Genomic DNA, 57,671 nt, shown 5'->3' with positions numbered 1-57,671 from the left:
GACCGGCTGCATCGGCCGGTGATCGCGTTCGCACAGGGCGAGGACGGTCTGCTTAAAGGGTCGGCGCGGTCGATCTCCGGGGTGCACGTGCGTGACGTCCTGTGTGCGGTCTCGGCCCGCCATCCCGGCTTGATCGTTCGCTTCGGCGGCCACGCAATGGCGGCCGGCCTCACCATCGAGGAGAGCCGGCTGGCGGCGTTCACGGCGGCATTCGAGGCGGAAGTTGCGGATTTGCTCGAAGGGGTGGACTTGGAGCATACGGTGGTCACGGATGGGGAGCTGCCGGCGGCCGACTTCCATCTCGATACAGCGCGCTGCCTGCGCGATGCCGGCCCTTGGGGGCAGGGGTTCCCCGAACCCTTGTTCGACGGGGAGTTCGAGGTGCTGGGTATGCGGATCGTCGGTGAGAAGCATCTTCGCTTGAGGCTCCAGGTGCCTGGTGCGGCGCGCCAAGTGGAAGGGATTGCGTTCTTCGTCGCTGATCCACCGGAATGGCTGGGATGCCGTCGGCTGCGCGCAGCCTTCCGGCTGGACGTCAACGAGTTTCGGGGCGTTTCCAGCCTTCAACTCGGCATCGAGTATATGGAGCCGGTGTCCTAGGAATGTGCGGGGCAGAACGATCGAGAAGTCATCGAAAAACGGCCCGATGCGTGGAAAACGAATGGCGACCCGTGACCCCCCTACCGTCCGGAGCAGAGTTTTCCACTGCCGGCCCCCGGTAAGACCGGCTGCCCGAAGGCCACCTTGCGTACGACATCAACGACACGGCGGGGACCCTGGAATTGAGCGCATTTCATGCGCGCCACGGGAAGGGCGGGCTGCGCAACCGGCCGTTTCATTCGGCGCCGATGGTCAAGGTGCTGATCTATGGCGATGCCACTGGTGTGTTCACCTTGCGCAAGATCGCCCGGAAACTGCACGAAGACGTGACCTTCAGCCTGCTGAGTGCGGCACTTTCCCAAGCATCGCGCGATCGGCGATTTTCGCGCCAATCCTTTGCAGGAACTCGCGGCGTTGTTCCCGGGATCGAACGGCGCGCGGATCGGCTGGCGGCGATCCAAGCCGTGCGAGCGACTGGAAGCGCGCCAGCGGGAAGCGGCTCAGGCTCGTGGTCGCAATCCGGGCGACGAGCGGATTCTGCAGGACGGGTAGGCAATCTCAGGCCAATCATCGTGGCGGCAGAGTTGAACCACAACGCAGCAGACAGCGACCGGCAACCGGCGCTACTCTAGGCGGTCGAGACCAATCTGGGTGCCTTGCCGCAACCGGTGTTGGCCGATGCCGGATTCGGCTCGGAGGCGGTGTTCGAGCCGCTTGCCCAATGGCCGATTCACCTGGTGGTGGCCTGGGAACGCAAGGGCGAAAGCCAACTGAAGATCGACGAGCGGAAGTATCCGCGCACGGCCGAAATGCCCAGGAAGCTGCAAACCGGTTCTGGCAAGTATGCCTAGCGGTGGCGCAGGGCCAACGTGAAAGCGCCGGATGAATGGATCAAGCCCATCCTGGGCTTACGGTCAGCCGGTGCGGATTGCAGAAGATCGCCGCCGGCTTAAAGCGCGACTGACTGGCGTTGAATCTACACCGAATCGGTGACCTGGGGAATAGTAACGGAGAATCGTGGAGGCGATACTCGCTGGATGATGCACCAATTGCTTGCCCCCCATGCCAATTGCGGAAAGAAGTCTGGAACGATCCGTTGCTATGCCCAATACAGAGGACCCTATTCGCAATTCCAACAAACCTTCTGCCGGGCAGACTCCTAGGTCGATTGGTACGATTCCGCTCCAGACCGAAACGCGATGGAATTAACGAATGAAGCGACAAAATGCTGAACGAGATTATAAAACAAGATAGGCAACATGACCTGCGAGTGATCAGCCATGGCGATTGAAACCAATACCAGTCCTGCGCCATTATTATTCATGCCAAGACCAAACATCAGCGATGCCATGTCCTTACGATCTAGATGAAAAACCTTCGCTATTAAATAGCCGGTGTAAAACCCAAGGGTGCACAGCAATATTACGATTATCAACATGATAACGATAAGGTCGATATCGGGATGAGAAAGTGCGTCGGGTAGGGTTAGTGATGCATTGGAATAGTTCAGTAACAACAGGAGAATATAGTTGATGAGCCTGATACCGGACTTCGCCACCGCGGGAGATTGTTTGAAAACGAACCGATGCATTAAGATGCCAAGTAAAGATGGCAAGATGACCCAAACGCCTAGAAACGTCGTTACGCTATTCGAGGCAAATTCATGTAAATCCTCAGAATGATCACCGCTGGTAACAAAGCCGGCTGTATGGAGGACTAGCGGCGATGTTATCGGGCTGAGTAATGTCGTGAGCAATATCAAACCGAGACTTAATACAAGATTACCATTAGCGTTTTGCGTCCATGCAGTAGACGCTCCGGCAATTGGCATGGACATTATCAATGCAAGACCGACAAGAATATCTTGGGCTTCTTCCGGATTATGCCAAAAGCTCATGATAAAGCTGACCCCGACGAGGAAAGCTAGCGGCGTGACCAGGTTGCCGCACAGACCTCCCAACAACACCGACGGCCTGCGTCCCAGCCGTTTGAAGTCTTCGGTTCTGATGCTCAAACCAGCATTGAACAGCAATAAAGATAGCATCAAAGACGGAACGGAGAATTCCAGTGTTCCATGCAGCAAAGTGGTGCTGCCTAATTTGACTTCGCGAATCCAGATGCCAAAATCAGGAAATAGGGATGCCATAAAATAGGAAGTGATGAGAATCCAAATGAAATGCCGGTGGCATATGTGTGCTACTTTTTCAACGCAGTGATGTTTTGGGTGCATGACTAAATTCCAAATGAAAAGTGAGGTGGTGTCTGAAATGGATGGCATCCAAAAACCACATAGGTAACCGTTCAGTCTCCTTGGGGCGCTGCATCTCGCCGGCAGGAAAAGAGATAGAGATGCCAGCAATCCAAGAACATGAACACAGAGGTTTGAATGATTACTATCAGAGTCATTTATAAAAACATCCACCATCCGCGGACGAATTACATGGTTATATTCAGATCATTGTTTTCTGATTGGTCCGGCGTGAACACCGATGTTGCTTGATTGAAACGGTTTGTCTATCGTTGAAAGGAAGCCTTTAATATAAGCAGGCGTTACCGTGAATGGTGCAGAGGCAGAGCCACCAGGTCCATAAAGATGCATAATAATGCCGCTGTTTATATGGCCAACCAAATACTCTTCAGTCAATTCAATTTCAATGGTGTCGTCAAATTCGCAATGAAATTCGCAATTCACACTTTGCTGTAAAAAAGCTGCGGGAAACACTTTGCCTTCTGTATCCGCAGCTTGAATAGCGCCCCGCCAATGACCTCGATATCGATCGTTGACTGTTATAAAATAGCGAATAGAGTCGGGCGGTTTTTTAATGGCATGCAAAGAAATATCTTCGACTTCAGGGTTGTCTTTCCTTACCGCATTGTGGGTCATGGTAGGCCCTTGATAGAAAACCGAGCCGTTGGCGGGATCATGCCTGATTTGGACAGCCCTGTTTATGGAGGCTGTGTCATCTGAGTCAGTCATCAAACCATTCATACAGCCTGTCATCATTGCGTTGAATATGAGAATAGACAAAGCGCGCATTGAGTTGAATGGCCTGCTGATTGAATGGAAATTCGTGTGTGTCTTCGGGCTCGAACTCAACATCATCGCCAGCCCCCACCGAGTGACTTGTAAAGATCGACCATTGCAAACATCTGTTTTTGTTTTGTTTCAATCAATTCGCGTTTGGCTTCGAGGGCATCCCGCTGAGTCGTCAATACGTCAAGATAAAACGTTCTTGCAGATTTGAAGAGTTGAATAGAAATATCGATCGACTTGACCAAATGGTCCACTTGGTTCTTTTTTAGGTTGAAGCTTTTACGCATATTCTCGATATTCGAAATCTGGTTCAAAACTTCAACATAGGCGTTGATAATAGATTTTTCATATTCGAAAGCGGATTGAACCTGCTTTACGTTAGCGGTCTTAAAATTGGCTATGATGGCATTTTTATTTACCAGGGGGGCGACCAATTCGCCCGCAACATAGGCTGCCAATGATTCCGGCGTATTGATAAGATATTTCATTGCAAATGCGTCAAATCCAACTCCGGCTCTAATGCCGAAAGAAGGAAAAAACTCAGCCCTCGCAACTTCGATATTCAGTTGGGCTGCAGCCAACTCCAGCTCAGCCTTTCTGATATCGGGTCTGTTCAGAAGCAACTGTGATGGAATACCGGTGTTGATGAGTTTGGGTTCGAGATCCAGAAAGCCTGAAGATGTCCGCTTGATCGGCTGCGGCGTCCGACCGAGCAAGTAATTGATCCGATTTTCTACGACGACGATTTGCTGCTTGATCTCATACCTTTTACTTTGGTTTTTAGCCACTTCAGCTTCGTAACGTTTGATGGCGAGTGCGTCTGCTCTTGCAAACTTCTGAAGTTCTTTGACGATTCGCAATGCATTCTGTTGAATCGCTATGTTCTGATCGAGATTTTCTAGCTGATTATCCAGCGTAACGAGTTCATAGTACGACCGCGCCACTTCGGCTATGAGATTCGTGATGAGGAAGTTCTTCCCTTCCATGGTCGCCATGTACTCGAGCATGGCTACCTCGGTAGCGTTTCGAAGTTTTCTCCAGATGTCGATTTCCCATGTAGAGGTCAGCCCGAACTGATAGTCGCCTACAAATGTCGGAAACGGATTACCCGCAAGCGGAAGATTGCGTTCGACTGCCCCATTGAAGGTATAGTCGCCAGGTTTTTCTCCCCCGGCGGCAGCGCCGGTTCTGATGAAAGGTAGGTACGCACCACGCCTCGCCTGAATCTCGTTTTCCGCAGCGCTGATACGCTGCATCATGATATTGATTTCCTTGTTGTTGGCAACGGCAATTTCCAGAAGACTCAAAAGGTTTTCATCTTCGAAGAAGTCGTTCCATCTGACGGTTGCAGAATTCGATTTTTCGGTCGGCTCGGTCTTGAACTGATTTGGCAAGTGTACGTCTGCCGTCCTGGTCGTCATATCAGGAATTCCGCAGGCTTGTAACGTCAACAACACCAGGACAGCGATGAAACGAAATACAGCCTTACTCATCAAGGTCATCCCTGGTGTAATGATAAGTTTCGGTAAAAGGTTCGCTGTCTTCGTTTCTGATTAAGGATCTACCTTCAATTATCTTGCCAAACAGGTAATAGAGCCCAGGTATCAGGACGACGCCTACGACGGTTCCGAATAGCATTCCGCCCATTGATGCTGTTCCGATAGTGCGGTTTCCTATTGCGCCCGCGCCCGTGGCCTTCACCAAGGGTATCAAACCTGCGATAAAAGCAAACGAAGTCATTAGGATAGGACGGAAGCGCGCTTTTGCTCCTTCGATGGCTGCGTCCTTGACGGATAACCCCTGACTGTGTCGCTGAACAGCAAACTCTACAATAAGTACAGCATTTTTCCCTAATAAGCCAATAAGCATTATCAGCGCTATTTGTGAATACACATCATTAGCGAGCCCTGCCAGTTTCAGTAAGAAATAGGAGCCAAAGATGCCTGCAGGCAGGGAACACAGCACAGCCAAGGGCAAGATAAAGCTTTCATACTGACCTGCGAGAACGAGATAAACGAATACAATGACGACCATGAAAACGATGACTGCTTCATTGCCTCGGGCCGCCTCGTCGAACGACAACCCCTCCCATGCGATGTCATAACCCCGTGGAAGCGTCGCTGCTGCGACCTCTTTGACGGCTTCGATAGCATCTCCAGAAGTATATCCTTTTGCTGGAGCCGCCCGAATAACTGCGGAATTATAAAGGTTGTAACGGGTGATTTCATTCGGTCCTTGGGTCTTTTTCATCGTCATGAATGACGAGTAAGGCACCATTTCACCTTCTTCGTTCTTGACAAAATAATTTAGAATATCGGAAGGGTATCTACGGTATTCTGGAAGTGCCTGTGCATATACTTTAAAAAAATTGTTGAAGCGAATAAACCCTTGCTCGTAGGTGCTCCCAATCATGATGTCGAGATTTTCCATGGCTTTGGCTATGGATACATGTTTTTGCATCGCAAGCTTATTATCTATTACAAGCTCATATTGGGGAAAATTAGCTGCGTAGAAAGTAAATAGTCCGGTCAACTCCTTGCGCTTCTTTAATTGCATAAGAAAATCTTGAGTAATTTTATCAAATTGCTGATAATCAATAACGTCTGACTTATCAAGCAATCTTAACGCTAGACCTGATGAGGCGCCGTAACCGGGTACGGGCGGGGGTTCAAAAAATTCAATGATCGCTCCAAAATCCTTGGATTTCTCCTCTAGTTCCTTGATGATGTCCTGTACAGTATTCTTGCGCTCTTCCCAATCTTTCAGGTTGATGATACATGTGCCTGCGTTTGATCCTCGGCCCTCAGTGAGAACCTCATATCCGGCAAGTGATGAAACGGACTTGACGCCTTCGATTCCTTTAGCCAGTTCCTCAAGTTCACGAGCAACCTTGTTGGTGGTTTCTATTGTCGATCCTGGGGGGGTTTGAATTATCGCGTATATCATCCCTTGATCTTCGCCAGGAATGAAGCCTGCGGGTAAGTTAAGATTAACCCCATAAATACCAATAGAGAATCCTACAAAGGCAAGAAACGTCACTACACGGCGAGTGACGATCTTTTCTAGAATTTTGACGTATCGGCCGGTTGCCTTTTCAAAAAAATAATTGAAAGTATCAATGAAGATGCTGACAGGAGTTCGCTTTTTTGGTTGCCCGTGGCTATTTTTTAAAATCATGCCACAGAGGACTGGTGCAAGTGATAGCGCGACTAAGGCAGAAATGAGGATCGCGGACGCCATAGTAATACCAAACTGTCGATAAAACACCCCCACAGGTCCGCTCATGAAGGAAATAGGTACGAACACTGATATCATTATCAATGTGATGGCAATGATGGCGCCGCCGATTTCGCCTAGAACCTTTTTGGATGCCTGATAGGGGGAGAGGTGTTCTGCTTCCATCTTGGCATGTACGGCTTCGACTACGACGATGGCATCGTCGACCACAATGCCGATGGCGAGTACCAGGGCGAATAGCGTGATCAGGTTGATCGATAGTTCGAAAGCCTGCATGACGGCAAACGTACCAATCAACGAGACAGGAATAGAAAGGATTGGAATCAACGTTGAGCGCCAGTCACCCAGGAAAACAAACGTAACCAGTGCGACTAACACGAAGGCTTCCATCAATGTATGAAGAACTTTGTGGATAGAGGCATCCAGAAATCGGGAAACGTCGTAATTGATTTCATAATCCATTCCTTCCGGAAAAGTTTCCTTCAATTCTTTCAGTTTCTTCTTTACATCTTCGATTACTTTGCTGGCGTTGGTGCCGTAGTTTTGATTGAGGACGATCGAGGCCGAAGGAAGGCCATCCTTATCCGAGTAGATGTTCCAAAACTCACTATTCAGATCAACGGTGCCGATATCCTTTATACGCAACAGTTCACCTTCTGAATTAGCCCTTATAATAATATTCTCATATTGCTCGGGCTTGTTGTACCAGCCCTCATATACTAAAACATATTCTTTCGATTGGGCGGTGACGCCAGTGCTCTGTCCTAATCTGCCAGGTCGGCCGATAATGCTTTGCTCTTCGATGGCTTTTAGTACTTCCTCAGTTGAAACCTTATAAGCTCTCATTCGTTCAGGGTTCAGCCATATTCGCATGGCATATTGGCGGCTACCCAAAATCCTGGCCTGTGCTATTCCATTTACACGTTGGATTTCGGGAACGACATTCACGAATGCATAATTGAAAAGGAATTTTTGATCTGCGTTCCTATCTTTGCTGAACAGATTGATATACATGAGCATGCTTGGCTGGATACGTTGGACCCAGACGCCTTCGAGTGTTACCAACTGTGGAAGGCGACTCATGGTTGTATCCAACCGAGTCTTGACGTCGATCATGGCTTGCAGAGGATCGATTCCCAGATCGAATAGGATCTGGATTGTTGCTTCCCCAGCGCTCGTCGCAGCGGAAACCATGTATTTCATGCCGGGAACGCCATTGATCGCACGTTCGATGGTGATGATGGACGATTTCACTAACACGTCTGCACTGGCACCAGGGAATGACAGTGTGACGGTGACGCGGGGCGGGGCAATATCTGGAAACTGTGATACCGGCAATGATTTGATCGATAAAAAGCCCATGAACACGATCAATAGTGACAGCGATATCGCCATCACCGGTCTATTGATAAAAGTGCCAAACATAGCTGAATGCGAATCCTGTTTATTCGGCATGGAGCTGCAGATTTGACTGTAGCTTTTCCGTCGGAATTAAAGTGATGTCGACATGATCGCCCGGATGTACTTTACGTAAGCCCTCGATCAAGATCTTTTCATCATCTTTGACGCCTTGCTTTACCAGAAAGAAATATGGGATTTCGGCGTCGATCGTGATCAACCTTTGTTCGACAGTGCCTTCATTGTTGATGATGTAGACAAACATCTTATCCAAGACTTCGAACGTTGCTTTTTGGGGGATAAGCAAAGCATTTTTGTATGGCTTTTTCATTATGATGGTTCCGGTTTCTCCATGCCGAAGGAGGCCGTTAGGATTCGGAAACGTCGCCCTGAACTCGATATTGCCCGCAGTGTTGTCGAAATCTGCTTCGATCGTTTCGATTTTGCCTTCCTGATCGAAAATCGCACCATTTGCCATTTTGAGCTTCACTTTAGAATATGTCTGGTCGTTATTATTGTTAATTTTGTAATCGAGATATTCGGATTCCGGCACGTTGAAATAGACCCATAACTTACTGATATCGGAAAGCGTGGTTAATAGCGTGCCCTCGTCTAAAAGGCTGCCATTTCTAGCCAGCAGATGATCCACGATTCCATCAAATGGGGCGTTTATTTCTGTGAAGCTCAGATGGGTTTCTGCTAGTTTTACTTCGGCATTGGCTTTATCCAGCTTTGCTTTGGCCAAAGCAAGTTCATTCTGGGATACAATATTTTGGTCGGCCAAGCCTTTGGTATTTTTATATTCGATATTCATAATGTTGGCTTCGGCTTGTGCCCTCATAAGTTCGGCCTGGTATATGGCGGGCATGATTTTGAATAAGGGCTGGCCTTGACGTACGAACTGACCTTCATCCACATATATGTTTTGTAGGTAGCCTTTTTCCATGGATCTCACCTCGATATGTCTGATGCCGTGTATTTGGCATACATATTCCTTTTTTATTGATAAATCTTTACGAAATGGGGTGGTTGCCTCGTATTTCGGGGTGTCCTGGTGTGTTTCGGTGTCAGCCTGTTGGCAGGCCGATACTGACATGGCAATGAGGATGATATATAGAGGCGATGTTACGTTCATCGTTCAGGGTGGGGTGTTTACTCAGTCAGCTTCGTCGTCCATTTTCGCTAGGTTGGACCATGGAAACCGTAGCTGTGTTGATAAAAAGATGTCGTGGCCCTTTTGTCTTTGTTTAGAGGCAAAGTCTGGGGTATGTGGATACTTTTGGCCGAACCGATGCTCTGCGGAATTCGTGGTATAAGCGTGCATCATAGGGCTCGGTCGTGTGTAGTCGACCGAGCAAGCAAGATATCGTTATCGGGCCTCATTTGGCGATGGGCCCGTGCGAGGTTTCATAAATCGATACAGCAGACAAACAACAAGCAGAAAAATTACTTCGCTCAAGCGACTTTTGAAAGTTTTTCGTTCCTAGATATTCATTCTGACTTATTATTGAGATAATGGACTCATCGGATATTGATCATGGTCGTAGCCGCCAAGTTTGTTGTCTTCGCGCGGAAGGGATATTGGCGGTTACCGTTAGCATTGCCCTGGCTGATCGGTGCTGGCCGTTATTTTATTTTTTGGGGTGCGCCGACACATGAAAATGCGTCGCCCGTGGGGTTTGTGGTTCCTTGGCCACATACGAAAAATTCGTCGTATGTTTCGTCATTGATCATGGCCATGATGTGGAATCCATAGGCACCAACGCCTTGTACGTCTGCAGATTCGCCGGTCCTTGGGCCGGTCGGGCCTGTGATGAAGCGTGCGGAATATTTGTAATTAAATATAGGGTCCATGCTTTGAACCAGTGGGCCCATCATGGTGTATCCGTAGTAAGGCTTCAGCATGGTGGCGCTAATGACGTTCTTATCCGATTCTGTGGTTATGTGTGTCTGTTTCTTCAGGCGCAGAACGTGAATCATGACATTCATGATGGTGTCGTCTTTCATGACGTCGACGGGAACGTATTTGGCGCCGCCGTTATTGGTGTCGTCGTCGAAATCGGGAATCGTTTTGGTGAGGTCTAGCGTGGTTGGGGTGCCGACGTTCTTTTTGATCCACAGATCGAGTCCATTCACTTCATTGGCCAGTGCTGGCTCATGGGTAAATCCTACGAGAACCAGGTAGTAACATGGATCGTGATGGGTCGTACTTGCGAGGCAGCGTGCTTCATGGGCTTGAATGTTACCTGCCGAGAGAAGTCCTGCGCTCATCAACACAACTGGGATGATGTGGTCTGCTTTCATGGGTAAGTCCTCTTGTCATTGGCATTGAAACGGAGGAGCTCACGCATGCTGCTCCACGGATATTGGGGATATCTATGGTCGGTGGCTCCCACGGCAGATTTAGCAGGTTTGGTGCCAGAGGCGGCGGGGCCGATTTTTCAAGGGTTGTGAGGCTTTCGGTTGTGCCGGCGGTAGGGATATAAACCGGAGTGGTGGAGATGACCCGGAAGGTCTTTGGTCGGTGACGGGCAGGATTCGTGTTCGACGTCGCAGGCTCGCTGCCGTATACAGATACGCCGGCTACGTCGGAAAGCAGGGCTAAATTCAGGCCGCTGTATCGTGGCGTGTAGTCGGCTTGATGGAAGAAGAGCGGGGGAAAGGTGAACACCTCATTGGGGTTCCCTTCCGATGGGGGCGGTACGGAGAACGTAGTTGCGCGTAAGGGCCAAGCATAGGTTGCCGTTTGGTAAGGGGCTTGAGTTTGACCGTTCCCAAAGACCGAGCCCCTTTTTAGGGATCTGAAGATGCGATGTGGGACGTTTCATCGCCGCGCCACGGCGTGCGGCCGCCGCGGCGCCGGATCGGCCCGTCCCGTCAGGTACAGCCGGGCGATCCGTTCTTGATGTCGCTCGTCGAACATTCGCCGAATCCCAGCAGTTCAACCTTGAGCGGGTTGAGGCTGCTGGAGTTGGCTACCGTGGGTTCGGTTTTCTGCTCGCTGTCGGATACGGTGGACTGCATGGCTGCCTGCGTGGCCGCCCCTGCGGCCGCTGCGGCTCCGGCAGGGGCCACCGGGACACTGACATTGGTGCTGGGAACGCCGGTGGCGGTGCCGCTGACCTGAATGTTGCTGGCGCCGAGCACGGCCGTCGCCGCGATCGCCACGTTGGTGCCGCCGATGCCTGCCTCGCCCGCATCGACCACGCCGCGCGGCGCGGCGAGGTAAACGTTGCCCGGCAGGGGAACTGTGCTGGCGGCGGTGCGGATGCCGCTGCCCGATACGACCGGCGGGAATTCGACCTGCAGGTTACCGCGTTCGTCGAAGGTGATCCGTGGCGGCGGGGCGGCGATGGCCGATTTGGCGCCGCGGCCGGCGTCGATGTTGCCATTGGATGACCAGATGGTGATGTCCCCACCGTCCATGGCGAACACTCGCGACTGGTTGACCATGAAATTGCCGTTCACCAAGGCGTTCACGGCACCTTGCCGTTGGGCGACAATGCCCAGATCGCTCGCGGCCTTCGATCCGGCGAAGGCGACGGCGAGACCGGCGTTCACGCCGCCACCGGGAACGAGAAGATTGATGTCGCCGCCGTCGACCGTGTGGATCTTGCTGAAGAACAGGCTGAGATTGCCCTTGTAGCGGGTGTCGCCGCCGGTCGGGAAGAGGGTGTCGATGGCTGCGAAGCCGCGGTCGTAGTCGGATTTGCGTCCGGTCTTGGCGGCCTGGGCGGCGGAGGCCCGGATTTCCTCGAACAGGATGGCCAGCAACAATTCGTCCCGCTGATCGCTGGGCAGGGTCTGGTAAGCGTCGATCGCTCCGGCATAATCGAGTCTGGCGTTGCCGGTCCGTCTGCGCATGTAGTCCCGCAGGAGATGGCGGTATCGGCCCGAGGTGGGGTCATATTTCTCCGCGAACTTGTCGAAGCGCGCCTGGTTGCCGTTCAGGCCGGCCATGACCGTGATCGAGGCGCCGTTGTCCGGCAGGGCGCGGTTTTCGGTGTTGCCGATGGTGTAAATGCCCTCCGACGCGCCCAGATCGATATTCCTTCCCGCGCTGACCCAGAGCTGGCCGGGACCCGACAGTCGGATTTCGCGGGTCAGGTTTACCAGATTGCCCTGGGCGTTGCGCGGTGAGGTAAAACGGATGTCCCGGCCGGCGGTGACGGTGGACATCGCGTAATCGGGGTGTTGCACGTGCAGGCTGACATCGAACAGATCCCGGCCCGCCATGACGTCCACCGCCTTGGGCAGAACGAGGAGTAGGGGATCGACGGAGGCGATGTTGCCGTTTGCGTATATTTGCGCCGCCTCGGTGTCACCGCGATGGACGGGAACCTGGGCGTGGATCAGATTCGAGGCGCCGAAGGGCTGCAGCCTTTGCGAAGCATCGTCCCAGCTCCGGGTCGGAGTGGCGATCCCGGGCAACAGAGCGGGGTCGGCGTCCGACTGGGTGACGTTGACGTTGTCACCCACCGAGCCGCTGCCGATGTTTCCGCCCGCCAGGAGGTTGAAGCTCGCCTTGGCGGCGGGATAGGTCGTGAAGCCGCGTTCCAGCACGACGTCTCCCTGCAGCGCGGTGACGTCGAGCGAGGCCGGGTACACGCTGAGTGCGCTCAGCGAAGCGCCGGGGAAACTGAGCTGGTTCCTGGCGCTGCGCAACTTGTTGACGGCGCTGACCATTCCCGGGATGTCGTTCTGGAGCCGGACGTTCCCGGCGAGCGATTCCAGCGCGATGCCGCTACGGTCGGAATAGGTGAGGAAGAAGTTGCGGGCGCTGGTGTTGTTGATCACCGTGGGGTTGATGGCAGCGCCCAGTTCGATGTCCTGGCCGGCGCTCAGGCTGAACCGGGAGTCTCCCAGTGCCAGCACCGGCCCCAGTCCGTTCGCCGATTCCTTGATTGCTCCCCGCGCACTGATTTCGCCGACGCCTTTGCCGGTGTAGAAGGTGCCGCCCAGGACGTCGCCGCCGGCCCTGACGGTCAGATTCCCACCGCCGGAAATCTGTACTTCATTGGTGTTGAAGTCGCTATCGGAGGGATTGTTCGGCTTGGAGGGGGTGCCCGTCTGTTTGCCGGTGGTGGCGATGACCGCTGACAGATCGGACACGTCCCGGCCCGCCTCGACCGTGATGTTGCCGCCGCCGAGCGCACCGATGTTCTGCTGGAAGCTTCCCTGCTGCGCCGAGGTGCCGACCGGACCGCCGATCGCCACGGCCCAGGCCGTCGGCGTTTCGCCCTGGTGACTGGTGCCATCGGTCCAGTTGCCGGTGCGCACCAACCAGCCGTCGAAGAACTGGCCGGTCTTGGCGCCGATCACGTCGCGGCCGGCGCTGATGTGGACGTCTCCGCCGTCGACGGGGTATTCGCCATAGAATTGGAAGGCTACGAAGCCGTTCTTGAAATTGCCATAGCGCTGGGTGTCGGTCGGCCGACCCGCGGTGTAGATGGAGGAGCCGGCATTGGTCAGGACCACGTCGCGGCCGGCGTCGACGTCGATGTCACCGGTGCCGGTCCGCACCGCGACGTCGGCGCCGACCACCACGTCGGTGCCGGCCTGCAGCCGGTAGCTCCAGGAAGAGCCGCTCTGCAGCATGTCTTTCACGGCGACGGTGGCACCGGGGCCAAGGATGCCAGAAACATCGATGCCGTTGGGGTCATCACGGAAGCCGTCGCTGAGCTTGCCGTCGATCGAGAGCTGGCCGGCGGCTTTCAAGGTGAGGACGCCCGGCCGGCCGCCATAGCGCCAGTCGACCAGGTCCCAGCCGGTCGATCCCAGCGTCAGGTCGCCGCTGCTGCGGATTTCCAGGCCAGCCCTGAGGCCGCCCGGCAGCCCCAGACGGCTCTCGATGGCGCTGGCGTTGGCCATGTAGGTGTCGGTGTCGGTTTTCCATGCGGCGATGTCGGTACTGTCGATAGTGCCGCTGTGATCGTAGACACGGACGGCTTCCACGGTGGTTTCCCTGGCGCCGGTCACGGACGATCCGAGGTTCCCCGAGACGGCGACATCCTGACCGGTGCGCAGCGCGCGCAGGTTCACGGTACCGTTGACGGAACCGTCGGTGGCGCTCACGTCGATTCGGGCGCCCGATGCCACCGTAATCCCGCCCTGCGGACCCTGGCCCAGGGACTCCATCGCGATCCGGCCGCCCTGGCCGGTGCTGCCGTGCGCTTCCAGGTCGGCACCCGCTGCCAGGGTCAGGCCGCTGTCGGCCCTGAGGTCCAAGCTGGCATTGTCGCCTTGAGCTTTCAGGCTGCCGTCGATCCGGACCGAGCCTTGGTCGGCCGCGAGTTCGACGGTGCGTGCCGCCAGGGTATCGCCCGCATTCAGTTGCAGGTCTCCGGTGCGCGTCCTCAGGCTGATGCCATCGCTGAATCCGGCCGACGCCAGCTTGCCGGCTATTCCGCCGACGTCGCCCCCGTTTTCCAGGGTATGGACGTCGAGACCGAAGCGGCCGCCGCGTTCCGTGCCATGGGCATCGACACCGCCTTCGAAACGGAATCTGCCCGCTGCCGCTGACACCATCAGCTCACCGCCCTTGCTGCCATTGAGTGCGAGCTGGGCACCGGATTCCAGCGCGACATTGCCGGTCCGGCTGGAGAGTTCCACCGCGCCGCCGTCGGTTTTGACATTGGCTTTGCCGATGCTCACCTCCCGCCCGGAAACATCGATGTTCGAGCCGGCAGCGAGGACCACGTCGCCTTTCAGGGCATCGAACTTGACGACACCGGATTTGAGCGAAATCGTTCCGCCGTTCCGGATACTGTCCGCGGTGATCGACAACTGGGCACCGAGTGCATCGGCTGAGGCCTGAGCGGGGCCGGACGACTGGATCGCGACCACGTGGCCGGTGGCGTCGATCCGGGTGTCCGCCCCGCGGTCGCCCGTGACGACGGGGGTGTTGAAGTCGAGATCCGCCGCGGCGCTCAGCGTGCCCGCCCCCGAGCCGACGATCGCCTTGCCGGCTTCGACTGTCACCTTGGAATAGCCTTTGAGTGTATACGCGCCCTCGCCCAGTTCGACGGTGTCGGCCACGAGGGAAAGGGTGCCGTTGCCGTTGCCGGTACGGTTGGTGCTCGCAGCGAGCGGATTCTCAAGGCGGATGTCACCGGCCTTGATGCTCGCGGTCTGACCGGCGTTGTCGAATCCCAGGAGTCCGCCCGAGCGCAGTACGACTCGCTGCGATGTCAGTTCGACCGGGCCGTACAGGCTGATGTCGCTGCCGCTGTTCAAGCGCAGTTCGTTCGCCTGGAGGGCGTTCAGTGCCGCCTGACTCAGTGCCAGGCCGTTCTGGAAGCTGGCGTCGGCGCCCAGCCCGATCCGGCTGGCGCCCAGTGATACCGAGCCGCCCTGAGCCAGGAGTTTACCGGAAAGATCCATGTTGGCCGTGGCGTCGACGATCATGGAGTTGGACGTGGACAGGGTCGCGCCGGCGCCGATACGGATCGAGCCGGTCTGACCCGAGACGCCGGCGCGCTGGAGGTCGGCCTGGTCCGAAGTCGATACCCGCAGGAAGGCCGCATCGCCGTCGACTTTATAGACCTTCGGCGTCCCGATGCCCTTGGATGAGCCTTCGGCTGTGATGCCGGAACCCTTGGCGAGAGTGATGTTGTCCTTGGCGGTGAGGATAAATTCGGCGCCCTTGAGCCTGGCGTTCTGCTCCAGGGAGATGGTCGATGCGTGGGTATCGACCGTGACGGTGCCGTCTTCGCCCTTGCGCACGCCGCCGATCGCGATGCTGGAAACCCCCAGCCCGTTGAGTTTTTCCGCGACCAGCTTGATGGTGCTGCCGGTCGCCTGCCCTGCCTTGCCTTCGGAGACGATGGCGATGTTGGCGGCGTCGATGTCGAGACGGCCGCCGCGGCCTTTTGAAGCGGCCTTGGCCGACACCCGTCCGTCCAGGCCCAGAGCCGTTTCCGCGGAGATGAGCAGGGAGCCCGCATCGCGGGGCAGATAGGGTACGGCGGTTTCATCCTTGGCCGCCTTGGCGGCGAAGAACTCGTTGGCGCCGTAGGTCGAGTATTCGGCACGGGTGCGGGCCGCGCTGCCGGGTTCCACTGCGAAACCGCTCCAGAGGGCATCGCGGATACTCGTGCCGGAAACGGTGCGGTAGCCGGCGACGATCGGGGCGCCGTCGGCGCGCTGCAGGTGGAGACCCGGCACGATGTTGGTGGCGTTCTTGTCGGGTGTTACCAGGTAGGCGCCGGGAAGCAGCGCGTAATGGGCCGGCAGGAGGACGTAATCGCCGGCTTTGAGCCCGCCGCCGCCGGAAAGGTAGACGCTGTCCCCGACCTTGAGGCCCGAGTTCGCGGTTTCCAGGGGGTCATAGGGAGCGGTCGTGCCCTTGAAGGAGGGCAGGATGGCATAGGCTTCCTGGTAGCCCGTACTGGTGGGGTCGAGCAGATCATAAGAGCCGCCCGGTCCCGGCACGAATTCGAAGGCGAACAGGTCGCCGCCGCCGCGGGTGTCGATCACCGAGCCGTCGGCAATCTCGACCTTCGGACCATCGAGCACCAGTTTCTTTTCCGGCGGCGCGGTAAAGACCAGATTCTGGTCCCCTAAGGGGTAGATCCAGTCCAGCCCGCCCTGGGTACGGCCGAAAGGAATGATGGCGCCCTTGGCCGAGTTGGATGTCACGCTGCCCGCGGCCAGCTCGAGGCGCTTGGATGCCTGGAAATTCAGCTCGCCGAGCGGCGCCTTCACGGTGCCCTCCTGGACGATGTTCGGCGCTTCCAGCGTCAACTTGCCGCCCGCGGACAGAACTGTTCCGCCGTTGGAATCTCCCTGTTTGATTCTGAGCGTCCCGTCGTTCGTGCCTGTGACGGCGATCCGGAAGTCACTCAAGGTCGAGGGATAGATCTGATCCGCAGTCAGGGTGAGATCGCCGGCCGCCAGGAACTCGCCCAGGAAGTCCCGCTGTTGCTGGGTGGTGCGCACCCCGATCAGGCGCAGGTCGCCGGTACTTTTCAGGTCGGCGCCGTCGAAGCCCTGGAGGGCGGCGGTGCCGACCAGGTCGATCAGACCCGCATCGACCCGCAGACTGCCTTTACCGGTAGTCGGGGCCGCGTTGCCCGGCCGGGTCTGGGTGGAGCCCAGTGCGACGTAGGCGGAGTCGAGCGACACCTTGCCGGCGGCGGTGCCGCTGGCGGGCGTGAAGGCCAGCACCGGTGCGTCCAGTACGATGCTGCGGTCTGTGTGCAGATCGACGCTGCCGGCCAGTTCGATGCGGCTCGGCGTGCGCAGCGTCAGTTCGCTGAATCCGCCGCGCTCCACCTGGTCGACGCTCAGCAGCGCCTGGCCGTAGCGGCTGGGCGCCACCGCCTCGCCCTGGACCGTCGCTGTCCCTTCGGGTCCGGACTGGGTCAGCGTGATCACGCTGGGAACTTTGGGGAAAGGCGTCTGGCCCTGGCCGATTTCGTCCGGCTCGGCGCGGGTGTTGGGATTGAGTTCCAGCGACAGCCCGCCGCCCGCGGCGCCGGCGCCGTTGCCGGCATGCCCGTCCAGTGTCCCGTAGAGCTGGATGCCCTCGGCGGCGCGGATCGCGATGGTGCCGCCGGAAGACGCGATCTGTCGGCGATCCTGGGCGATGGCGCCATTCGGTCCCCGGACCGGCACGTCCAGGCGTCCCTGCGTTCCGGAAACGTCGAGTTTCGAGCCCTCATCCACAACCACGAAGCCGCGGTCGGCGTGGAGGGTGATGGTTCCACCGTCCAGTACCTGGCCGGTCACGTGGTCCGGCCGGTCGCTGTAGAGTAGGGCGGTGCCGGCCACGTCCACCTTTGCGCCAGAACCGATCCAGATACCCTGGTCCGCCTTGAAGGCGGGATCGGTGCCGGCCGGGGGCGTAACGGTCATCGCCACATCGCCGCCGGCGGCTTCGAGCGTCCCGTTCATGAAGATGCTGGAATCCGATTGCAATGCGATCTTGCCGCCGGCATCGGTATGGATCACTGCGCCGTCGCCGATACGCACGGCAGCCCCTTTTCCGCCTTGCCCGACCTTTTGGGCCAGCATCAGATCGAACTCGCCCGCCTGGCGTGACAGTTCGGGGAGCAGCTTGACCTGTGCGAAGTCGAGGAAATTCGAGCCGCTGACGCGACGGACGGCTTTCGGATCGAGGACCCGGTTCTTGACGCTGAGCTGGATACGGGTGCCGTCAGTGACGGTGACCCCGCTTTTGTTCGAGCCTACGGAATAATGAGCAAACCCGCCCTGGCCGAAGAAATCCGGGGTGAGGACCAACGGGTCGGCGCCCTTGGCGATCTCGGCATCATTGGCGTTGCCCAGGATCACCTGGTCGGAGACGAGACTGAGCGACCCGCCCTTGCCGCCGGCGAAGGCGTAGCCTTCGAGCGTGCCTTTCAGTTTGAGGTCGGAGCCGTCGACCGCCGCGGCCTCCAGTCTGATACTGCCGGCATCGCCGGCTTTGATGCTGTCCTTGCCGGTGCGCCGGGCACCGCCGCTGACGTCGACGCGGCTGCCGGCGGCGAGACTGACGTCGCCTTCGGCCTTCACCGAAACGGTTCCGCCATTCACCAGCACGCGGCTGCGGTCTTGTACGCTGTGGCCGGTGGCGTCGGCCGGACGGTCGTTGATCCATTGGCCGCTGACGTCGATGGCGCCGCCGGAGCCCAGCTCGATGGCCCCGGACAGCTTGCCCAGGGTGGCGCTGGTGAGGCGGGTCGAGAGACCGACTTGGCCGGCGTGGGCCGTGATCGTCCCATCGACATTGATTTCGCCGCCAGTGAGCGCCAGGCTGCCGCCGTCGGTCAGGGTGAGATTCTCCCCAGCGCGGATGGCGACCTTCCCGTTGGTCTTGATGTCGGCATACATGATGCCGGAGTTGCGCAGCTTGTCGGCGGACAGGACCAAGGCGGCGGGCTGACCGGGTTTATCCGGGTCCTGGGGAAACGGCTGATCTTTTCCGATGCCGAGAGTCGCCGAAGCTCCACCGAAAATGACGGACTGGGTGCTGTCGGGGCTGCGTGCCAGGTCGATCTTGAGGGTTCCGCCGGGGGGCTGGGCTCCCGCTTCGCGCTGGTGCAGGCCGGCGGTCGAGGCGCCGCGCATTTCGGCTTCCAGCGCCAGCGCCGCTGCTTTGATGTCGAGCGTGCCGGCGGCCTTGCCTTCGACGTAGCCTTGTTCGTAGCGTCCCAGATGCCGGGGGCCGATGATGTCCCAGTTCTTCGTGAGGTTCCAGGCTTTGAATTTCTGGGTAACCTGGCCGAAGATGCCGGCATAGGTCTGGTTCGGATCGGCGCTGCCGATGTCCACCGTCTTGCCGTCCGGTGTCAGCAACTGGGTGGTGTCGATGTAGCCGGAGCGGTAGGCCACCGATCCGCCGGAGAAGTCCAGCAGTGCTCCCCGCCGGAGAACGGCATCGCCTTCCGAGACCAGGTTCAGGGTCCCGCCGTTGGTGCTGCGCTCGGCCACGGTGCGGGCGATGCGATCCAGTTCGCCGGAAATGTCGGCGATCGGCGTGCCTTTGCGGATGTCGACCCGTATTTTCTTTCCGTAGAGCACGCCGTCGCGCTGCAGGGGTGAATCGCGCAGTTCGTTGCTGCGGAGTTCCACCGTCACCACATTGCGCTCCATCGCCACCCCCACGTCCTTGATGCCCGACACGTCGATCCTCGCGCCTTTGTCGACGTAGACGCGGGCATCGTTCTTGACGTTGTCGAGCCCGGGATTGGCGGGGTTCTCGGTTGCCGTCACCGTTACTTTGCCCGAGCGGGAGATCAGTTGCGCACCGTCCTCGATCCGGACCTGGTGCCCCATGATCTCCACCCAGGAGGCGTCCTGCGTCTGCCCGTCCACGGCGGTGGCCGGGTCGTTCAGGTCCGGATTCGCCGAGGTTTTGCTGCCGCCTTTGAGGTTCACCGTGGCCTGGGTGCCCAGGCCATCGTCCAATGGTGCAATGCGTTTGGTGCGGTTCGCCTGCAGCAGCCAGGCATCACCCTCGCGCCGCACGCTGGCGCCTTCTCTGGCCAGCAGCCGCACTGAGCCGTTGACGCGTACCGAGGTGGTCGCCGAAACCCGCCCCTGTTGGTTGACGGCGAACCCCATCAACGTCACATTGCCGCGCTCCGCCAAGGCTTTACCGATGTTGGTGACCTCACCGCCGGTCCCGACTTCGACCAGGAGGCCGCGCAGGTTGGAGTCCTTGCCGGCTTCTTGCAGATAGACCTTATCGGTCGCGGCGATGAGGAGAATCTGGCCGTCCGGTGCGGAGAGATCGCCCTTGTTTTCCACGGCAGGAGCGGCGGCGATGATGCGGCCGGAATTGGCGGTCTTCACCGAGGAGCCCTCGGCGAACTCAATGCCGATTTTGACTCGGTTTCCCTTCTCGTCGAGGACGAAGTGGCCCTGTTCGTCGACGCGGTAGACTTTGCCGTCGCCCACCAGTGCCGCGCGTCCGTCCTGGTCCACGACCTTGGTGATGCCGCGCTGGAAGGTGTCGTCGGTGATGTTCAGCGTGCTGACCAACAGGGTGTTGACGTCGACCTGCGAGCCCTTGCCGAACAGGAACCCGTTCTGGTTGAGCAGGTACACTTGGCCGTTGGCGGAAAGCTTGCCGAAGATGCGGCTGGGATCGTTCTGGTAGATGCGGTTGAGGGCGATGGACGAGGCCGAGGGCTGCTTGAACTGCACGGCGTTTTCCGCGCCGATGTTGAAGCTCTTCCAGTTCAGGATGGCGCGGTCGGAATGCTGGTTGATCGTGAGCAGGTTGCCGGCGATCGACTGGTCGGCGCTGCCGCTCGACACGAAAACGCCGGCAGGTACCGGCAGGCTCCCCGCTTGCGCTGCGCCACCGGCCAGGAAGGCGCCGGCCAGTACGGTACGCACGGAAGCAACCAGCGGTTTGAGGCCAAGGTCGGTAGGTGCAAGATGGGCTTTACGGCTTGCAGGTTCGCGGGTCGTCATGCTCGTTTCCCGATCAGTAATCGTAAGCGATGCGGAAATCGACGCGGGTTTCACCGACTGCGACGCTTTCCGTCCGGGTGAAGGGATAGGACCAGAACAGGGTGCCATTGAGTTTTCGCCACAGCTCAATGTTGAATCCGGCGCCGGTGCTGGCCAGGCTGAAGTGCTGAGGCTGTCCGGGCAAGGCGTCCTTGACCCAGAGGTAGGCGAGGTCGCCGAACACCAGGAACCGCAGCAGCCCCATGTTTTCGTAAAGATGCTGGCCGAGGTCGGGGCTGTAGAACTCCAGCGAGCCGTTGATGCCATTGTCCCCCAGCCGTTCGACCTCGTGGTAGCCGCGCACGCTGAACATGCCGCCGGCTCCCATCTGTTCGTTGCTGATCAGGGGCACATTGGTGACCTGGCCGGTCATCCGTACCTGCATGGACAGGTCTTCCGGCAGCACCTGGCGGTGTCTGACGTCGCCCTTCAGATAGACGTAATTGGGGGTCGCGCCGAAGCGCCGGTTTTCGAATTCCTGATAATCGCCCCAGAACAGGACATGCGTTTCCAGGTTGAGCTGGCTGAACGAACCGTCGTCATAGCCGAGGCTGGCATCGTAGCCGGCCATGAAGGGCGAATAGCTGATCGGTGTCATCTGGGCACCACTGTCGGACAGGATGGCCTGACCGAAGTTTTTGTAATCCCAGCCGAGGGTCGCGTAGTGCCCGAGCCGCTTGGTCAGGCGGGGGAGGGGCTTGATCCAGCGCAGCCCGAAGATTTCGCCGTCGCCCACGACGTTGAGGGCACCGACCGTCGATACGCCGCTCTTGGAATTCAGGCCGATGCCATAGAAGACCATGCGGGCATCGGAATCGAAGATGTCCAGGGGCATCACGTAGGTGCCCGACCAGACTTGGACGTTGTCAGTGTTTTCAGGGGAAATCTGGAACTGCAACGAGGCGCTGTGGTTCAACTGCCAGAGGTTGTCGTAACGCGTCGAGGCGATCAGGCGGGTACGGCTGGTGCCGACGCTGTTGCGGCCGTTGAATTCCAGTCCCGCGTGCAGGGGAAGCTGGTCGTCCACCGCCAGCTCCACTTCCACGGTGCCGGGGGTGTTGCCGGCGCGCATGACGGGGGTCACGGTGCGATCCGCGTTTTCCGACGAGAGTTTGCCCAGCTGCTCCTGCGCGGCGGGCAGGTTGAGCGGCTGGCCTTCGGCCAGGGCCGGTACTTTTTCCTTGATATGGCCGAGGGAGAAATATCTCGAGCCGGTCACTTTCAGCCGGTCGACCTTGCCCTCGCTGACCTTGAGGATCACCACGCCCTCGTTGACGTCCTGTTCAGGGATGTCCACCAGCGCCGCCGAATAGCCGGCGTCGTGGTAGGCTTTTTCCAGGGCTGCGCGGGCGCTCTCGACATCGCCGATCGATTTGCCCGGTCCCAGGAATCCGTAGACGGTCTTTTCGACCACTCTCTGATCGAGTACGGAATTGCCTTCGACCCGGTACTCCCAGACGTCGAAGAGCGGCGCCTGCTCAGCCGCGGCGTCCGGCGGGTTGCCCTTTTCGGCCGTGCTGCCGGCCGGCTCGGCCTTGGCCATGGCAGCAGTCAAGGCAAGACAGAAAGGCAGGCCGACAAGGATGCTGCCGGTGCGCCTCCGCGGCATTGTTTCTTGCATGTGATCCATTCGATATCAGAACGACAAACTTCGCCATTATACGGCGTTATATATCGACAACTATAAATAGCGATAAAACCGGCGTTCCTTTCGGAACGCCGGTTCATGCCCCCGTTGCGGGGATGCGGGGCCGCGCGCGGCCCCGCCACTGCCCCGCTCGATCAGAGCCGGTTCGGCAGGTTGTCGTTGACCACCGGCACGCGGCAGTTGTCCAGAGACAGGCCGGGCGCATGGCTGTAGGGCAGGATCGGATTGTTGGGATCGAACTTGCCATCCGCAGGCGGGGTGTTGCCCGCAGTGGTCACCGCAAGATAACCGCCGAGGCCGAAGGGGTGCACATAGGCGGCGTTGTTCTTGGCGGTCAGGCTGGGGCTGCCAGCATCGGATGCGATCTTCTGGATGATCTTCAGCTTGTCGCCGGTCGGACCGTTGTAGGCGGGTTTGCGCCACTGATAAGTGTTTTCCGCCCAATCCATGTAGTGGCCGCTTGCCGTATTGGCGAGCGTGGGCGCAACGCCATCGATGGCGATGAAACGGTAGTTGTATTTGAGGTTGGCGTTGCGCTCGGTGCTCTGTACCCCGATGGCCCAGGCCTTGACTCCGGCCGCGTTGAATTTACTGTTGTTGGTGCCCTGATTGAAATCATCCAGGCAGGTGTCCACGTTCCCCGAACCCGAGTTCAGGAACACGACCGGTCCTGCCAATGGATTGGAGGTGGAGGCGGGGCTCAGCGCGCTGTCGGTGCAAGGTGCGTTGAGGAAATTGGCATTGGTGGTGGCCTGGGTGCCCGATCCGTTGACCCGGCGGCAGATATAGACCTTGTCGTCCGTGATCGATCCATTGGCGTATTGGGTCAAGTCGCCCTTCGGCTGGCCGCTCTTGTCGACGACCTTGATTTCGCTCCATTTGCCAATGTTTCCGGTGAGCAGGCTGGCGACCTGATACTTTCTCAGGCTGGGCATGCAGGCTTCGGTGTCCTGCCCTTCGCAGCCCGGGTCCAGCGTACCCATGTCGATCTGGGCGCGCTGCAAAGCATCGCGCAGAGACTTGGTCACCGGCGTGTTGAAAACCAGGGCGCCGCCGGAGACGACATCCAAGCGCTGACTGACCTTCGCGGGATCCACCGGAGCCACGCCATCCGGTGTGTTCATGCTCCGGAACATCGAGGGATTGACGTCGGAGACGCCGGCGTCGGAGACCTTTTGCACGAGGTCGCCGGGCTGGGAAATCCGGCACAACCAGTTGCCGCTCGCCGTATCCTTCTGGCAGTTGCCATTGTTGATCACCATGGCGTCGATCGCCTGCTCGTCGAGCACCGGGCCCACCCCCTGAGCGGAACCGCCTGCCGAGCGCTTGTGGAACAGCACCTTGGGGTTGTTGACGGAAAGCCCCGTCACCTTGGACGAGTCGATCTGGCAAAAGATGGCCGTGTGTGCGGAACCGGGGCTAGAGGGGTTCGAGTTGTCTAAATAAACATCGAGCGTTCCTCCCACGCAAAGCTCTTCGAACAATTGCCGGACATTGCCATCCTGGGCCGATGCGCCGGACATAAAGATTTCGATGTCGGGCGATACGCCAGGTTCCAATGCCCAGCCCTGAGCGCAGAATCCCAAAGAGCTAGCCGCGACCGCTGCAGCGATTTTCTTGACTTGCATGAGTTAACTCCTGTCTGTTTGAGAGTGATTGGGTGATTACGCCTGGCGGCCCACCGGTTCCGGCGGGCCGCCGTTCTTGGACCTTGCCGGTGTCAGGGTTCTACCGTGACGTCGATCTGGTCGCAGACGAACGAGGACTTTTTGCTCGGTTTGACGCAAACCCGGAGCACACCCTGTTGTGTGACGTGCTTCTTGCCCGGCTTCCACAAGGTCTGCCCCTTTTTATTGGCGACGCTCTTCAGCTTCTTGAACTTGGAGCCGCCGTTCGTGGAGAACTCGATGTTGACCAACTTTTGGGGTGGAACCTCGGTGGCGGTCCAAGAGATCGATTGCTTTACTTTTACCTTCCATGCAGTGGGTGCATTGATATGGATGGAAGGTCCGGCGGGGCCGCCATCGACCGTGACCGTGGCCTGGGCGGTGTTGGTGGCAGCGCCGTCGCTGACCGTCAGCTGGAATGTGTAGCTGCCGACCTCGGCCGGGGTGAAGCTCGCCTTCGCCTGATTGGCGTTGGTCAGTGTCACCGTGGGGCCGGAGGTCTGCTTCCATGTATAGGACAGAGGCTGGGGTCCGTTGTCGGGGTCGGTGCTGGCGCTGCCGTCGAGGGTCACAACGGTGTTCACCGCCACCGTCTGAGCCGGATTGGTGACGACCGCCGTCGGGGCTTTATTCCCCGATCCCGAGCACAGGGTCGAGGTGCCGGTGCCGCTATAGCTCAGCGCGCCGGCGCTCGATAGGCTCCATGCCCCGAGCTTGGTGATGTGTTCCCCGTTGGGGTCGCCGGTGGAGTTGTTGACGAAATAGAACTCCAGTTCCATGCCGGGGGTGCCTTCGGTGTTGCCGTTGATGGAGCTTCCCATAGTGGGACCCCAGGTGCCCTTGCCGTGATAGGCGAGGTCGTCGGGACCGAACACGCCCGATTTGTTCTCCGCCGCCTGGCCGGGCTTGTTCTCGAACGGTTGGACGTTGAGGGCGGCAATGTAGCCCTGGATCTTCTGGATCGCGTTGTCGATCAGGTTCCATCTGGCGCTGAAAATGTCCTTGCCCTGGCTCGATGTGGCCAGATAGCCCCATTGAGCCATGTTACTGGCATCCTTCAGCAAAGGATTGACCGCCGCGATGTTGTAGACCAGGTTGTTTTTGCCGGCAAAGGCTGCAAAATTGGGATCCTGCGCCAGATTGGCGTCGAGGCAGCCCTGGCCGTTCATGAACTGGACCATATCGACGCCGAGGTCCTTGTAATAGGACTTCTTGCCGTCCACATCCAGGATCGAGATGAACAACTCGCCCGGTGCTCCGAACTTTCCGTCGTTGATGGCCGCGTGGGCCGGGTGCCCCGCGACGACCAGCGTGCCCAGAAAAACCGCTCGCAATTTCTTCATGGTTTTCGCACTCTCCGTAAATGGGAAAAAATCTTGTTCGCCACGCAAACCCGGCGGTGCCAAGCCGGCCGATTCCTGGCGTGGGCGATGCATTGACGCTCCGATGGCCGGTCTCCCCCCGCCCAAAAATCCCATCGGGACACCGGGGCATAGCCGCCGAATGTCCCCTCTGAAGATGAGTGCGCAAAAATAACGGTGTTTTATTACGGCCGTGTGACTTAAAAATTACAATTGAATTGCAATTGTGTGACGGTAGTGGGGTCATGAGCCGCGGGAGCCGGACTCGGGTTTTGCGGGCTATCGGGAAAGGAGAATGGCAGGAGCCCGATTCGGTGACCGAGTCCGGCGGTCATGGTGGTCGGCATTGCCCCAGGGGGCGAGGGAAAAGGAACTCTTTCAGCTCAACGTGGAGCGTCGTAGCGCTGAGGCAGCCCCTTGGGAGAGAGCACGATCTGCCAGAGCTGGATATAGCGGGCGCGGAACGCGCCGGCGAAGCTCAGCAGGTAGAAGCGCCACATGCGGTAGAACCGGTCGCCGTAACGGGGGCGCAGCGACGGCCAGTGCCGTTCGAACCGGTCGTGCCAGGTCAGCAGCGTCCGATCATAGTCCGGACCGAAGTTTTGCCAGTCCTCCATCACCATCCGGTTTTCCGCGGCGGCTCCGATCTGGGCGATGGAAGGGAGCATGGAATTGGGGAAGATATAGCGTTCCACCCAGGGATTGCCGTGATTGTCCGAGGTGTTGATGCCGATGGTGTGCAGCAGGAACAGACCGTCCTCGGGTAGGCGATCCGCCACCAGCTTCATATAAGTTCCGTAGTTTTTGCAGCCGACATGCTCGAACATGCCGAGCGAGTAGGCACGATCGAAGTTTCCCTCGATGTCCCGGTAATCCTTCAGCTCGATCGTGACCGGCAGACCCTGGCAGATTTCCCGAGCATAGCGGGCTTGTTCCGCGGAAACGGTGACGCCATAGACCTCGACGCCGTATTTTTCGGCCGCGAGCTTCGCCGCGCCACCCCAGCCGCAGCCGATGTCCAGCACCCGCATGCCGTGCTCCAGCCCGATTTTGCGGAATACCAGATCCAGCTTGGCCTCCTGGGCTTCATCGAGCGTCGTGGCGCTCTTCCAGTAGCCACAGCTGTAGATCATGCGCCGGTCCAGCATGCAACCGTAGAGATCGTTGCCGATGTCGTAATGGCGCTGGCCGACGTGGAACGCCCGCGCCGCGTGCTGGAGGTTGAACAGGCTGGCCTGCAGGGCGGCGACGACGTCCCGCCAAGAGCGGAAGCGGTCGGCCAGACCGGCGCGGATGATCCGGCAAATGAACTCGTCGATCCGGTCGCAGTCCCACCAGCCGTCCACGTAAGACTCACCGAGTCCCAGCGAGGCATCGGCGAACATGCGCCGGAAGAACGCCGGGTTGTGGACCCGGATATCCCACGGTCGGTCCCCGTCGATCCGGACGCCGGCTTGTTCCAGCAGTGTCTCGAGCCGCTCACGGCAAAAATCGTGGTGGCCTCCTCGCCAGGGCAATGACCTCAAGGTATTGATCGGCATGGTCCGTCCTCCACCTTCATCATTCAGGCTCCGATATTCAACAACGGCAGGAGCACTGGAGCAATACGGGACATCCCGGCCCGCGGGACCACTCTTCGGCCCCTCCGGCGCAACGAAGGGCCGGGCCGGTGCAATCAAGCCAGAACACCGGGTGAAGATTTTCGGGGCGATCTCGACTGCCGAGCCGATTCCCCGGGCTGCAAATGCTGTCCTGCGGGTCTGCATGGCAGCGTGGTGCGGATGCGGATCACGCCGGCCCGGGATATCGACCCGGATCGCCGTCCAGATGGTGTCGAACCCCTTCCGGGCTCTCGACAAATGCCTCGTTCCATCCCATGCGAGGTACCGGACAACGGCCGGCCGCGGCATAGGCCAGCGACCATCCCGAGCTCAAATTCCGGCCTGTTTTGAACAGGACCCGCCGGGGTCGGCAGGATGACGTTGGCGGAGCACCAGCAACTCCTGGTGTCCGGCGACGAGGTCATCGGCGCCGGAGAACTTGGAAGCCGGCCGGCAAGGTTCCAAGCACGGGCTGGTCGGTAATGTTGCGCCAATCCGGTTCTGCATGCGGCGAAATACGTTCGAAACGTTTGCCATCGCCCGGCACGGCTACAGGTTTGCCGTCGTTGTTGGTAACACCGCGATCGTACCGGTACTGGATTGGCTGAGCGTTCCCTGCGCATCCTGTCGGCAAGCGACTGCGCGGGCTTCGCTCAATGTGATGCCCTCTTGCTATGATCAGCAGGGTCGTATCGGTCGATAAATCCGGCAGAGGTCAACGCCATCGGCGTTGCCGCGTATAAGATCTGACCTCGCTCGGGGCGGTCCGGGCTTACACTAGCTGGGGACAAGCGGAAACGAGTGGGGGCGCGGGCTGTCGATGACCAGAGTCAGTCATCCTGGCTGGCGTGTTTCGTGGGCTGTGCTGGTGTATGCCGCTCTTTGTGCAGGCTGCACGCGACACCAGGCATTTCGGCACGCCGCTGTCGCAGCCGAAATCCGCCCGCCGGCGGTCGTGGGTTATCTGCCGTTTCGTACCCTTCCCGACAGCCGCGCCCTGGTTCCGCCGCCTCCTGCGGAAGGATCGGAAGCACTTGCGCTCGACTTGGAGTACAGCCGCAGGAGCTTGGCGTTGCGCGATTCCCCGGCGTGGACGCTGGCGATTTCCGACGCTTATCTGATGTTCCCGCATGCGGCGGGTACCTTTTCCTGCGCGCTGAATGCGCCGATCACGGAAGCGGATACGCCGCACCTTTACCTGCTGCTGCGGCGATCGTTGATCGATGCCGGGCTTTCGACCTACGCCGCCAGAAATTACTACCAGCGGCCGAGACCATTCCTGTCGAACAAGGCACCGATCTGCACGCCGGCGGAGCAGGGCAGGCTGGAGGAGAGCGGGTCGTACCCTTCGGCGCATAGTGCGATCGGCATGGCCTGGGCACTCATTCTCGCCGAGCTCTCACCAGAGCGGACCCCTGAAATCCTTGCCCGCGGCCAGGCGTTCGGGTTGAGCCGCGTCGTTTGCAACGCGCACTGGTACAGCGACGTGATTCAGGGGCGTAACATCGCCTCTGCCACGGTGGCCAAGCTGCATGCCAGCCCGGCCTTTCTTTCGGACTTCAGGGCCGCAAAGGCCGAACTCGCTGCGGTGCGCCGCAAGGATCGGAAACCGCTGCGCGCCTGCCGGAGCGAAGCCGCGGCTGTGGCGCTGCAACGGTCGTTGGCACAGTGAACGGTCTGATATGGTGTGCTTCCACCCTCAGAACAACCCACTGATCCGGCCACTGTCGTCGACATCGATGTGCTCGGCCGCCGGAACTTTGGGGAGACCGGGCATGGTCATCATATCGCCGGCGATGGCGACGATGAAGCCGGCGCCGTTGGCCAGGCGGACTTCGCGGATGGCGACGGTGTGGCCGGTCGGCGCGCCTTTAGCGTTGGGGTCAGTGGAAAAGGACATCTGGGTCTTGGCCATGCACACCGGGTAATGCCCGTAATCGGTGTTCCACGCTTCGAGCTGGGCCTTGACCTTGGCGTCGGCGTCGATGCCGGCGGCGCCATAGATCTTGGTGGCGATGGTTTCGATCTTGCTCCACAGCGGGGTTTCGTCACCGTAGACGAAGGTATGCCGACCCGGCTGGTGGTCGACGATGCCGGCAACCGTCCTGGCCAGCTCTTCCGCGCCTTTGCCACCCTCGGCCCAGTGGCGGGCGAGAACCGCCTTCACGCCCAGCGCTTCGCATTGCTTCATCAGCCAAGCGATTTCGGCTTCGCTGTCAAAACTGAAATGGTTGATCGAAACCACGCAGGGCAGGCCATAGTGCTCGCGGATGTTGTGGACATGCCGTTCCAGGTTGGCGAAGCCGGCTTCCAGCGCGGCGAGGTTCTCCTGGTTGAGATTTTCCTTGATAACACCGCCGTGGAATTTCAAGGCACGCACCGTGGCGACCAGCACCACGGCGGCAGGGTTGAGTCCAGCCATGCGGCACTTGATGTCGATAAACTTCTCGGCCCCCAGGTCGGCGCCGAAGCCGGCTTCGGTCACCACGTAATCGGCCAGCTTCAACGCCGTTTTAGTGGCGGTGACGGTATTGCAGCCGTGGGCGATATTGGCGAACGGCCCGCCGTGGATGATCGCCAGGTTGTTCTCCAGGGTCTGCACCAGGTTGGGTTTGATGGCGTCCTTCAACAGGGCGGCCATGGCGCCGTGGGCCTTGAGGTCACGGGCATAGACCGGGGTTTTGCCGTCGCTTTTGTAACCGACGATGATGCGGCCTAAGCGCTCCTTCAGGTCCGCCATGCCGGTGGCCAGGCACAGGATGGCCATGACTTCCGAAGCCACCACGATGTCGAAGCCGTCCTCGCGCAGATAACCGTTGGCGGTACCGCCCATGCCCACCACTATCTTGCGCAAAGCGCGGTCGTTCATGTCGACTACGCGCTTCCATTGGATGCGACGCGGGTCGATAGCGAGTGTGTTGCCGTGGTTGATGTGGTTGTCGATCAGGGCCGATAGCAGATTGTGGGCGACGCCGACGGCATGGAAGTCGCCGGTGAAATGCAGGTTGATGTCCTCCATCGGGACCACCTGCGCATAGCCGCCGCCGGCCGCGCCGCCTTTGACGCCGAAACAGGGGCCGAGCGAGGGTTCGCGCAGACAAATCACGGTCTTCTTGCCGATCCGGTTCAGCGCATCGCCCAGCCCCACCGTTGTCGTGGTCTTGCCCTCACCGGCCGGGGTCGGGCTGATGGCAGTGACCAGGATCAGTTTGCCGTCGGGTCGGTCCTTCAGGCTATCGATATAGTCGAGCGCTACCTTGGCTTTGTAGTGCCCGTAAGGGTCGAGGCTGGCGGCGGGAATGCCCAGCTTTTCACGGGCCAGGTCGATGATGGGCAGCATCCGGGCACACTGTGCGATTTCGATATCGGACATCGGTTCCTCTTGTTCGTGTTCAGGTCAGGCCGCCGCTTCCGGGCCTGAGTCGGGGCGCCATCTTATCAAGTTGGCGCGGGGCCGGCAGCAAGCGGGATGGCGCGCAGATCGGCGCATCCGCTGCCTCTCAAGGGCCGGAGGGATCGAGATCTTTCAGCCCCTCGAGCGCCGATACGTAGACCGCAGGGGAGACGCCTATGTCCCCCCGGAAAGGATTGTCCAACGCAGCGATGAGGAATATCACGAATCCCAGAAACAGGGAGAAAATCCCCGTGAAAAACAGGTGGGTTTTGAGCGATGGCAAACAGAACATATATGTCAGCATGATGGAAAATACCGCGCCGGCCATGATCACGGTCCAGAACACCGAAGGTATGCCGGCGTCCACGGCGTTTATCCGCATGCGGCGGGCCTCGACCACCTTGTTGAAGGCGGTAAAGGCTTCCGAAAGCATGATCTGTTGGTTAGCCGTGGCGGGTTGATAAGCGGTCAGGATTCCCTGGAAATCGGATAGGATACGGGTGCCGCCATTTGCTGTTTCCCCCCGCCTGTGGGCGGGAAAGGCAACGTCGATGACGAAATGCAGGTATTGTTTCAGACGGTCTTGGAGTTCGTGCCGTTGGGGTTCAGGAAATGCGCAGACATCCCGGTACAGCACGAAGATCAGCTCGGCTTCCTTGCTGGCGGTCGCCGTGGCGGCCTCTTGGTTTTGCCATGTGCCCACGGCGACCAGCCCCGCCAACAGGCTGTACATCACTCCGACGGCCGCGAGGAAGCCGTTCACTGTGCTATTGGTTCCTTCGGACAGACGAAAGATCCGGGCGGTCCACCGTCTCGATACGATAAGGCCCAACGCGGCCACGAGCACGAATGTGGAAATTGTGATGAGGCCGAATAACCAGTTGGGTATGTCGTATATCCGATAGGACAGGTCGTATATCCAATTCATGTGGCGAACGTTACGGGTGGTTTTGACGAATCATGGGCCTTCAGTGACGGGCGGATTGGAGGCCGCTTATCTCCAGTGCCATTCCTTGGCAGTCCGGTCGTGACCCGTCGGGAAAGCTTGCACATGTTTTCATTTTCGAACTCTTCCTTGCGCTGGGGATGGAAAATTTCCGGTCATATAAGCCCGAGACCGGATGGCGCGACCGCCGCGGCGCATTGGCTGACGGCGCTTGCCGCCGGTCATCGTCCGGGTGGGCCTTTCATTCGTCTGTTGCCATCGGTTGCTTCCTGCACCTCGCCGTGTCCGGTATTCGTGGACGGCCTCGAATACATCCGAGCCGTTCAGGCCGTGCCCAGTTTATCCGGGATATTTGTCCGTCGTCGCACGAGTTCGGTCGGGCTGCGCGGTGCCAAAACTTTGCCGACTCCTTTCCCGCTATGAACCGGCTGTCACCCACAGGGGGGCGAGCGCGTTGGGGGCATTTTACTTTTTACGCGCCGTTTACGCTTTGGTAGGCCATCTTTAGGGCATCTTTATCGTGAAACCGCTAGGCTTACTCATCCAAAATCCACTGTCCAGGGGGCAAGGCTATGGACGTTTTCTATCTCGCCGTGTTGGCCGGCGTGTTCATCGTGACGATCGGCCTGGTGTATGGCCTGGCAAATCTGAAGGGGGAAGAATGAGCTGGATTCATTTGCTGGGCGCGGTGCTCGCGCTGGGAATCTTCGTGTATCTGGTGTTCGCTCTCCTTTTTCCGGAGGAATTCTGATGACGGCCAACGCTTGGCTACAAATCTGCGTATACGTCGGTGTGCTGCTGGCCATGGCCAAGCCGCTCGGCAGTTACATGGCAGCGGTGTACGAGGGGAGGTCAGCGGCAGTGCGCTTGCTGGCACCGGTCGAGCGCTTCATTTATCGCATCACCGGGGTCGATCCTCGCGCGGAAATGCGCTGGACCGGCTATGCCTTCGCCTTCTTGGTGTTCAACCTGCTGGGCGTTTTGGCGGTCTATGTGCTCCAGCGGTGCCAGGGATTCTTGCCTTTGAACCCCCAGGGGCTGGCTGGGGTTGCGCCGGATTCGGCCTTCAATACCGCGATCAGTTTCGCCACCAACACCAACTGGCAGGGCTATGGCGGCGAGACGACCATGAGCTATCTCACCCAGATGCTGGGACTGACGGTGCAGAACTTCGTGTCGGCCGCCAGCGGCATGGCGGTGCTGGTGGCGCTGATCCGGGGCTTCGTCCGCAAGAACGCCGACACTATCGGCAACTTCTGGGTCGATATGAGCCGCAGCACACTCTATGTCCTGCTGCCCTTGTCTTTCGTCCTGGCTTTGCTGCTGATTGGGCAGGGGGTGGTGCAGACCTTCGGTCCTTACCGGACCGTTCCACTGGTCGAAACCACCCGTTACGATCGGCCGAAGCAGGATGAAAGGGGCCAGCCTGTGGTCGATGCAAGCGGCAATCCGGTGACCGAAAAGATCACCGTAAGCGAGCAAACGTTGGCTTTGGGGCCGGCGGCATCGCAGGTCGCCATCAAGCAGCTCGGCACCAACGGCGGTGGGTTCTTCAACGTGAATTCGGCCCATCCGTTCGAGAATCCGACGCCGTTTTCAAACTTCCTGGAAATGCTGGCGATCCTCGTGATATCCGGGGCACTGTGTTACACCTTCGGGGTGATGGTCGGAGATACCCGCCAGGGCTGGGCGATCCTCGCCGCCATGACGCTCATCTTCGTTCCTTTGGTTTTTGTTGCGGCGTTCAGCGAACAGAGCGGCAATCCCGCCTTCGCCGCCTTGGGTGTCGATCCCGTCGGCGGCAACATGGAGGGCAAGGAAACCCGCTTCGGCATCGTCAGCTCGGCCTTGTGGGCGACGGCTACGACGGCGGCGTCCAACGGCTCCGTCAACGCCATGCATGATTCTTTCACGCCCTTAGGCGGCCTGGTGCCGATGTGGCTCATGCAGTTGGGCGAGGTCGTGTTCGGCGGCGTGGGTTCCGGGCTGTACGGGATGCTCGTGTTCGCCATCGTGGCGGTGTTCGTCGCCGGCCTCATGATCGGCCGCACTCCCGAATACCTGGGCAAGAAGATCGATGCCTACGAAATGAAGATGGCCGCCATCGTCATCCTGGTGCCGCCTGTGGTGGTTCTGGGTGGGGCGGCCATCGCCGTGGCGGTGGATGTCGGCAAGGCTTCTGTCGCCAATCCCGGAGCCCATGGTTTCAGCGAGATCCTCTACGCCTTCTCGTCCGCCGGCAACAACAACGGCAGCGCCTTCGGCGGACTGTCGGCCAATACGCCCTTCTATAACACCATGCTAGGCCTGGCGATGTGGTTCTCGCGCTACTGGGTGGCGGTGCCCGTGTTGGCGATTGCCGGGGCGCTGGCCGCCAAGAAATATGTGCCGCCGGGCGCGGGCACCTTGCCGACCCATACGTCGATGTTCGTGGGGCTTCTAGTCAGCGTGGTCATTATCGTCGGCGCGCTGACTTTCATACCGGCGCTGGCACTGGGCCCCATCGTCGAACACCTCACAATGATCGGCGCGAAATAGGAGGAATAGTTCATGACTCATCAAACCGTGAGACAAGGCTTGGTCGACCGCAGGATCGTTGCAGAGGCTTTGCTGGAGTCCTTCCGGAAGCTGGCGCCGCAGAGGCAATTGAAGAATCCGGTGATTTTCGTCGTCTACATCGGCAGTCTCTTGACCACCATGTTGTATTTCCAGTCGCTTACTGGAGGGGGCGAGGAATCTGCGGGGTTCGTCCTGGCGATCACACTCTGGCTGTGGTTCACCGTCCTTTTTGCCAATTTCGCCGAGGCGGTGGCGGAAGGGCGGGCCAAGGCCCAGGCCGCCACGCTCCGGCGTAGCAAGCGCGAGGTCATGGCGAAAAAGCTGGACGAGCCACGCTATGGCTCCAATTACAGCAAGGTGGCGGGATCGAGTCTGCGCCGCGGCGATGTGGTGCTGATCGAAGCCGGCGATATCATCCCCGCCGACGGCGAAGTGATCGAAGGGGTGGCTTCGGTCAACGAAAGCGCCATCACGGGCGAGAGTGCGCCCGTGATCCGCGAATCCGGCGGCGATTTCAGTTCGGTGACCGGCGGTACCCGGGTGCTCTCGGACTGGCTAGTGGTGCGGATCACGGTCAACCCGGGCGAGGCGTTCCTCGACCGCATGATCGCCATGGTGGAAGGCGCCAGGCGCCGGAAGACGCCGAACGAGATCGCTCTGACCATCCTGCTGGTGGCGCTCACCCTGATCTTCCTGTTGGCGACCGTGACCCTCTTGCCGTTTTCGATCTATAGCGTGGAAACGGCCGGGGAGGGCCGGCCCATCACGGTCACCGTGCTGGTGGCGCTCCTGGTGTGCCTGATTCCCACCACCATCGGCGGCCTGTTGTCCGCGATCGGTGTCGCCGGCATCGGCCGGATGATGCGCAAGAACGTCATCGCCACCTCCGGCCGGGCGGTGGAGGCGGCAGGGGACGTGGACGTGTTGCTGCTCGACAAGACCGGCACCATCACCTTGGGCAACCGCCAGGCCTCTGCTTTTCTGCCGTTGCACGGTATCGGCGAGCGGACACTGGCGGACGCCGCGCAACTGGCTTCTCTGGCTGACGAGACGCCAGAAGGTCGCAGCGTGGTGGTGCTGGCCAAGCAGAAGTACGGACTCAGGGAGCGCGATGTGCGCTCCCTGGGAGCGACCTTCGTTCACTTCAGCGCCCAGACGCGGATGAGCGGCGTCAACCTGGAAGGGCGCCAGATCCGGAAAGGGGCGGCCGATGCCATCCGCGCCTATGTGGAGGCGCAAGGCGGCAGTTTCCCCGAGGAAGCGCAGAAGCTGGTCCATGACGTGGCGCGCCGCGGCAGCACGCCGCTGGTAGTGGCCGAAAATGGCGGCGTGTTGGGGGTGATCGAGCTGAAGGACATCGTCAAGGGCGGGATCAAGGAGCGGTTCGCGGAAATGCGCCGTATGGGAATCAAGACCGTCATGATCACCGGCGACAACCCCCTGACCGCGGCCGCCATCGCTGCCGAAGCGGGGGTGGACGATTTCCTGGCGGAAGCGACGCCCGAGGCCAAGCTCAAACTGATCCGCGCTTACCAGGCTGAAGGCCGGCTGGTGGCGATGACCGGGGATGGCACCAACGACGCACCGGCGCTGGCGCAGGCCGACGTGGCCGTGGCCATGAACACGGGCACCCAGGCCGCCAAGGAAGCCGGCAACATGGTGGACCTGGATTCCAATCCCACCAAGCTCATCGAAATCGTGGAAACCGGCAAACAGATGCTGATGACCCGTGGTGCCTTGACCACCTTCAGCATCGCCAACGACGTCGCGAAGTACTTCGCCATCATCCCGGCGGCATTCGCGACCACTTATCCGGCGCTGAATGCGCTCAACATCATGGGGCTGGCGACGCATGCCAGCGCCATTCTGTCGGCGGTGATCTTCAACGCCCTCATCATCGTTGCACTCATCCCACTGGCGCTGAAAGGGGTGAGCTACAAGCCGGTGGGCGCATCGGTGTTGCTGCGCAACAATTTGCTGCTCTATGGCGTCGGCGGCCTGATCGTGCCCTTTGTCGGCATCAAGCTGATCGACTTGTTGCTCGTCGCCCTGGATCTCGTCTGAAGGATAGCTAAATCATGACTACGCACTTCAAACCCGCTCTGCTCATGCTTCTGGTATGGACCGCGATTACTGGCATCGCTTACCCGGTGCTGGTGACCCATTTGGGGCAACTGCTGTTTCCCCATCAGGCCAACGGCAGCCTGATCGAAAAGGACGGCAAGCTTACGGGTTCAGAACTCATCGGCCAGCCGTTCAGCGATCCCAAATATTTCTGGGGCCGCCCATCCGCGACCGCGCCGCATGCCTATAACGCGGCGGCATCCAGCGGATCAAACCAAGGGCCCACGAATCCGGCGTTGATCGACGCGATCAAGGCCAGAGTCCAAGCGTTGAAAGAGGCCGATCCCGGCAATCTTGCGCCAGTGCCGGTCGACCTGGTCACCGCCTCAGGCAGCGGTCTGGATCCCCACATCAGTCCGGCCGCTGCAGCCTACCAGGTGGCCCGCGTAGCACGGCTGCGCAACCTGTCAGAATCGGTGCTCAAGGAACTGGTGGGCCGGCACACCGAAGGCCGCCAGTTCGGGTTCCTAGGGGAGCCGCGGGTCAATATTCTCAGACTCAACCTGGCACTGGATGCCCTCTGATGACGGAAGAGCAGGCACGGCAGGAGAATCGGCCTATGCGGTTGGGGTGAGCGTGGAAGTGCCGACCACGACCGCTTCGATCCAACTTAAGCTCGCGCTACGGGGTTGCGTCGGTGGCAATTCCGGCCATGCTTCTGATGTGGCGGATGAGCCTGTGGAAGGAGGTACAGTGATTACATTCGACTGGGCGTGCGACCTGACCGGTGGATCCGCGACGGCTTCTTCTAGGGTCGTGGGCTGCATCGCCCCGGCAGGAGCAGAGAGATGGTGAGACAGGATGGCACTGCATGGGGATAGCTGTGGCCTGGGGCTGGCCCGGACCAGGGCCCATCGGCGGACAGAGAGGGTAGTGTCACCCATGGCCGCCGAGCGTCCCGACCCTGATGCCCTGCTGGCCAGGGTCGAGCGCGAGCAGGCCAGGGCGCGGCGGGGCCGGTTGAAAATTTTCTTCGGCGCGGCGGCGGGGGTGGGCAAAACCTATGCGATGCTGCAGGCGGCCCGGGAGCGCCGCGCCGAGGGTGTCGACGTCGTGGTCGGAGTGGTGGAAACCCACGGTCGCAAGGAGACCGCGGCACTCCTCGAAGGGCTGGAGGTGCTGCCGCTGCGGACGGTCGAATACCACGGCACGGTGGTCGGCGAGTTCGATCTCGACGGTGCGCTCAAACGTCGGCCTTCGGTGATTCTGGTCGACGAACTGGCGCATACCAACGCCGCCGGCTCCCGCCATCCCAAGCGTTGGCAGGACGTGGAAGAGCTGCTGCGCGCCGGGATCGACGTCTATACCACCCTCAACGTCCAGCATCTGGAGAGCCTCAACGACGACGTCGGCCAGATTGCCGGCATCCGGGTGTGGGAAACCGTGCCGGACACGGTGTTCGAGGCCGCGGACGAAGTCGAACTGATCGATTTGCCCCCGGACGAACTGCTGGTTCGTCTCAAAGAAGGCAAGGTTTACGTCCCCCAGCAGGCGGAGCTGGCAGCGGAGAACTTCTTTCGCAAAGGCAACCTCATCGCGCTGCGCGAACTGGCTTTGCGCCAAACCGCGGCTCGTGTCGATGCCCAGATGCAGGACTACCGCGAGGATCACACCATCCGGGAGATCTGGCAGGTCGGCGAGCGTATCCTGGTGTGCATCGGCCCGAATCCGATGGCGGAACGGCTGATCCGCGCCGGCAAGCGGCTGGCGGCCAGCCTCAAGGCGGAATGGCTCGTGGTCTACGTGGAGACCCCGGCGCTGCAACGGCTCCCGGCGGAGCGGCGCGACGCGGTGCTGCGGATGCTGCGGCTGGCGGAGCAGCTCGGCGCCGAGACCGTCACCGTGAGTGCGCCGGACATGAGCGAGGCCATCATCGATCTCGCCAAGACACGCAACGTCACCAAGATCGTCATGGGCAAACCCCAGCGGCGCGGCTGGAAGCGCTGGCTGCTGGGCTCGGTGGTGGACACGATCATCGCCGAGGCCCACAACATCAGCATCTACCTGCTGGGCAGTCCGCCGGGCGAAGACCGTGGCAAGGAATCGCCGCCGGCGCCGCTGCCGGGGCTGAGCGCCCAACCGGACCGGGGCGGTGTGGCGGCATACCGGGGTTATCTGGGCGCGGCGGCAGTGACGTTCCTGTGTACGCTGGCGGCGAAGGCGATGTTCGGCCGGTTCGAGCCGACCAACCTCGTGATGGTGTATCTGCTCGGCGTCATCTTCGTGGCGACCCGTTATGGGCGCGGGCCGTCCATTCTGGCTTCCATACTGGGCGTCCTCGCCTTCGATTTCTTCTTCGTGGTGCCGTATTACACCTTTTCGGTGGCCGATACCCAGTATCTGTTTACCTTCGCCGTCATGCTCAGCGTCGCCCTGGTGACCGCCAACCTGATGGCGAACGTCCGCTCTCAGGCCAAGGTGGCTGCTCACCGGGAGCGCCGGGCGACCGTTCTGTACGCCATGAGCAAGGAGCTGGCAGCGAGCCGGAGCGAGGCCGAGATCGTCCAGATCGCGGTACGTCAGATCGAAACCGAATTCGGCGGACGCGCCGTGCTACTGTTCCCGGACGAAAGCGGAAGGATCGGCTATCCGGTTTCCCCGCTTGCCGAGGATTTCTTGCCGGGCATCGACATGAGCGTGGCCCAATGGGTATTCGATCACAACGAAATGGCCGGCCAGGGTACCAATACGCTGCCGGCCGCCGGCGGCGTGTACATCCCCTTGACCGGCGCGGAAAAGACCATCGGCGTGCTGGTCATGAAGCCGGTCAACCTGCGCCGGGTTTTCCTGCCGGAGCAGCAAAAGCTCCTGCAGACCTTCGTGAACCTGATCGTGCAGGCGATCGAGCGGGTCCGACTCGCCGAACAGGCCCGCATCAACCAGGTGCGGATGGAGTCCGAGCGCCTGCGCAATTCCCTGCTCAGCTCGATCTCCCACGATCTGCGCACCCCGCTCGCGACGATCGTGGGTTCGGCGAGCACCCTGGTCGAAGGTGACTACGCCCTGGAGCCGGAAGACCGGCGGGAGCTCTGCCGGGCGATTTACGACGAGGCCCGCCGCATGGCCAGCCTGGTGAACAACATCCTGGACATGGCCTGGTTCGACGCAGGGGTGGTCAAGCTCCACCTGCAGTGGCACATCCTGGAGGAAATCGTCGGCACCGTGCTGACGCGCCTGCAGAAGCAGCTTGAACGGCGTTCGGTGACGGTACGTCTGCCACGGGACGCCCCATTCGTCTACGTGGATTCGGTAATGCTGGAGCAGGTGCTGGCCAACCTGCTGGAGAATGCCATTCGCTACACGCCGGAGAACAGCCCCATCGAGATTGCCGCCGAGGCCACGCCGTTCACGATGACCATCACAGTGTCCGACCGCGGACCGGGCATTCCCAAAGGTCAGGAGGAGCTGATCTTCGAAAAATTCCACCGGGTCCACCGCGAAGGCCCGCAAAGCGGTGTCGGTCTGGGACTCGCCATCTGCCGGGCCATCGTGGAAGCGCATGGCGGTTACATCCGCGCCAGGAACCGGACCGGAGGCGGAGCGGTGTTCACGATCGTTCTGCCGCTGCGGGAGTCGCCACCGCAGATCGAACCGGAAGCCGAGCCGGCCGAATAAACCATGTCCGGACCTCATCCCGTCGTCTTAGTCATCGAGGACGATCCGCAGATGCGGCGCTTCCTGCGCACCAGCCTGCGCAGCCACGGTTTTCAGGTGTTCGAAGCCGATACCGGCAGCCGTGGCATCATCGAGGCCGGACTGCGCCGGCCGGAGGTCGTCATTCTCGACCTCGGTCTGCCCGACATGGACGGCGTCGAGGTCGTCAAGGCGCTGCGGGAATGGACGCTACAGCCGATCATCGTGCTCTCGGCCCGCAGCACGGAAGAGCACAAGATCGAAGCCCTGGATGCCGGTGCCGACGACTACCTGACCAAGCCGTTCGGCATTGGTGAACTCATCGCCAGAATCCGTGTGGCTCTCCGGCATTCGGCAGCGGGCGCCGCGAATTCCGCGAACGATGGGTATGCCAGCGGCGGATTGCGGATCGACCTGCTTCGGCGCACCGTGACCGTCGGCGAGCGGGAGATACGCCTGACCCCCACTGAATACCGTCTGCTCGCCGCCCTGGCGCGCCACGCGGGCAAGGTGCTGACCCACCGCCAGTTGCTGGTGGAGGTCTGGGGACCATCGCATGTCGAGGACTCGCATTACCTCCGCATTTACATGAGCCAGCTTCGGCGAAAACTCGAAGCCGATCCGGCCAGGCCGGAATATCTGCTGACGGAGTCGGGGGTGGGATATCGCCTGAAAATCTGAAAAAAGTGAAGCTCTAAAACAGTTCCAGTTGCCGTTGTCCCGGCGGCGTGAAAAGCGTGCTGAGCAGGCCGGGCAATTCTGCAGCCAGACCCCGGCGTTTGCGGGCCAGGTGGAAGCGGCGGGCGAGGAGTGCCGCATAGTCGCCGCTGCCGACCTGGCGCCGGCCGAAGCCGGAGTCGTAAATCCTGCCGCCGTGGGCGAATGCGACCAGGCTGAGGGTGTGGGCGGCTTTCAGCGGGTAGTGCGCATCCAGCCATTCCGCGAACAGGGATTCGACCTCCCGCGGCAGCCGCAGCAGGATGTAGCCGGCGGACACCGCTCCCTGCTCGGCCGCCTGCTCCACGATGCGTTCCATCTCACTGTCGGTGAGCCAGGGAATGACCGGTGCGATCATCACCTTCACCGGCACCCCGGCTGCAGCGAGGCGCGCGACCGTCACCAGCCGCCGGTGCGGGGCCGAGGCGCGCGGTTCGAGTTTCAGCGCCAGCGCCTTATCCAGCGTGGTGATGGAGATCTGCACGTTGGCCAGCCCCGCTGTCGCCATCTCGCCGAGGATGTCCAGATCACGCTCGATCAAGGCGGATTTGGTGGTGATCGTCACCGGATGGCGGGAGCGCTGCAGGACTTCCAGAACCTGCCGGGTGATTCGCCATTCACGCTCGATGGGTTGGTAGGGATCGGTGTTGGCGCCCAGGGCGAGGGGCGAGCACCGGTACCCCGGATGGGCCAGCTCTTTTTCGAGCAGGGCCGGTGCATCGGGCTTGGCGAACAGCCGGGTTTCGAAATCCAGCCCCGGCGACAGCCCCATATAGGCGTGGCTGGGCCGGGCGTAGCAATAGATGCAGCCATGTTCGCAGCCGCGGTAGGGGTTCACCGATTGGTCGAAAGGGATGTCCGGCGACTGGTTGCGGGTGATGATGGAACGCGCGTGTTCGGTGGCGACTTCAGTCGCCAGCATCAAGGGCTCTTCCGGAAACCAGCCGTCGTCCACCGCTTCCCGGGTCGTCGCGGAGAAACGGGAAGTCTCGTTGCTGACGGCGCCGCGGCCGTGGCGCGGAGTGCCGGGTTTCATGGACCACGCACTCCGTTACGGTTCACCGCCGGCCGCAGGTCGGGCAGGAAGGATTCCGCCCCAGCCTGACTTCATGCCATTCCAGCCGCAGCGCGTCGAACACCACGAGGCGGTCGTTGCGAACGCTGGGAAGGCCCAAAAGCAGTTTGATGGCTTCCAGGGCCTGCATGCTGCCAATGATCCCGGGCAGCGCCGCGACGATGCCGTTGCGGGCGCAGCTTGCGTCCAGTTCGCCGCCTTGGGGATAGAGGCAGTTGTAGCACGGGCTTTCCCCAATGCCCGGCGTGAATACGGCGAGTTGCCCCTCGAAGCGGATCGCGGCACCCGATACCAGGGGGGTACGGGTCGTGACACAGGCCGCGTTGACGGCAAAGCGGGTGGCGAAGTTATCGGAGCAGTCCAGGACCACATCGACCGCGCCCGCCCATGCTTCGAGGGCCGACGCGGAAAGGCGTTCGGCAATCGGCTCGATCCGCACCTGGGGGTTCATCCGCCGGAGCCGGTCGGTGCAGGCTTCGGCCTTGCCCCGGCCGATGTCCGCGGTGTCGAAAGCAATCTGGCGCTGGAGGTTGGAGAGATCGACCGTATCGAAATCGCTCACGACCAGCCTGCCTACACCGGCTGCGGCCAAATACATGGCGGCCGGCGAGCCGAGTCCGCCCAGACCGATGATGAGTGCGCTGGCGCCAAGCAGCCGGTCCTGGCCTTCGGCGTCGACCTCGGGAAGCATGATCTGGCGGCTGTAGCGGAGGAGTTGAGCGTCGTCCATCGAGATTCGGCTTGTCGCGACTTCCGTGATTATAGCGGCTGCGGCGCCTGGCGATGTCGTGAGGTCGATTCCAACCCGATCGTTCCGGTGGGTTACACTGGCAGGCCGTCACCGCAGTAAAGTCAAAGTATCGAAGTCATGATCTTACTCGCCATCGAAACCGCGACCGAAGCCTGCTCGGCCGCGCTCTACCTTGACGGCGCCGTCCTGGAGCGCTACCAGGTGGCGCCCAGGGAGCACAACCGGCTGATCCTGCCCATGCTGGAATCGCTGCTCGCGGAAGCCGGCATCGCGCTCGGGGGGGTGGATGCCGTGGCTTTCGGGCGCGGGCCGGGTTCGTTCACGGGCGTCCGCATCGCCGCCGGCGTGGCGCAAGGCATTGCCTTCGCGCTGGATCTCCCGGTGGCTCCGGTCTCCACCCTGGCCGCCCTGGCGGACGAGGCGATCACCGAGACGGGCTGCGAATACGCTTTTCCGTGCATCGACGCGCGCATGGCCGAGGTCTATTTCGCCGTGTACCGCCGGGACGCGGAAGGCTATCCCGTATTGTTGGGGCAGGAGCGTGTCCTGGCACCGGGCCAAGCGGATTTTTCGCCGGGGGCTGCCGGCATCGCGATCGGCAGCGGCTGGGCCACCTACCAGTCCGACCTGAGCAGCCTGGCCGGCGGACGCCTGGCCTCGGTCTTGAGCGGGCGGTTTCCCCGTGCCGCGGCGGTCGTCCGCCTGGGTGCCAGGACCCATGCACTGGGAGGATGCGTACCGGCGGAGCAGGCGTTGCCGGTTTACCTCCGCGACGATGTCGCCAGAAAGCCGAAGCCTTGAACCGGGAAGCCGCGTATCGGCTGACGCGGCTCCTGTAGTACACTAACCGCATGGCACAATATTTCGAGGTGCATCCCCACACGCCGCAGCAGCGCCTGATCCGCCAGGCTGCGGAGATCGTCCGCCAGGGGGGGCTGATCGTCTATCCGACCGATTCGTCCTATGCCTTCGGCTGCCAGATGGACCGCAAGGACGCTCTGGAGCGTATCCGCACCATCCGCCAGCTGGATGCGGAACACAACTTCACGCTGATCTGCCACGATCTTTCCCAGGTATCGGCTTTCGCCCGGATCAACAACGAGGCTTTCCGTCTGATCAAGACTTTGACACCAGGGCCCTACACTTTTCTGCTGCAGGCCACGCGCGAGGTGCCGCGTCGCCTCCAGCATCCCAAGCGCAAGACCATTGGGATTCGCTTGCCCGACAATGCGGTTTCGCAACTGCTGGTGGCCGAACTGGGCGAGCCCTTGTTCAGTTCGACCCTGATCCTGCCCGGGGAGACCGAAGGACTCGCCGATCCCGAGGACATCCGCGAGCGGGTGGGATCGCGGGTAGAACTGATCCTCGCTGCGGGAGTCGTACCCTTCGCGGAGACCACGATCGTCGATCTGACCGGCGAGCTCCCGGTCATCGTTCGCCAGGGCCGGGGCAGCATCGGCTTCCTGCGCACCTAGACTTCTCATCCCTTCTTCACTTTCGGGTCTGATCACACGATGGATGATCTTACTTTGGTTCAGCGTTTCAGTGTCTGGCTGTTGCCGGTGTTGTTCGCGATCACCCTCCATGAGGTGGCGCATGGCTGGGCCGCCAGCAGGCTGGGCGACAACACCGCCAAGAGTCTTGGCCGGCTTTCGCTGAACCCACTGCGACACATCGATCCGGTCGGCACCCTCCTGGTACCAGGTTTGTTGCTGGCCTTCGGCGGCTTCATCTTCGGTTGGGCCAAGCCGGTGCCGGTGGACTGGGGGCGGCTGCGCCATCCGCGCCGTGATATGGCGTTGGTGGCGGTCGCCGGACCCGGCGCCAACCTGGTGATGGCCCTGGGGTGGGCGATCCTGTTGCGGCTGGCCACCGAGCTGCCAGAAAGTCTGGATTATGTGGCGCTGCCCCTCGGCTTGATGGGGAAGGCCGGGGTTACCATCAACAGTGTGCTGATGGTGCTGAATCTGTTGCCTATTCCGCCGCTGGACGGCAGCCGGGTCGTCTCCACCCTCTTGCCGCTGCGGGCGGCGATCCAATATGGCCGGATCGAGCCCTACGGCTTCTGGATCCTGCTGATCCTGATCTATACGGACATACTCGGGCGAATCATGGTGGGGCCGCTGCTGCTGGTCCAGCATCTGATCTACACCGTTGTCGGTCTGGCCGGAGGCGCATGACCGGGACGGCGCCCGCTGCGGAAGCTTTGGAGCCGGTCGCACTGGTCAAGGGTGCGCCGGTTAGCCAGCTGCCGGAGGATCTGTACATTCCGCCGGATGCGCTGGAAATCTTTCTCGAAACCTTCGAAGGTCCACTCGATCTGCTGCTGTATCTGATCCGCAAGCAGAATTTAGACATCCTCGACATCCCGATCGCCGAGATCTCCCGCCAGTACATCGGTTACATCGAGATGATGGACAGCCTGCGAATAGAACTGGCGGCGGAGTACCTGTTGATGGCTGCGATCCTGGCCGAGATCAAGTCCAGGGTGCTGCTGCCCCGGCCGAAGGAGACGGAAGCCGAGGAAGAGGATCCGCGCGCCGAACTCGTGCGGCGCCTGCAGGAATATGAGCGTTTTAAGGCCGCGGCGGAACGGCTGGACCGGCTTCCTCGGCTGGAGCGCGACCTGTTCGAAGCCGGGGCGGGGAGCGACGACATTCCGGTGCCGAAGGTCTATCCGAGCATCGCCATGAACGATCTCCTGTCGGCATTCCAGGACGTCCTCAAGCGCCTGAACCACACCCGCCATCATCACATTCGCCGGGAAGCACTGTCGGTGCGCGAACGCATGAGCATGATCCTCGAGCGTCTGGCGGGCAATGCGACGCTGGCTTTCGAAACCTTGTTCCCCTCGCACGAGGGGCGTCCCGGCGCGGTGGTGTCGCTGCTGGCCGTGCTGGAGCTGAGCAAGGAACGGTTGATCGAAATCATCCAGGACGAGCCCCTCGGCGCGGTGCGGGTGCGGGCTCTGGCCGTCGCTGGAGGTGACTGACGTGGATCTCAAGGCGATCATCGAGGCGGCGCTGTTCGCGGCGCACAGGCCGCTTTCCGTCGCCGAGCTGGAAGCCTTGTTCGGCGATGACGAGCGTCCTGACGCCGAAGAAATCAGGCAGGCGCTGGAGTCCCTGGCGGAAGAATACTCGGAGCGGCCGCTGGAGCTTCGCAAGGTGGCGAGCGGCTATCGGTTTCAGGTACGCGTCGCCTACGCGCCATGGATCTCCAGGCTGTTCGAGGAACGGCCGGGCCGCTACTCCCGCGCCCTGCTGGAGACGCTGGCGATCATCGCCTACCGGCAGCCGGTGACACGTGGTCAGATCGAAGAGATTCGTGGCGTCGCGGTCGGTTCCGGTATCATCCGGACGCTCACCGAGCGGGAATGGGTGACCGTGGTCGGTCATCGCGACGTTCCTGGCCGCCCGGCGCTGTTTGCCACCACGCCCCAGTTCCTCGATTATTTCAATCTCGAATCCCTGGCGGATTTGCCGGCGCTGCCGGAATTCGCCGCATCACCGGAGTCAGCCGATGTCTTTGCCGCCGCGCAAACCGACCCAACCCATCCGCCCGAGGAACCGCCCGGTGCCGCAGCCTGAGCCGGCCGGGGCCGGCGAAGGCGAGCGTATCCAGAAGGCACTGGCGCATGCCGGTTTCGGCTCCCGGCGGGAGATCGAAGGCTGGATCCGTGACGGCAAGGTCTTCCTCAACCGCCGACCGGCCCATCTCGGTGACCGCTACCGCAAGGGTGACCAGGTCATGCTGAACGGCCGTCTGATCAACCTCGAAAAGCGCCTGCAGGCTCTCACCCGGGTGCTGCTGTACCACAAGCCGGTGGGTGAACTGGTCAGCCGGCGCGATCCGGAAGGCCGTCCGGTGATCTTCTCGCAATTGCCGCGGCTGGAACTGGGTCGCTGGGTCGCGGTCGGCCGTCTCGACGTGAATACCCAGGGGCTGATCCTCGTGACCAACAATGGTGAGCTGGCCCATCGTCTGATGCACCCTTCCCGCGCGGTCGAGCGCGAGTATGCCGTCCGCATCCTGGGGACGGTCAGCGGGGCTGTCATCGAAAGGTTGATCAACGGGGTTCAGCTCGAAGACGGTCCGGCGCGTTTCGAATCGGTCACCGAGGGAGGGGGCGAAGGCGCCAACCGCTGGTTCCATGTGGTGGTCCGGGAGGGGCGCAACCGGCTGGTTCGGCGCCTGTGGGAGTCGCAAAACCTGGTGGTGAGCCGCCTCATCCGGGTACGCTACGGTGACATCGTCCTGCCGCCGCGGTTGCGCGCCGGCGCCTCGGTGGAGCTGGAAGGGGAGGCTCTGGACGGTCTGCTGCGTTCGGTGGGACTGCCGTCGGAAACACCGCCGAAACACCGCTGCGGTCGCCAAGCGCGGGGCCGGGAAGAGGGGTCGCGCACCCGCCGGAGCCAGCTTTTGGGGAAGTCGTGAAGCCGGTATGATGCGGCCGCAGCGCTGCCGAGCCGGCGAGGAGAGCACTCTGGATTCGGGAGAAGGACGTATTCGATGAACACCCATATCGTTTGGCATCAATCCACCGTAGTCCGCGGTCAGCGCGAACGGCAGAACGGCCACAAGAGCTTCATACTCTGGTTCACCGGGCTCTCCGGCGCCGGTAAATCGACCCTCGCGCACCGGGTCGAGCAGCTTCTGTTCGAGCAAGGCTGCAGAACTTACGTCTTCGACGGTGACAATGTTCGCCACGGGTTGTGCTCGGATCTGGGGTTCAGCGCCGAGGACAGGCGCGAGAACATCCGCCGCATCGGTGAAATGAGCAAGCTGTTCGTAGATGCCGGCGTGATCGCTCTGACCGCCTTCATCTCGCCCTTCCGCCGTGACCGCGACCTGGTCCGGACGCTGGTGGAGCCCGGTGACTTCGTCGAAATCTTCTGCGACGCCCCGCTCGAAGTCTGCGAGCAGCGCGACGTGAAGGGGCTGTACCGCAAGGCGAGGGCTGGTGAGATACCGGAGTTCACCGGGATTTCGTCACCTTACGAAAAGCCGCTCGATCCTGAGATTACGGTGCGGACAGGGCAGGATAGCCTGGACGATTGTGCCCGGCGAATTCTCGAATATCTTGAGAAGAATGGAAAGATCAACCTGAAAACGACAAGGTAGGACAACATGGCAAAAGTCATCAGAAAAGCCGTTTTCCCGGTCGCGGGGTTGGGGACCCGCTTCCTGCCCGCCACCAAGGCCAGCCCGAAGGAAATGCTGCCGGTGGTGGACAAGCCGTTGATCCAATACGCGGTGGAAGAAGCCGTGGCGGCAGGCATCGACGAGATGGTCTTCATCACCGGCCGCAGCAAGAATGCGATCATGGACCATTTCGACAAGGCCTATGAGCTCGAGACCGAACTGGCGGCGCGAGGCAAGGACGACATCCTGAACATCGTCCGGAGCATCATTCCGCCGCACGTCACCTGCATCTATATCCGCCAGGCCGAAGCCTTGGGCTTGGGTCACGCCGTCAACTGCGCCAAGGCGGTCATCGGCAATCAGCCGTTTGCGGTGCTGCTCGCCGATGATCTGATCGACGGCAGCAACCACGGCGGCTGCTTGTCACAGATGGTCAGGGTGTTCGACAAATGGCAGTGCTCGGTGCTGGGCATCGAGCGGATCGATCCCAGTGAAACCCATAGCTACGGCATCGTGAAGACCAGCCCGATCGAAGCCGGGCTGGACAAGGTCGAAGCGATCGTGGAAAAGCCGCGGCCCGAGAACGCACCGTCGAACCAGGCCGTGGTGGGACGTTACATCCTCACGCCGGCGATCTTCGACAAGCTGGCCAATGTCTCGCGCGGCGCCGGCGGCGAAATCCAGCTCACCGATGCCATCGCCATGCTGCTCAACGAGCAGACGGTGCTGGGCTACGAATTCAACGGCAGGCGCTACGACTGCGGCTCGAAGCTGGGCTATCTCATCGCCACGGTGGAGCAGGGCTTGCAGCATCCCGAACTGCGGGCCGGCTTCGAGGCTTATCTGCGGAGCCTGCAGCTCTAAGCGCCGCAGCGGGCATTGCCGGGGAAGTCCTCCCTGGCAATGTCTCTCGTTCAGCGGGACAGGGTGGCCGCCAGGCGTTCCATGGCCTTTTCCAGATTGGCCATGCTGGTGGCGATGGAGAGACGGATGTGGCCCGGTGCGCCGAAGGCCGAACCCGGTACCACCGCCACGCCGCCCTGTTCGATCAGGTATTCGGATAGCGCCAGATCATCAGGCAGGTTCAGTTTGGTCGCTGCCGCCTGCACGTTCGGCAGGACATAGAACGTGCCGTGGGTTTTCAGACAGTCGACGCCGGGAATGGCGTTCAGTCTGTCGACCACGAAGTCGTGCCTTTCCTTGAAAGCCTTCACCATGCTGGCGATGAAGCTCTGCTCGCCGTTGAGCGCGGTTTCCGCTGCGACCTGCGAGATCGAGGTGGGATTGGAGGTGCTCTGCGACTGAATATTGGTCATGGCTTCGATCAGACGCTCGGGACCCGCTGCATAGCCGATGCGCCAGCCGGTCATGGAGTAGGCTTTGGACACACCGTTCAGCACCACGGTCCGGTCGTACAGGTCCGGGCAGACGTTCAGGATGTTGCTGAATTTGCCTTCCCAGAGGATGTGCTCGTACATATCGTCGGTGGCGATGACGACCTTGGAAAACCGCCGCAGCACCTCGCCGAGGCCGGCCAGTTCGTCCGCGGTGTAGGCCATGCCGGTGGGGTTGGATGGACTGTTGATCACGAACAGCCGGGTTCTGGCCGTCAGCGCGGCTTCCAGTTGCGCGGGGGAGATCTTGAAGGACTGCTGTTGCCCGGCTTCGACGATCACAGGGACGGCGCCGGCGAGCAGCACCATGTCCGGATAGGACACCCAGTAAGGCGCCGGGATGACGACCTCGTCGCCGGGGTTGAGCAGGGCCTGGGCCAGATTGTAGAAACTCTGCTTGCCGCCGCAGGACACCAGGATCTGCTTGAGCGTGTAGTCCAACCCGTTTTCGCGTTTGAATTTCGCCTGGATCGCCTGTTTGAGACCGGGCGTTCCATCGACCGCCGTATATTTGGTGAAGCCCTTTTCGATGGCCTGGATGGCCGCCTGTTTGATATGGTTCGGCGTGTCGAAGTCCGGTTCGCCGGCGCCCAGTCCCACGATGTCCTTGCCAGCGGCGCGCATCGCCGCGGCGCGGGCGGTGACGGCGAGAGTCGGGGACGGTTTGATGGACTGGACGCGGTCGGAAAGTTGTATGCTCATCAGTTTCGCGGATTGGCTGGAAGAATCGAGGTGTTATGTTACCGGTTAGCCGGCTTTCCTTGAACTCCGGGGGCGGAAAATTTGTCATTATCCAGAGGGTCTTCCGCTTCGCCCCATTCCACTGGCTTCGGATATCCTTGAAATTCCCCTGTCAGTGACTTTTTTCCCGGAGGGTTGAATACGCCATGTTGCCTGGAAGCGGCCATTGCCTGGCCCAACCGGTCGAGCAAAACTTGAAGCTGCCGCGCGGCCAGAAATCCAAGCCGTTCTTACTGAGGAGCGGCTATGCGCCGGCCGGCGATCAGCCGGAGGCCATACGTCGCCTCGTCGAGGGCCTGAACGACGGCGAGCTGCACCAGACGCTGCTCGGTGTGACCGGCTCGGGCAAGACCTTCACCATCGGCAACGTGATCGCCCAGGTGCAGCGTCCGACCCTGATCCTGGCACCCAACAAGACGCTGGCGGCTCAGCTCTACGGCGAGATGAAGGAATTTTTCCCTGAGAACGCGGTGGAATACTTCGTTTCATATTACGATTACTACCAGCCGGAAGCCTATGTGCCTGCTTCCGACACCTACATCGAAAAGGACTCCTCGCTGAACGAGCACATCGAGCAGATGCGGCTGTCGGCGACCAAGGCGCTGATCGAGCGGCATGACACCATCATCGTCGCCACCGTGTCCTCCATCTACGGCCTGGGCGAGCCGGCTTCGTATTTCGAAATGGTGCTGCACCTGGTGCGCGGCGACATGATCGACCAGCGCAGTCTGGTCCGGCGTCTGGCCGAGCTCCAGTACACCCGCAACGAAGCCGAGCTGCGGCGCGGCACCTACCGGGTGCGGGGCGACGTGATCGACATCTACCCGGCCGAGTCGGAGAAGGAGGCGCTGCGGGTCGAGCTGTTCGACGACGAGATCGAGCGGCTGTCGCTGTTCGATCCCTTGACCGGCGAGGTCATTTCCCGCATTGCCCGCTATACCGTCTACCCCAAGACCCATTACGTCACCCCGCGGGAAAAGCTGCTGCAGGCGGTGGAAGAGATCAAGATCGAACTCAAGGACCGGTTGGAGCATCTCCGCAGCCAGCACAAGCTGGTGGAAGCCCAACGTCTCGAACAGCGGACCCTGTTCGACATCGAAATCATCCTGGAGGTCGGCTATTGCTCAGGCATCGAGAACTACTCGCGTTTCCTGTCGGGCCGGGCGCCGGGCGAACCGCCGCCGACTCTGTTCGATTACTTGCCGGACGATGCGCTGATCGTGATCGACGAGAGCCATGTCACCGTGCCGCAGATCGGCGCGATGTACCGCGGCGATCGCTCCCGCAAGGAAACGCTGGTGGAGTATGGCTTCAGGCTACCGTCGGCTCTCGACAACCGGCCGCTCAAATTCGAGGAATTCGAGGCGAGGGCGCCGCAGCGCATCTATGTCTCGGCGACGCCGGGCCCCTATGAGCGGGCTCACTCCGGGGCGGTGGTGGAACAGGTCGTGCGTCCCACCGGCTTGGTCGATCCGGAAGTTGAGGTCCGCCCCGCCTCGACCCAGGTCGACGATCTGTTGTCGGAGATCCGCCTCCGGGTGCAGAGGGGCGAACGCGTGCTGGTGACCACCCTGACCAAGCGCATGGCCGAGGACCTCACTGAGTACCTGATGGAACACGACGTAGCCGTGCGCTATCTGCACTCCGACGTGGACACCGTGGAGCGGGTGGAAATCATCCGCGACCTCCGGCTCGGCAGGTTCGACGTCCTGGTAGGCATCAATCTGCTGCGCGAAGGTCTCGACATTCCGGAAGTATCGCTCGTGGCCATCCTCGACGCCGACAAGGAAGGGTTCCTGCGCTCGGTGGTGTCGCTGATCCAGACCATCGGCCGGGCCGCCCGCAACCTGCACGGCAAGGCGATCCTGTATGCCGACAAGGTGACGCAGTCGATGCAGCAGGCCATCGGTGAAACCGAGCGCCGCCGTGCCAAACAGGTCGCCTACAACGAAACGCATGGACTTACTCCCAGGGGCATCACCAAGTCCGTGACGGACATCCTGGAGGTGCCCATTCCGGGGGGCGTCGCGGGGTCGCGAAAGCAGGCGGCCCGCGCCGCAGAACCCAGTTCTGGGTACAAGGCAACCCGGCCGGTGGATGCGGCCAGACTCATCAAGCAGCTCGAAGAAAAGATGTACGCGCATGCCCGCAACCTGGAGTTTGAGGAGGCTGCCAGGCTGCGCGACGAGATCCAGCGGATTCGGGAGAGCGCACTGATGGCGTGAAGCTTGCTCTGCGTCCGTTCAGCCGGAACGCGGAAGCGCCGGCCGGGATCGGAACTGAAGGGGAAGATGGCATAACGCGTGGTCGTCTGGAACTCGACAGCCAAACCGACGGAGGCTTTCGATGCCGAGAGCCGCAAGCAGGACGCTCACTCACGGGGGTGCCCAAGGCCGAGGATGCGGGCAAGACCTTTGACCGGGGTTTCCGACGGTCATTCTGCGTCCCGCAGGCCGGCAGAGCGATGCTTCCGGTCCGCGGTGGACCAATGTGACCGTTCAGACTGCTCCGATCGATGCGCCCGGTGTCGACTCGTGCCGCGAGCCGTCCTTGTGAACCTCCCGAAGTAGGGTATCTGTGCGACCTTGACCGGTATGCCCAAAGCAAGTCTCCTGAAAAAATTCTTCCGTTTCGTGTGCGTGGGCGGTCTGGCCACGGCTCTGCAGTATGCGATGCTCGTCGCGCTGGTCGGCCTCTGGCAGTGGCAGGTGACCCTCGCTTCTTCGCTGGGTTTCACCGCGAGTGCCGTCGTCAACTACTGGCTGAATTACAAATTGACGTTCAGGGCCGAGAACAGCCACCGCGTCGCAGTATTCCGGTTTTTCATCACGGCCGGCATGGGGCTGGTGCTGAACGGAGCCATCGTTCAGTTCGGAATCACTTATACGCCTTTCCCTTACCTCTGGTCCCAGCTCGCGGCGACCGTTGCCGTCTTGTTCTGGAATTTCGTCGGCAGCCTCAAGTGGACGTATGCGTCGCCGGTTCGAAAATCCGCCTGATACGGAAACCAAGGATTCGCTATGTGCACACTCGCTTTCGTCGTGCCCTGCTTCAATGAAGAAGAAGCGCTGCCGGAAACCGCCAGAAGGCTGGACTTCCTGCTGAAGGACCTTCAAGACAAAGGCAAAATCGGGCCGGATTCGCGGGTCTATTTCGTTGATGACGGCAGCACGGATGCTACCTGGCAGACCATTCGTAACCTGGCAGAGACCTATGGTTTCGTGCGGGGCATGAAGCTGTCCAGAAACCAGGGGCATCAAAGCGCATTGCTCGCCGGACTGATGCATGCGAGAGGGGATTGCCTCATAAGCATCGATGCCGATCTGCAGGATGACCTGGCCGCAGTCGAGGCCATGCTCGATGCCCACGCCGCCGGCGCAGACATCGTCTACGGGGTCCGCAAGAGCCGAAAGACGGATTCGTTGTTCAAGCGTTGGAGTGCCGAAGGATATTATCGTCTGCTGACACTGATGGGGGTAGAGGTGGTGTTCAATCACGCCGATTATCGCTTGATGAGCCGGCGCGCCATCGATGCCCTCCGGGAGTTTGGCGAGGTCAACCTGTTTCTGCGCGGGATCATACCGAAGCTCGGGTTCAACACGGCGACCGTCTATTATGACCGGGCGGAGCGTATCGCCGGGGAATCCAAATATCCTTTGCGGAAAATGCTGGGTCTTGCTCTTCAGGGTGTCACTTCGTTTTCGGTAATCCGTGGATCGCATCCTCGATGCCCCGGACCAAGTGACTTGCTCTTCAGGGTGTCACTTCGTTTTCGGTAATCCCGCTGCGCGTCATCACCTTTCTCGGCTTTGTCATTTCCGCCGTCAGTTTCCTGGTGGTTTGCTGGGTGCTGTGGGTACGGTTCGTGGCCGGCGAAGCCGTTCCCGGGTGGTCGTCGATCCTGCTGCCGATGAGTCTGCTCGGCGGCATTCAATTGCTGAGCCTGGGGGTCATTGGCGAATACCTTGGCAAGATCTACCTGGAAACCAAACGCCGGCCTCGCTATTTCATCCAGGATGTCATCGCGCGGGATAACCAGGAACCGGACGTCTGACCCTGTCCGTTTAGTTTTTCCAACCCGGGATCAAAAAATATATGCTGTCGGCAAAACCCAGCGGAACATGTATGGCAGTATTGTCTGGATAGAAGACGACAAACCACAGAAATGCCCCAGCCAGGACGGCTTTAGCCGTCATTCTGTCGGTTTTTTCCGGGGAGGCTAGATTGCTGCAGAGCCAGCGGGCGAGAATGATGCACAGTATCGGGACCGCCGGCGCATAGTGGTAGAAAAACATGATCCTGGGTGAAATGGTCCATGGCAGCCAGAGCATGAAATAGAGCAGCATAATAAATGCGACGGGCCAGTTCCGCCGCCATTCCATCTTGAAGATCGATGCGGCAACGGCATAAAGCCCGCCATAAAAAATCACCGAGTTTCCCAGGTTGTAAATATTGGCTATTTTTCCAGGCACAGAATAATCAACATACATCCATACCGGACGCAGATTGAGAACCCACTGCCAGGGCTGCGAATGAGCGGCATGGGTGGCTTTCAGTCCGGTATGGTAGAACCACATCTGGCGGAACAGTTCGATGAATTCCGGCCAGCCGTAGCCCAAAGCGAAATACTGCAGATAGGACGCCAGATAAATCGCGACCGGCAAAAGACCCAGCGCGATGGATAGGTTGAGGCACGCCGTCAAAGGCGGCAGGCACCGGTTACGGATCGCCGCGACACTCAGATCCACAGCCAGGACAAGAAACACGTAGAGCGTGGTCCATTTGGTCGCGAGCGCAAGACCCAGTGCCGCTCCAGCGAAATACAGCCAGCGGACCGAGATCTCGTTGCCTTTCCAGCGGACGTAGCCAAGCAAGGCCGTCAGCATGAAAAAGATGAAGTAGATGTCGTTCATGGCGATGCGGGACTGGCTGAGGAGCAGGCCGTCGAGGCTCATCAGTGCGGCGGTCAGGACCGCTATGGGAAGTGAGCCGAACAGCTCGAAAGCCAGCGCGGCGGCGGCGATGGTGGCGAGGGTGCCGAAAAGGACGGAGCCGATACGCCAGCCGAAAGCGTTCTCTCCGAAAACCGCCATCATTCCGGCCATGATCAATTTGGACAAGGGCGGGTGCGTCCATTCATACGCCTTGCCCGGCGGCGGCTTTGCCCAGGGGTCGTAGGCATCCCGGTCGCCATGCAGGACGATGGTAGCGGTGAAGCCGTGATAGACCTCGTCGAAATAAAAGTCCCGCGGATAGTCGAGGCGGGAGATTTTCGTGAAAAAGCCGAACAGGACGATGGCTGTGAACAAGGTGAGAATCCTCTTGTCGGCGAGGAGCCGGCCGAAAAAACCGGTATCCTTCCTGACTTGGCCCAAGGTAGTGGAATTCTCTGCGAATGCGGTCTTCATTGTCCTGCTGTTCATCGATGGCAGTTGTCCGGGTGAATGGGCGCGGCGGAATCAGAAATCCCAGCGCTACCCCACGTTGACATAATAGCCTTTGGTCTCGCGCGTGTTGAGCATCAGTGCCGGCTCGTCCTCCAAAGGATTGTCCTTGTGGCTGACCGCGAGGGGAAACCGTGTCTGCGCATGGTCAAGCCTCGGCTGTTTCCAGCCGTCTTAACTTTGGTAGTTGGGGCACTTGTCGCCCGGGCGGCCTTGGGGGGCGTCGTCCCCGTGGCAGACGGGGGATGAGTGAGGGGGTCACGATGATTTTTCTGGCCGGCTGGCAGGGGGAACATTCGACCTTCTTGCGCGACAAGCTGACGGTGCTGCGGGTCTACATCCTGGCCTGCCTGGAGCAGGGCGGGCAGCGGGACGACGCTTTCGAGATCAAGTTGGGCCAGTACCGGAAGGAGTTCGAATTCGTGCTGCACAATGCCAAGCGCCAGGACGGGACGCGGGTGACGTTCATGTCCATCCCCATAGAGCGGGCCTGAAGCTGTGTGGAATACGCTGGTCTCCATCCGCGACACCTTGGTGCAGCTGCCGGACGTCAAAACCTGCAGGATCGGCATCGAAACCGGCCTATCCCCGGACGATTACCCCATCATCCGGCTGCTGCCGTCGTCGCTCGACCCGGGCGCGCCATGGCGCTCGATGAACGTGCTGGTGTACTACGGCGCCCCGCTCGCCGAAGCGGACCAGGGCCTGGAGGCGTTATACGAGTTGTGGGTAGCACCCGTCCAACGCGCCGGGTGGCGGTCTTTGGCAGCCTGATAGATCCGATGTCGGGCGGCCAGGATCGTTCTGTCATCGCCGGGGTGGCGCTTCGCCGGAGTCACGTAACGAATGCCGCTGTGGCGGTGTTCGTGGTTGTACCAGCGCACCAACGCCAGGGCCCAGTCACGGGCCGCCGTGAGGCTCTCGAAGCCTGCGTGCGGATACTCCGGCCGATACGTGCAGGTGCGAACAAGTCATTGGCCTGCTCACAGGCTGCCCGCCAGGCTCGAATCTGCTCGGGATGCAAGCCTCGCCTACGGCAATACTCCCCCACTTCCGCTTCACTGAGCGCCGCCATCGCCAGCACCGCCGCGAACTTGTCTCGCGACGTCCAGCCCTCCGGCGTCTGATCTCCAGCCGGCAACAAACGCCCCTGGGCACGGGCTTCCTTCCGCCAGTGGTACTGCGTCGCTTCCGAAATCCCTTCCTCTCGGGCCAACTCCGATAACGCTCGGTTATGCGGCGGCAACATCTTCTTATTCAAAACCATTTCTTTCCGCTCCGGCGAATACCTCATCTCTCGCTCTCTTCCGTCCCCTCAACCCTTTAAGAGATCAATCTACCTCATGCGACAACTATCCTGACAGAGGGGGGCACTGCCGTTGGCAATTGGCATGCCCCGAGCCCCGCTCGCCACGACAACTGGGTCCGTCCCATCAGGACCGCGAATAGACCGGCAGGAAGGCAGGCTGCGGCGACCGAAGCCGATTAAGCAGGATGCGTTTCATCGGGCGGGCATTTCGCCGGCCGGACCCCTTCGGCAAGCGCAGGTCGCGAACGTCGCCATCGTTCGGAAAACCGATACTGAATCATCATGGGAATGTCATGTGAGCATAACTTTCAGTCCTTAGGCTTTCAACGCTGGAGAGATGCCCGGTCAATGCGCGTGTCGGCATCCGTGTCTGAATTTCCCAATCCGGTGGAGCATGAAGCATTTCGAAAACTGGCCCAGGGTGGCGCGATATGGCGTCCTGTCGTTTCTGGCCTGGCTGGCTGGATGTGCGAGCCAGCCTGCGGGCGAGGCGTCGCGCCCTGCGGCGTCCCTTCGGCAGACCAAGCCGGCGGCCGAGCTGCGGCTGTCGGAATTTTTCAAGCTGCCTGTAGGACCACGGGGACTCGAGCCTACGGACAAGCTCCGCAGCCTTGCGGGCAAGCGGGTTCGCGTTCACGGCTATCTCGTCCAGGAGGAAGAACCTTTTCCGGGACTTTTCATGCTGACGCCCGTCCCCGTCACCCTGGCCGAGTTGGCGGACGGTCCGGCCGATTATCTGCCCCCGGCCACATTGTTCGCGCATGTCTCCGGTGAAAACGCGAAAAAAATACTGACGTATCGTCCCGGCTCTTGGACGCTGACCGGGACTCTGGAATTGGGTGTCCGCGAGGAGCCGAACGGGCGCGTTTCCTATGCGCGCCTGAATCTAGACAGTATCGATCCAATCGAGGCGCCCGATGGCACTGC

41 protein-coding genes and 3 pseudogenes (2 of these 44 cut by a window edge) are annotated in these 57,671 nt (G+C 60.5%); 25 read left to right on the top strand and 19 right to left on the bottom strand.

Going from position 1 to position 57,671, the window contains the following annotated elements; translation table 11 throughout:
* From recJ to N4J17_RS00485, 3 genes and pseudogenes are all read left to right on the top strand, one after another.
* A protein-coding gene (gene recJ / locus N4J17_RS00495; RefSeq protein ID WP_277458329.1) for a single-stranded-DNA-specific exonuclease RecJ crosses the window boundary here: on the top strand, positions 1–600 show its 3' end. Its footprint begins 1,131 nt before the window's first position; the window shows 600 of its 1,731 coding nt (coding positions 1,132–1,731); its start codon lies beyond the left edge, outside the window; its stop codon occupies positions 598–600.
* Positions 601–705: 105 nt separating this feature from the next.
* Positions 706–1,020: pseudogene (locus N4J17_RS00490) on the top strand (transposase); the annotation flags it as partial.
* 236 nt (positions 1,021–1,256) lie between these two features.
* Complete coding sequence (locus N4J17_RS00485; protein WP_198322448.1) at positions 1,257–1,451, top strand: hypothetical protein; 195 nt, start codon at positions 1,257–1,259, stop codon at positions 1,449–1,451.
* Between the two features lie 308 nt (positions 1,452–1,759).
* Here N4J17_RS00485 and N4J17_RS00480 read toward each other — a convergent pair whose 3' ends face one another.
* From N4J17_RS00480 to cfa, 11 genes are all read right to left on the bottom strand, one after another.
* Entirely contained in the window at positions 1,760–2,830 is a 1,071-nt protein-coding gene (locus tag N4J17_RS00480; protein ID WP_198322449.1) for a bile acid:sodium symporter family protein, read from the bottom strand.
* A 225-nt stretch (positions 2,831–3,055) separates the two neighbouring features.
* Complete coding sequence (locus N4J17_RS00475; RefSeq protein WP_277458328.1) at positions 3,056–3,577, bottom strand: hypothetical protein; 522 nt, start codon at positions 3,575–3,577, stop codon at positions 3,056–3,058.
* A 122-nt stretch (positions 3,578–3,699) separates the two neighbouring features.
* The gene (locus tag N4J17_RS00470; RefSeq protein ID WP_198322451.1) at positions 3,700–5,127 is read right to left on the bottom strand and encodes a TolC family protein; all 1,428 of its coding nucleotides are present in this window, start codon (positions 5,125–5,127) and stop codon (positions 3,700–3,702) included.
* Positions 5,120–8,296, bottom strand: coding sequence for an efflux RND transporter permease subunit (locus N4J17_RS00465; protein ID WP_198322535.1), 3,177 nt, complete (start codon positions 8,294–8,296; stop codon positions 5,120–5,122). The genes N4J17_RS00470 and N4J17_RS00465 overlap by 8 nt, the downstream gene beginning before the upstream one ends.
* Positions 8,297–8,315: 19 nt before the next feature.
* Positions 8,316–9,365, bottom strand: a complete 1,050-nt coding sequence (locus N4J17_RS00460; RefSeq protein WP_277458342.1) for an efflux RND transporter periplasmic adaptor subunit — start codon at positions 9,363–9,365, stop codon at positions 8,316–8,318.
* A 530-nt stretch (positions 9,366–9,895) separates the two neighbouring features.
* On the bottom strand, positions 9,896–10,573 hold the full coding sequence (locus tag N4J17_RS00455) for a hypothetical protein (protein ID WP_198322453.1): 678 nt from the start codon (positions 10,571–10,573) through the stop codon (positions 9,896–9,898).
* Between the two features lie 573 nt (positions 10,574–11,146).
* Complete coding sequence (locus N4J17_RS00450) at positions 11,147–21,196, bottom strand: filamentous haemagglutinin family protein (protein WP_198322454.1); 10,050 nt, start codon at positions 21,194–21,196, stop codon at positions 11,147–11,149.
* 13 nt (positions 21,197–21,209) lie between these two features.
* Complete coding sequence (locus N4J17_RS00445; protein WP_232470366.1) at positions 21,210–22,856, bottom strand: ShlB/FhaC/HecB family hemolysin secretion/activation protein; 1,647 nt, start codon at positions 22,854–22,856, stop codon at positions 21,210–21,212.
* A 161-nt stretch (positions 22,857–23,017) separates the two neighbouring features.
* On the bottom strand, positions 23,018–24,511 hold the full coding sequence (locus N4J17_RS00440) for a hypothetical protein (RefSeq protein ID WP_198322456.1): 1,494 nt from the start codon (positions 24,509–24,511) through the stop codon (positions 23,018–23,020).
* A 92-nt stretch (positions 24,512–24,603) separates the two neighbouring features.
* Positions 24,604–25,893: a PKD domain-containing protein gene (locus N4J17_RS00435; RefSeq protein WP_198322457.1), complete on the bottom strand. Its 1,290-nt coding sequence runs from the start codon at positions 25,891–25,893 to the stop codon at positions 24,604–24,606.
* Positions 25,894–26,294: 401 nt separating this feature from the next.
* Positions 26,295–27,452, bottom strand: a complete 1,158-nt coding sequence (gene cfa / locus N4J17_RS00430) for a cyclopropane fatty acyl phospholipid synthase (RefSeq protein ID WP_198322458.1) — start codon at positions 27,450–27,452, stop codon at positions 26,295–26,297.
* Between the two features lie 880 nt (positions 27,453–28,332).
* On the opposite strand from cfa, the gene N4J17_RS00425 reads away from it, so the two are divergent.
* Complete coding sequence (locus N4J17_RS00425) at positions 28,333–29,184, top strand: acid phosphatase (protein ID WP_232470367.1); 852 nt, start codon at positions 28,333–28,335, stop codon at positions 29,182–29,184.
* Positions 29,185–29,211: 27 nt separating this feature from the next.
* On the opposite strand, the gene N4J17_RS00420 is transcribed toward N4J17_RS00425, so the two are convergent.
* The gene (locus N4J17_RS00420) at positions 29,212–30,885 is read right to left on the bottom strand and encodes a formate--tetrahydrofolate ligase (protein WP_198322459.1); all 1,674 of its coding nucleotides are present in this window, start codon (positions 30,883–30,885) and stop codon (positions 29,212–29,214) included.
* Positions 30,886–31,012: 127 nt separating this feature from the next.
* On the bottom strand, positions 31,013–31,834 hold the full coding sequence (locus tag N4J17_RS00415; RefSeq protein ID WP_255527225.1) for a DUF4239 domain-containing protein: 822 nt from the start codon (positions 31,832–31,834) through the stop codon (positions 31,013–31,015).
* 679 nt (positions 31,835–32,513) lie between these two features.
* On the opposite strand from N4J17_RS00415, the gene kdpF reads away from it, so the two are divergent.
* The 6 genes from kdpF (at position 32,514) to N4J17_RS00385 (ending at position 40,849) form a co-directional block, all read left to right on the top strand.
* Positions 32,514–32,603 carry a K(+)-transporting ATPase subunit F gene (kdpF, locus tag N4J17_RS00410; RefSeq protein WP_198322461.1) on the top strand — a complete coding sequence of 30 codons (90 nt, stop codon included), beginning with the start codon at positions 32,514–32,516 and terminating at the stop codon, positions 32,601–32,603.
* Positions 32,603–34,390 carry a potassium-transporting ATPase subunit KdpA gene (gene kdpA, locus N4J17_RS00405; protein ID WP_198322462.1) on the top strand — a complete coding sequence of 596 codons (1,788 nt, stop codon included), beginning with the start codon at positions 32,603–32,605 and terminating at the stop codon, positions 34,388–34,390. The genes kdpF and kdpA overlap by 1 nt, the downstream gene beginning before the upstream one ends.
* 12 nt (positions 34,391–34,402) lie before the next feature.
* On the top strand, positions 34,403–36,475 hold the full coding sequence (gene kdpB, locus N4J17_RS00400) for a potassium-transporting ATPase subunit KdpB (RefSeq protein ID WP_198322463.1): 2,073 nt from the start codon (positions 34,403–34,405) through the stop codon (positions 36,473–36,475).
* A 14-nt stretch (positions 36,476–36,489) separates the two neighbouring features.
* Positions 36,490–37,059 (top strand): potassium-transporting ATPase subunit KdpC, encoded by a 570-nt coding sequence (gene kdpC, locus N4J17_RS00395; protein ID WP_198322464.1) that lies wholly within the window; start codon positions 36,490–36,492, stop codon positions 37,057–37,059.
* Between the two features lie 358 nt (positions 37,060–37,417).
* A complete protein-coding gene (locus tag N4J17_RS00390) occupies positions 37,418–40,150 on the top strand; it encodes a sensor histidine kinase (RefSeq protein ID WP_198322465.1) in 2,733 nt (910 codons plus the stop codon).
* A gap of 3 nt (positions 40,151–40,153) precedes the next feature.
* A complete protein-coding gene (locus N4J17_RS00385; RefSeq protein WP_198322466.1) occupies positions 40,154–40,849 on the top strand; it encodes a response regulator in 696 nt (231 codons plus the stop codon).
* A 13-nt stretch (positions 40,850–40,862) separates the two neighbouring features.
* On the opposite strand, the gene N4J17_RS00380 is transcribed toward N4J17_RS00385, so the two are convergent.
* A complete protein-coding gene (locus tag N4J17_RS00380) occupies positions 40,863–41,921 on the bottom strand; it encodes a PA0069 family radical SAM protein (protein ID WP_198322467.1) in 1,059 nt (352 codons plus the stop codon).
* 22 nt (positions 41,922–41,943) lie between these two features.
* Positions 41,944–42,690, bottom strand: a complete 747-nt coding sequence (locus N4J17_RS00375; RefSeq protein WP_198322468.1) for a HesA/MoeB/ThiF family protein — start codon at positions 42,688–42,690, stop codon at positions 41,944–41,946.
* Between the two features lie 138 nt (positions 42,691–42,828).
* Between N4J17_RS00375 and tsaB the strand changes: the two genes are divergently transcribed.
* The 8 genes from tsaB to galU all read left to right on the top strand — a co-directional run bounded on the left by tsaB (position 42,829) and on the right by galU (position 48,720).
* Entirely contained in the window at positions 42,829–43,512 is a 684-nt protein-coding gene (gene tsaB / locus N4J17_RS00370; protein WP_198322469.1) for a tRNA (adenosine(37)-N6)-threonylcarbamoyltransferase complex dimerization subunit type 1 TsaB, read from the top strand.
* Positions 43,513–43,562: 50 nt separating this feature from the next.
* Positions 43,563–44,186 carry an L-threonylcarbamoyladenylate synthase gene (locus N4J17_RS00365; protein WP_198322470.1) on the top strand — a complete coding sequence of 208 codons (624 nt, stop codon included), beginning with the start codon at positions 43,563–43,565 and terminating at the stop codon, positions 44,184–44,186.
* A gap of 39 nt (positions 44,187–44,225) precedes the next feature.
* Positions 44,226–44,891, top strand: coding sequence for a site-2 protease family protein (locus N4J17_RS00360; RefSeq protein ID WP_198322471.1), 666 nt, complete (start codon positions 44,226–44,228; stop codon positions 44,889–44,891).
* On the top strand, positions 44,888–45,703 hold the full coding sequence (locus N4J17_RS00355) for a segregation and condensation protein A (protein WP_198322472.1): 816 nt from the start codon (positions 44,888–44,890) through the stop codon (positions 45,701–45,703). Before N4J17_RS00360 ends, N4J17_RS00355 begins: the two co-directional genes overlap by 4 nt.
* A gap of 1 nt (position 45,704) precedes the next feature.
* Complete coding sequence (gene scpB / locus N4J17_RS00350; RefSeq protein WP_198322473.1) at positions 45,705–46,301, top strand: SMC-Scp complex subunit ScpB; 597 nt, start codon at positions 45,705–45,707, stop codon at positions 46,299–46,301.
* Positions 46,288–47,148, top strand: coding sequence for a 23S rRNA pseudouridine(2605) synthase RluB (rluB, locus tag N4J17_RS00345; protein WP_338457619.1), 861 nt, complete (start codon positions 46,288–46,290; stop codon positions 47,146–47,148). The genes scpB and rluB overlap by 14 nt, the downstream gene beginning before the upstream one ends.
* 75 nt (positions 47,149–47,223) lie before the next feature.
* The gene (gene cysC / locus N4J17_RS00340) at positions 47,224–47,835 is read left to right on the top strand and encodes an adenylyl-sulfate kinase (protein ID WP_198322475.1); all 612 of its coding nucleotides are present in this window, start codon (positions 47,224–47,226) and stop codon (positions 47,833–47,835) included.
* A 6-nt stretch (positions 47,836–47,841) separates the two neighbouring features.
* Positions 47,842–48,720: a UTP--glucose-1-phosphate uridylyltransferase GalU gene (gene galU, locus N4J17_RS00335; protein WP_198322476.1), complete on the top strand. Its 879-nt coding sequence runs from the start codon at positions 47,842–47,844 to the stop codon at positions 48,718–48,720.
* Between the two features lie 50 nt (positions 48,721–48,770).
* On the opposite strand, the gene N4J17_RS00330 is transcribed toward galU, so the two are convergent.
* A complete protein-coding gene (locus tag N4J17_RS00330; protein ID WP_198322477.1) occupies positions 48,771–49,952 on the bottom strand; it encodes a pyridoxal phosphate-dependent aminotransferase in 1,182 nt (393 codons plus the stop codon).
* Between the two features lie 185 nt (positions 49,953–50,137).
* Between N4J17_RS00330 and uvrB the strand changes: the two genes are divergently transcribed.
* The 4 genes from uvrB (at position 50,138) to N4J17_RS00310 (ending at position 54,045) form a co-directional block, all read left to right on the top strand.
* Positions 50,138–52,216 carry an excinuclease ABC subunit UvrB gene (gene uvrB, locus N4J17_RS00325; protein ID WP_232470368.1) on the top strand — a complete coding sequence of 693 codons (2,079 nt, stop codon included), beginning with the start codon at positions 50,138–50,140 and terminating at the stop codon, positions 52,214–52,216.
* Between the two features lie 369 nt (positions 52,217–52,585).
* Positions 52,586–52,990 (top strand): GtrA family protein, encoded by a 405-nt coding sequence (locus N4J17_RS00320; RefSeq protein ID WP_198322478.1) that lies wholly within the window; start codon positions 52,586–52,588, stop codon positions 52,988–52,990.
* Between the two features lie 21 nt (positions 52,991–53,011).
* Positions 53,012–53,770: a glycosyltransferase family 2 protein gene (locus N4J17_RS00315; protein WP_232470369.1), complete on the top strand. Its 759-nt coding sequence runs from the start codon at positions 53,012–53,014 to the stop codon at positions 53,768–53,770.
* 68 nt (positions 53,771–53,838) lie between these two features.
* Entirely contained in the window at positions 53,839–54,045 is a 207-nt protein-coding gene (locus tag N4J17_RS00310) for a hypothetical protein (protein WP_277458323.1), read from the top strand.
* 10 nt (positions 54,046–54,055) lie between these two features.
* Here N4J17_RS00310 and N4J17_RS00305 read toward each other — a convergent pair whose 3' ends face one another.
* A complete protein-coding gene (locus tag N4J17_RS00305; RefSeq protein ID WP_232470371.1) occupies positions 54,056–55,414 on the bottom strand; it encodes a phospholipid carrier-dependent glycosyltransferase in 1,359 nt (452 codons plus the stop codon).
* A gap of 266 nt (positions 55,415–55,680) precedes the next feature.
* Between N4J17_RS00305 and N4J17_RS00300 the strand changes: the two genes are divergently transcribed.
* Complete coding sequence (locus tag N4J17_RS00300; RefSeq protein WP_198322479.1) at positions 55,681–55,929, top strand: hypothetical protein; 249 nt, start codon at positions 55,681–55,683, stop codon at positions 55,927–55,929.
* Positions 55,930–55,933: 4 nt separating this feature from the next.
* Positions 55,934–56,209, top strand: a complete 276-nt coding sequence (locus tag N4J17_RS00295; protein ID WP_198322480.1) for a hypothetical protein — start codon at positions 55,934–55,936, stop codon at positions 56,207–56,209.
* Here N4J17_RS00295 and N4J17_RS00290 read toward each other — a convergent pair.
* Positions 56,107–56,406: pseudogene (locus tag N4J17_RS00290) on the bottom strand (integrase core domain-containing protein); the annotation flags it as partial. The gene N4J17_RS00295 and the pseudogene N4J17_RS00290 overlap by 103 nt on opposite strands.
* A 196-nt stretch (positions 56,407–56,602) precedes the next feature.
* Positions 56,603–56,729 (bottom strand): annotated as a pseudogene (locus N4J17_RS16535) (hypothetical protein); the annotation flags it as partial.
* A 409-nt stretch (positions 56,730–57,138) separates the two neighbouring features.
* Between N4J17_RS16535 and N4J17_RS00285 the strand changes: the two are divergent.
* Positions 57,139–57,671 carry the 5' portion of a hypothetical protein gene (locus tag N4J17_RS00285; protein WP_198322482.1) on the top strand. 49 nt of this gene lie beyond the right edge of the window, so the window shows 533 of its 582 coding nt (coding positions 1–533); the start codon lies at positions 57,139–57,141; its stop codon lies off the right edge, out of view.

This window comes from Methylococcus capsulatus (assembly GCF_036864975.1).
Lineage (GTDB): Bacteria > Pseudomonadota > Gammaproteobacteria > Methylococcales > Methylococcaceae > Methylococcus.
Note: the sequence above shows the minus strand (reverse complement) of the source record. Positions and strands in the feature narration are given on the sequence as shown.

What these genes read in the sequence shown, in the direction of transcription:
- N4J17_RS00305 (WP_232470371.1), bottom strand. Translation starts at nt 55,414, where the DNA reads ATGAACAGCAGGACAATGAAGACCGCATTCGCAGAGAATTCCACTACC.
- N4J17_RS00355 (WP_198322472.1), top strand. Translation starts at nt 44,888, where the DNA reads ATGACCGGGACGGCGCCCGCTGCGGAAGCTTTGGAGCCGGTCGCACTG.
- N4J17_RS00300 (WP_198322479.1), top strand. Translation starts at nt 55,681, where the DNA reads ATGAGTGAGGGGGTCACGATGATTTTTCTGGCCGGCTGGCAGGGGGAA.
- N4J17_RS00365 (WP_198322470.1), top strand. Translation starts at nt 43,563, where the DNA reads ATGGCACAATATTTCGAGGTGCATCCCCACACGCCGCAGCAGCGCCTG.
- N4J17_RS00360 (WP_198322471.1), top strand. Translation starts at nt 44,226, where the DNA reads ATGGATGATCTTACTTTGGTTCAGCGTTTCAGTGTCTGGCTGTTGCCG.
- kdpC (WP_198322464.1), top strand. Translation starts at nt 36,490, where the DNA reads ATGACTACGCACTTCAAACCCGCTCTGCTCATGCTTCTGGTATGGACC.
- N4J17_RS00385 (WP_198322466.1), top strand. Translation starts at nt 40,154, where the DNA reads ATGTCCGGACCTCATCCCGTCGTCTTAGTCATCGAGGACGATCCGCAG.
- N4J17_RS00475 (WP_277458328.1), bottom strand. Translation starts at nt 3,577, where the DNA reads ATGACTGACTCAGATGACACAGCCTCCATAAACAGGGCTGTCCAAATC.
- N4J17_RS00440 (WP_198322456.1), bottom strand. Translation starts at nt 24,511, where the DNA reads ATGCAAGTCAAGAAAATCGCTGCAGCGGTCGCGGCTAGCTCTTTGGGA.
- N4J17_RS00480 (WP_198322449.1), bottom strand. Translation starts at nt 2,830, where the DNA reads ATGCACCCAAAACATCACTGCGTTGAAAAAGTAGCACACATATGCCAC.
- uvrB (WP_232470368.1), top strand. Translation starts at nt 50,138, where the DNA reads ATGTTGCCTGGAAGCGGCCATTGCCTGGCCCAACCGGTCGAGCAAAAC.
- N4J17_RS00315 (WP_232470369.1), top strand. Translation starts at nt 53,012, where the DNA reads ATGTGCACACTCGCTTTCGTCGTGCCCTGCTTCAATGAAGAAGAAGCG.
- N4J17_RS00460 (WP_277458342.1), bottom strand. Translation starts at nt 9,365, where the DNA reads ATGTCAGTATCGGCCTGCCAACAGGCTGACACCGAAACACACCAGGAC.
- N4J17_RS00380 (WP_198322467.1), bottom strand. Translation starts at nt 41,921, where the DNA reads ATGAAACCCGGCACTCCGCGCCACGGCCGCGGCGCCGTCAGCAACGAG.
- N4J17_RS00450 (WP_198322454.1), bottom strand. Translation starts at nt 21,196, where the DNA reads ATGACGACCCGCGAACCTGCAAGCCGTAAAGCCCATCTTGCACCTACC.
- galU (WP_198322476.1), top strand. Translation starts at nt 47,842, where the DNA reads ATGGCAAAAGTCATCAGAAAAGCCGTTTTCCCGGTCGCGGGGTTGGGG.
- kdpF (WP_198322461.1), top strand. Translation starts at nt 32,514, where the DNA reads ATGAGCTGGATTCATTTGCTGGGCGCGGTGCTCGCGCTGGGAATCTTC.
- tsaB (WP_198322469.1), top strand. Translation starts at nt 42,829, where the DNA reads ATGATCTTACTCGCCATCGAAACCGCGACCGAAGCCTGCTCGGCCGCG.
- N4J17_RS00420 (WP_198322459.1), bottom strand. Translation starts at nt 30,885, where the DNA reads ATGTCCGATATCGAAATCGCACAGTGTGCCCGGATGCTGCCCATCATC.
- cysC (WP_198322475.1), top strand. Translation starts at nt 47,224, where the DNA reads ATGAACACCCATATCGTTTGGCATCAATCCACCGTAGTCCGCGGTCAG.
- N4J17_RS00320 (WP_198322478.1), top strand. Translation starts at nt 52,586, where the DNA reads ATGCCCAAAGCAAGTCTCCTGAAAAAATTCTTCCGTTTCGTGTGCGTG.
- kdpB (WP_198322463.1), top strand. Translation starts at nt 34,403, where the DNA reads ATGACTCATCAAACCGTGAGACAAGGCTTGGTCGACCGCAGGATCGTT.
- N4J17_RS00470 (WP_198322451.1), bottom strand. Translation starts at nt 5,127, where the DNA reads ATGAGTAAGGCTGTATTTCGTTTCATCGCTGTCCTGGTGTTGTTGACG.
- kdpA (WP_198322462.1), top strand. Translation starts at nt 32,603, where the DNA reads ATGACGGCCAACGCTTGGCTACAAATCTGCGTATACGTCGGTGTGCTG.
- N4J17_RS00435 (WP_198322457.1), bottom strand. Translation starts at nt 25,893, where the DNA reads ATGAAGAAATTGCGAGCGGTTTTTCTGGGCACGCTGGTCGTCGCGGGG.
- N4J17_RS00330 (WP_198322477.1), bottom strand. Translation starts at nt 49,952, where the DNA reads ATGAGCATACAACTTTCCGACCGCGTCCAGTCCATCAAACCGTCCCCG.
- N4J17_RS00375 (WP_198322468.1), bottom strand. Translation starts at nt 42,690, where the DNA reads ATGGACGACGCTCAACTCCTCCGCTACAGCCGCCAGATCATGCTTCCC.
- N4J17_RS00390 (WP_198322465.1), top strand. Translation starts at nt 37,418, where the DNA reads ATGGCCGCCGAGCGTCCCGACCCTGATGCCCTGCTGGCCAGGGTCGAG.
- N4J17_RS00445 (WP_232470366.1), bottom strand. Translation starts at nt 22,856, where the DNA reads ATGCAAGAAACAATGCCGCGGAGGCGCACCGGCAGCATCCTTGTCGGC.
- N4J17_RS00425 (WP_232470367.1), top strand. Translation starts at nt 28,333, where the DNA reads ATGACCAGAGTCAGTCATCCTGGCTGGCGTGTTTCGTGGGCTGTGCTG.
- cfa (WP_198322458.1), bottom strand. Translation starts at nt 27,452, where the DNA reads ATGCCGATCAATACCTTGAGGTCATTGCCCTGGCGAGGAGGCCACCAC.
- N4J17_RS00465 (WP_198322535.1), bottom strand. Translation starts at nt 8,296, where the DNA reads ATGTTTGGCACTTTTATCAATAGACCGGTGATGGCGATATCGCTGTCA.
- N4J17_RS00415 (WP_255527225.1), bottom strand. Translation starts at nt 31,834, where the DNA reads ATGAATTGGATATACGACCTGTCCTATCGGATATACGACATACCCAAC.
- N4J17_RS00455 (WP_198322453.1), bottom strand. Translation starts at nt 10,573, where the DNA reads ATGAAAGCAGACCACATCATCCCAGTTGTGTTGATGAGCGCAGGACTT.